Source organism: Paraburkholderia sp. EG304 (assembly GCF_046543485.1).
GTDB lineage: Bacteria > Pseudomonadota > Gammaproteobacteria > Burkholderiales > Burkholderiaceae > Paraburkholderia > Paraburkholderia youngii.
Genome location: NZ_JBKGUA010000031.1, coordinates 1 through 57,671 on the forward strand (window position 1 = coordinate 1; position 57,671 = coordinate 57,671).

A 57,671-nucleotide genomic window follows, 5' to 3' on the forward strand; every position below is an offset into this window, starting at 1 on the left:
ATGCGGTAACCAACCCGCGGATATCAGTGTGACCCACCGTCGAGACGTACTGCTACGTCGCCCTCAGGAAATTCAGATGTACCCAGACCGAGAACCGATCGCGATTGACACGGAAAGTCATATCAGTCCAAAAACACGTTAGTCAATCAAGGAACCCGCGATGAAAAAAACCCTGGTCGCCGCCGCGCTGTGCGGCGCCTTCACGATATCGGCGCACGCCCAAAGCAGCGTGACACTGTACGGCCTGATGGATGCCGGCATCGTCTATACGAACAATCAGCTCGGCCACAGCAACTGGCAGCTCGCGAGCGGCACCACGCAGAACACGGTATTCGGCCTGAAGGGTTCGGAAGACCTCGGCGCGGGTCTGCACGCGGTTTTCAAGCTCGAGCAGGGCTTCATGATGAACAACGGCGCGCAGGCGTTCGCCGGCAGAGCGTTCGGCTCGCAGGCATGGCTCGGCCTGCAAAGCGATTCGTACGGCACGCTGACGTTCGGCCGCCAGTTCGACGTAATGAACGACGCCGTCGGCCCGCTGACGGCTGGCTATAACACGTGGGGCGGCAGCCTCGCCGGGCATCCGTTCGAAAACGACAATCTCGCCGCGAACTCGGTCGTGATCAACAACTCGGTCAAGTACGCGAGCCCGCTGTACCACGGTCTCACGTTCGGGACGATGTACTCGTTCAGCAACAAGGCCGGCGGCTTCGCGAACAACCGCTCCTACGGCTTCGGCCTTGCGTACGCGCGGGGCCCGTTGAACCTGGCGGCCGGCTACCTGCAGTTCAACCACGCAGGCAACGGCGCCGGCGCCGTGACCACCGCCGACACCAGCGCGAACTTCATCGCCACGCGCCAGCGCGTGTGGTCGCTCGGCGGCAACTACACGTTCGGACCGGCGAGCGTCGGCCTCGTCTGGAGCCATACGCAGATCGACGACGTCGCGGGCGTGTTCTCGTTCGGCACCGGCAGCTATCTCGGCGCGACCGGCGACGCCACCGGCACGCTCGGCGGCTCGCTGCGCCTCGACAACTACGAGGTAAACGCGAAGTACGCGCTGAGCCCCGCCTGGAGCGTATCGGGCGCGTACACCTTCACGCATGGCGCGTATAACGGCTCGTCGCCGGCGTGGAGCACCGCGATGCTGCAGACCGATTACGCGCTCAGCAAGCGCACCGACTTCTACCTCGAAGGCGTGTACCAGAACGCCCACGGCGCACCGGCCGATTCGGTGTTGTCGCACGCGATGATCAACACGCTGTCGCCGTCGTCGACGAATTCGCAGGTCGCGGTCACGGTGGGCATGCGCCACGCGTTCTGATGCTTGCGCGGCGCGGGCGTGGCGCGTGGCGCGTGGCGCGTGGCGATAGTGCGACGCCCTCACGACTGCGCCGCCGCGACCACCTGCGACGCGATCGCATGATGCTGGCCGCGTCGCGAGCGGATCGCGTGAATCTCCTCGATCACGCCGTCCGCGGGGCCGAGCCAGCGCAAGCCCCGCAACAACGTGAGATCGTCGGCGCCGAGCTCCGCCAGCGGAAACACGCCGAGCCCGCGCGCCGCGAACACCGCCATCAATGCGCTGTCCTCGAATTCGCCGACGACGCGCGGCCTGATTCCCTGCGCCTCGAACCAGCGGTCGAGCCGCGCGCGCAGTGCGCCGTGGCGGGTAGGCAACAGCACGGGCAGGTCCGCGAGACAGTGCGGAAAGCCGGCGCGCGCCGACTTGCGCACGATCTGCGCGGGCCCGTACCAGTCGACCGGCGAGCCCGCGACGCGCTGGCTCAGCACGCGCAGGTCCGCGCCGGGCGGCGCCGGCTGACAGGCGAGCACCAGGTCGAGCCGATGCAGCGCGAGCTCCGACAACAGTTGCGCGGGCTCTCCCTCGTGACACAGCAGCCTTAGCGACGGCGTGGCCAGCACCGGCGCAAGCAACGCATGCGCGGCGAGCTTCGAAATCCCATCCGACAAACCGACCGCGAGCCGCACCGAGTCCGCGCCGCTCGTCTCGCGCATTTCGTCGAGCAACGCCTCGCCCAGTTGAAAGATCTGCTCCGCGCGATTGAACGCCTGCTCGCCTGCCTCGGTCATCGCGACGCCACGCCCCGCCGGCTTCAACAGCTGGCGTCCGAGCGCTTTCTCGAGCTCGCGAACCTGCGCGCTGATCGTCTGCACGGCCATGTCGAGTCTGGCGGCCGCGCGCGCGAAGCCGCCTTCCTTCACGACGATCCAGAAGTAGTACAGGTGACGATAGTTGAGCATGCGGATCCGATACTTCGAAAAAAACGAAATGTCGTTCAGGTTATCACTGGTTCATTCGAACCGAGAACAGGCCGATGATGGCGGTTCCGCCGCTCGCGGCGCACTCGCTTGCCCCACATCATGGACTCCCTGTTCGCACTCGTTGCCGATCCCGCCGCCTGGGCCGCGCTGGTCACGCTGATCGTGATGGAAATCGTACTCGGCATCGATAACCTGATCTTTATCTCGATCCTCAGCAACCGCTTGCCGGAAGCGCAACGCGCACGCGCGCAGCGCACCGGGCTGCTGCTCGCGCTGGTGCTGCGGCTGATTCTGCTCAGCACCGTCGCGTGGATCGCGAAGCTGACCGCGGTCGCGTTCACGCTGTTCGATCATGGCTTTTCGTGGCGCGATCTGATCCTCGTCGCTGGCGGCCTGTTCCTCGTGTGGAAAGCGACCACCGAAATCCGTCAGCACATGATTCCCGATGACGAGGTCACCGCGAAATCCAGCTCGACCGTGCAGCTGACGATGGCCGCCGCGATCGGTCAGATCATCCTGCTCGACATCGTGTTTTCGGTCGACAGCATCATCACCGCGGTCGGCATGACCGAGCACCTGCCGATCATGTTCGTCGCGGTGATCGTATCGATCATGGTGATGCTGTTCGCGGCGCAACCGCTCGCGCGTTTCATCAATCGCAATCCGACCATCGTGATGCTGGCGCTGAGCTTCCTGCTCGTGATCGGCATGACGCTGATCGCCGATGGTTTCGGCTCGCACGTGCCGAAGGCCTATATCTACGCGGCGATGGCGTTCTCCGCGTTCGTGGAGGGGATGAACATGCTCGCGCGGCGCGCGAAGACGAAACGGCTGGCAAGCAACGAGGAGTAATGCCGTGATGAAATGCCCGGCGGCTTGGCGCAAGCAGCTTCCAGCCGCCGTTGACGCGTCAGCGCGCCTTCCTGCGAGCGCCCTTGCCGGTCGTCGCGGCGCGCGGCGCTTCCTTCTCGACCGGCGCGGCGCCGCTCATCTGCTCGAGCAACGACAGCGTATCGACATACGACAGAAACTGCTTCAGATACCCCGGCGACAGCTCGCGCATCAACGACAGCGCGCGATGCACGAGGCTGCTCGAATTGAGCGGCCCCGCGTTGCCGGGCACCTGCGCGAGCGACTGACGCAGCTGCTTTTCGGTGCGGACTTTCGACCAGACTTCGCGGAAGTAGTCGAGCACGGGGAGTTCGGGATAGGCGGCGGCGTGCGGAGCGTCGGCCCGCGCGTGGTGGCGGGCGAGCTGTTCGATCAGCGCCGTGAGCGTGGCGTCGCTGGGCGTGTCGGCTTCAATGGGAGTGGCTTTCAACGCGCTCTCGGCCGCGGCTGCACGCTCGACCTCGGCCGTATATTCGGCCAGTAATGCCGCCAACCGTTGCTCGATCACCCGTCGCGTCTCGCCGCTGTGCCGCGCCGCGCGCCGCGCAAGCGCTTCGAGCAGATGAAAGCGCAGCGGATCGAGCCGATCCGCACCGCTCGCGCGCCATGCATCGAGCGTCGCGCGAGCCGCGTCGATTGCGTCCTCAAGCACCGGACTTCTCCGCCGTCGCCGCGCTCGACGGCCGCGGCACCGGCGCGATTTCGACGCGGCGGTTTTTCGCGCGGCCGGATTCGTCGGCATTCGAACTGACCGGCTGCTCGGAGCCGAACGCCGCCGCAAACACCGATGACGCCGGCAAGCCCTCGTCGATCAGCGCGCGCGTGACCGTCAACGCGCGCTGCGCCGACAGCTCCCAGTTATCGGCGAAGCGTCGATTGCCTTCGCGCAGGCGTTGATCGTCGGTGAAGCCGCTGACCATCAGGATCTGATCGCTCGCGCGCAGATACGCGGACAGCGGACCGGCGAGGCTCTTCAGCAGCGCGCGGCCCTCGGGCTGCAGCTGCGCGGAGTTCAGCGCGAACAGCACATTGCCGCTAATGCCGATGCGGCCATTGACGAGCGTCACGCGCCCCGCCGCGAGCGGTCCCGCGAGCGCCTGCTCGAGCGTCTTGCGGCGCTGGGTTTCGGCCTGGCGCTGCTTGACCTCCTGCTCGAGCTTGTTCGATAGCACGAGCTGCATGCCGATCACGCTCACCAGAATCAGCACGAACGCGCCGACCAGCACCGACATCAGATCGCCGAACGAGGCCCAGACCGGCGCGGCCGTTTCCACGCCGCCGTCGATGTCCTCGCTCATACCGCGTCGGCTCCGGCGGTCGCGCGCTGCGCGGCCAGCAACTGCAGGTCTTCGACGATCTGCTTCTGCGACATCACGCTGAGGTCGACCACGTCACGCGCCTGCGCGACGTAGTAGGCGAGCTGTTCGTCGCTACGGGCAAGCGATTTGTCGAGCGCCGCTTCGATGCGTTCGAGATGCGCGACCAGCTTGTCGTTCGCTTCGCCGAACATGCCGACGGCCGCGCCGAATGCTTCGCCGAGGCTCGCGACTTCCACTGCGCTGCCGGTGACCTGCGCGGCGACCGTGCCGAGCTTGCCGGTCTCGTGTTCGAGGTGCTCGGTGAAGCGATTGCCGACGCGTTCGAGCAGATCCGCCGACGTGGAGACCAAGGCATCGACGGCGGTGCGCTGCTCGGTCGACGCGTGATTGACCGCGTCGAGCAGCGTTTCCAGCGTGGCGAGCAGACGGCTGCGCTCTTCCAGCATCGCGGTGTCGCGGACCATGCTGTCGGAGAGCTTCTGGCGCAGTTCCGCGACGACTTCGGCGGCGGCCTTCGGCGCTTCCGATGCCGCCTGCACGAGGCGCTCGATCTCGGCGATCGTCGCGCTGGCATGCGATTGTGTCTGCGCGGAGATATCGCGTGCGGTTTGCGCGAGCGCGTCGCAGATCTGCTGCTGACGGGTCGCCGTTTGCGAACCCGTTTGCTGCCATTGTTCGCTGAGCTTTGCGGTCATCGCACCGAGCGCTTCGGTCCACGCGGCGAAGCGCTGTTCGTCGCGCGCGGCGAGTTCGGCTTGCAGGTTTGCTGCCGCCTTCGGTGCTTCGGCCGCTGCTTGCACCAGTCGATCGATTTCGGCGATCGTCGCGCTGGCATGCGATTGTGTCTGCGCAGAAATTTCGCGCGCCGTCTGTGCAAGCGCGTCGCAGATTTGCTGCTGATGGCTGGCGGCTTGCGCACCCGTCTGCTGCCATTGTTCGCTGAGCTTTGCGGTCATCGCACCGAGCGCTTCGGTCCACGCGGCGAAGCGCTGTTCGTCGCGCGCGGCGAGTTCGGCTTGCAGGTTTGCTGCCGCCTTCGGTGCTTCGGCCGCTGCCTGGACCAGTCGATCGATTTCGGCGATCGTCGCGCTGGCATGCGTTTGCGTTTGCGCAGAAATTTCCCGTGCCGTCTGTGCAAGCGCGTCGCAGATTTGCTGCTGATGGCTGGCGGCTTGCGCACCCGTCTGCCGCCATTGCTCGCCAAGCTTCGCGCCCATCGCGTCGAGCGCCTCCGCCCATGCGCCCAAACGCTGCTCGTCGCGCGCGGTCAGTTCCGTCTGCAAGTTCGCATGCGAGCTACCGACAGCACTCAGCAACGCCGCGGCATGCTGTTCGAACGTCGCGGCGGCGCGCGCCAACGCCTGTTCGTTGTTGGCGGCGAGCTTGTCGCCCGCGCTTTGTTGCTTTGCCAACGCGTCGCCCCACGCCTGCGACATGCCGCTGGCCGTCGCTTCGAGCCGCGCGGACACGCCGTCGAGCAACGCGGCCGAGCGCTGTTCGAACGCTTCGGCAACGCGTTCGACAGAAGCGCGCTGTTGCGCGGCCAACTCGTCGCTCGCCTGCCGATGTCCGGCGAGCGCGCTGCTGCAAATCTCGGCGACGTTCGCGCTGGTCGCCGCGAAGCCGCTCGACATGCCGTCGAGCTGACGCTGCACGGCCTGGGTCACCGCTTCGTGCAACGCGGCGGTCTCGCGCGACAGGCCGGCCATCGTCGCTTCGACGACCGGCTGCAGGGCTCTGCCCGCGGCCTGCGCGCTGCCGGCCACGCTATCCTTCAGCGACTGTTCGATCACACCGGCCAGACGCAGATAAGCGGCTTCGGTGCGGCCGTAAAACGCGTCGAGGCTCGCGATCTGCCGCTCGTTCGACGCGGCGCTCTGTTGTTCGAGCGCGCTCATCATCGTCTGCAGACGTTCGACCAGCAGCGGCGTCGCTTCGGCCTGGCGTTGCAGCAGCCGGAAGCTTTCGTCGCGCTGATGGCTCTGCGAGTACACGCGCAAAGTCGTCGCGATCTTCACGTCGAGCTGTTGCGCCGCTTCGAGCCGCTCGCGGCGACACAGCGCCGACAACAGCCCGAGCATCGCCGACGTCGCGACACCCGCGATCGACGTGCCGAACGCGAAGCTCAGCCCCTTGACCGGCGCGGCCAGCGATGCGCGGATCGCCTGCAGGTCGCTCGCGCTCTCCAGCGCGAGGCCGGTGCCGCGCAGCGTCATCACCATGCCGAGCAACGTGCCGAGCATGCCGAGCAACACCAGCAGGCCGACCAGATACGGCGTCAACGCGGGTCCCGGCAACGCGACGCGCTCGCCTTCGACGCGCAGCCGCACGCTATTGCGCAGACTCGGATGGATGGGTTCGAGAAACGCGCCAAGGCTCGGCGGTGGTCCGGACAGCGCGGAGAGCGCGCCCGTCAGCGTGGTAGTCGCCTGACTATAGCGGCGCAATTCGAGCGCGCCCAGCACATAGAACCCGCCGATCAGCAGCGTGACGGCGAACGCGAGCGGATTGGAGACGGCGTAACCAACGGCGATCCAGCACGCCGCGGCGAGCCCCGCGAGAAATACGACGAGATCGATACGATATCTGGACATGGGGTCCCAGTTAGCAGGCGCGAAGAGCCGCGAGCAGCCCTTCGACCGGTTGAAAACGAACATCCAGCTCGGCCAGCAAAACGCTTTGCATGTCCTTGCGGAAGGCGTCGAGCCATGCGTCGGACGCGAGCGGCGCGGCAGCGTTGCTGGCGTCGGTCGCTTCCGCCTCCGCGCCCCTCCGGGCCTCCCCCTCTTTCAAGCGCTCGAAGTGCCCGCCGAGCAGGCCGGGCACCGCGCCGAGCAAAGTCCGCTCGCGCTCGCCGAGCGCACGCTCCATCACCGCATCGACGACCGCGAGCCGCGCGAGCGCCGGCGCTTGCGTCGCCAGCAGCGCGCGCAGCCGGCCGCGTAACGTGCCGATCGCCGTTTCCATCGACTGCTGAAGTGCGAGGTAGCGCTGCCGGAACACCGCGTAATCGGCCTGCGTATCGACGGCCACGCGCGGCGCCGACATCCGGGCGGACAAAGGTGGCGAGCTACGCCGCCGGGAGCCCGCGAGCACGCTATCGCTGGCGATTGCGCTCACCAGCGAGCGGCGCACACGCGTGCACTCTTCCTCTTCCACGCGGCCGAACGCGCGCGCGCCGCCAGCGACGGCCGGCGGCTTGCCGTCGAGCGCCGATGACAACGCGATAGCGTCGGTCCAGCCGAGCCACTGGCTCAGCCGATCCGCCAGCGATTGGCGCGATTCGGCGACGTCGGCCTCGGCGAGACGGGCCAGTAAGCGAACGAGCGCGGGCCCGCTGAGGGCGCTGCGCTGAGGGGCTTGCAACATACCACCGGACGCAAAAAAGTCAGCAGTTTACACGCTGAGGCGAACGAATCCGAAGTCGCTCGCTCGATCGTGCGTCGAAAGACACGGTTTTGCCCGATCGAACCTGGCATTCGCGCGTTTTCACCGAGCGCGTTTTTTTGCCGATAGCGAAGCGAGCCTATCCCTGTATAAGATGAAAGCTGGCGCCTCGCCTCGCACTGAACACCGCGGAGCGTCGACAACACACGGAACACGCAAGGCGGACAGGGAGCATGAAATTCGATACCGTGGTGCTCGGCGCCGGCATTGTCGGGGTATGCGTCGCCGTGCATCTGCAGAAGCGCGGGCGCGCGGTTGCATTGATCGACCGTAAGCAGCCGGGCAACGAGACGTCGTTCGGCAACGCCGGCCTGATCCAGCGCGAAGGCGTCTATCCGTACGCGTTTCCGCGCGGGCTCGGCACGCTGCTGCGCTACGCGCGCAACCAGTCGCCCGACGTGCGCTATCACGCCGACGCGATGCTCCAGGTTGCACCGTTCCTATGGCGCTACTGGCGCAACTCACATCCGGCGACGCACGCGGAAATCGCGAAGTCGTACGCGACATTGATCGAACATTGCGTCAGCGAACATCGCGCGCTCGCCGCTGACGCCGGTGCGAGCGCGCTGCTGCGGCCCATCGGCTGGATCAAGGTGTTTCGCAACACCGCCGCGCGCGATGCCGAAATCACGCTTGCCGAACGGTGGCATCGCGAATACGGCGTCGAGTTCGAAACGCTCGACGCCCCGCGCCTGCAACAGCTCGAACCCGATCTCGACAAGCGCCTGCAAGGCGGGCTGCGCTATCCGCAATCCGATTCGGTCAGCGATCCGAATGCGCTCGTCACCGCGTACGCGCGGTACTTCGAAGCGCTCGGCGGACGGTTCTTCATCGGCGATGCGGATACGCTTCGCGAAGGCTGGCAGGTCGATACGCGGGACGGGCCGATCTCGGCCGCGTCGGCGGTGATCGCACTCGGGCCGTGGTCGGATCGCGCGAGCACGCGGCTCGGGTATCGGCTGCCGCTCGCGGTCAAGCGTGGCTATCACATGCACTATGCAGCGCGTCGGACCGCACACCTCAACCATCCTATTCTCGACGTCGACCACGGCTATGTGCTCGCACCGATGGCGCGCGGCATCCGATTGACCACGGGCGTCGAAATCGCGCGCCCCGAAGCGGCCAAGACGCCGGTGCAGCTCGATGCGGCCGAGCCCATCGCGCGCACGCTGTTTCCGCTCGGCGAACGTCTGGACCCGGAACCGTGGATGGGACGGCGCCCGTGCACGCCGGACATGATGCCGATCATCGGCCCCGCGACGAAACATCAGGGGCTGTGGTTCGCGTTCGGCCATGCGCATCATGGTCTGACGCTCGGGCCGGTGACGGGGCGGCTGATCGCCGAGATGATGACCGGCGAGCAGACGCTGGTCGATCCGCGGCCGTTTCGGGTCGAGCGGTTTTAGCCCGGATGGTCAGAGAGCGGCTCGAGCGAGCGCCTGATCTTGTTACTTCCATGAAGGAAACGACGGACAAGAGTGCCCGCAACGGGCCTCTTGAACGACCGGTTTTTGCCCTCTTCCGCAACTGGGCAAGGACAGCGGTTCTCAAAACCCGCTCCTCGCCATGCCCCGGGAGCCATCCTTTCACAGCCAGGCTTTGCGCGAGATAGCCGACAACTACCCGACTTCATCGCTCAATTTCCCTCGATTTCACTCTCAACCTCGCGTTCACCGCACTCTTCCCCAGCCAGCTCCCGCCAAAATATCTATTGAGAACGCTTCTCAATTACGCGGCAATTGAATAGAATTCGCTCGAAATCACTTTGTAATAAAAATGGAATGCCCGGGTAAGGAAACTGACCCCGCCCTGGCTTCCCGAACTCGACGGGGATAAACATGAAGTTGCGGTCCGACGATCCGAAGCTCGGCAAAATCAGCACGACACTATGCGGCGTACTGGCCGCCGGCCCCGCCCTTGCGCAGGGCACCACGGCCGGCGCGCCGCCCGAGCGCGAGGGCCAGCTCGCGCCGATTTCCGTGCAAGGCCAATCGGACGATGGCTTCAAGACCGATCACTCCGCATCGGTCAAATTCACTGCACCGCTCGTCGATACGCCGAAATCGGTCACGGTGATTCCCGAGGAGCTGATTCGCAGCACCGGCGCGTCGACGCTGACCGAAGCGCTGCGCACTGTGCCCGGCATCACGTTCGGCGCCGGCGAAGGCGGCAACCCGCTCGGCGACCGGCCGTTCATTCGCGGCTACGACGCGCAGGGCAGCACGTTCGTCGACGGCATGCGCGATATCGGCGCGACCACACGCGAAGTGTTCAACATCGAAAGCATCGAAGTGACGAAGGGTTCGGACGGCACGTTCGGCGGCCGCGGCGGCGCGGGCGGCAGCATCAACCTGATCACGAAGACGCCGCATCTGGGCACGACCGCCGACGGCAGCGTCGGCCTCGGCACCGACCGCTATCGCCGCTTCACCGCCGACGGCAACTGGCAGATGGCCGACCACGCGGCGTTCCGCCTGAACGTGATGAGCCACAACAACGACGTGGCCGGCCGCGACGCGGTCAACAACGAGCGCTGGGGCATCGCGCCGTCGTTCACGTACGGTCTGGGCACGCCGACCCGCGTGACGGCGAGCTACTACCATCTCACCACCGACGATCTGCCCGACAGCGGCATTCCGTACTTCTACACGACGACCAACAAGCCGGCGAACGTCAGCACGATCTTCCCGGCGCCGGTCGACCGCCACAACTTTTACGGCCTGATCGACCGCGACTTCCGCAAGACGAGTTCGGATATCGGCACCGTGCGCATCGAACACGACATCAACGGCGAGCTGACGATCCGCAATACGACGCGATACACGAAGTCGACCCAGGACTACATCTGGACCCAGCCCGACGACAGCCAGGGCAACGTGGTCAACGGCAAGGTGTGGCGCCGCGCGAACACGCGCGCGAGCAACGTGTACAGCCTCGCGAACCAGACCGAACTGTTCGGCGAGTTCAAGACGGGCTTCCTTAAGCACAGCTTCACGACCGGCATCGAGTTGTCGCGCGAAACCAGCGTTAACGATTCGTACACGGTGGCGGCCGCGACCGGCGCGATCTGCGCCACCAATGGCATTGGCGCGGCGTCGGGCTATAACTGCACGAGTCTCTGGACGCCGAATCCGAACGATCCGTGGGCCGGATCGATCAGGCAAACCAACGACCCGAGCGAGCAGCGCACGACCACCAAATCGATCTACGCGTTCGATACGATCGAATTGACGAAGCGCTGGCAGGCCAACGTCGGCCTGCGCGTCGACGATTACTCGACCGATCTGCGCACTACCGTCGCCAACGGCGCGGCGCGTGTGTCGCGCGACGACACGCTGTTCAACTACCAGTTCGGCCTCGTGTTCAAGCCGGCATCGAACGGCAGCATCTATGCGTCGATCTCCACGTCGTCGACGCCGGCTGGCGCACTGCTCGGCCAGGGCAGCGAAACGCAGTCGCTGATTCCATCCCGCGGCGTTGGTCCGAACGCGGCGCTGTTGTCGCCGGAAAAGAACCGCAGCGTCGAAGTAGGCAGCAAGTGGAACGTGCTCGACAACAAGCTGTCGCTGACCGGCGCGCTGTTCCAGATCGACACGACCAATGCGCGCGTCACGCTGCCGGACAACACCTACGCGATGGCCGGCAACAAGCGCGTGCAGGGGTTCGAGTTCGGCGTGGCGGGTCAGTTGACCAACAAGTGGCAGGTGTTCGGCGGCTACACGTATCTGAAGAGCGAGTTGCGCAACAACGGCAAGACCACGTCGGATAACGGCCATCAGTTCCCGAACACGCCGAAGAACAGCATCAGCCTGTGGACCAACTACGACGTGCTGCCGAAGTTCACGATCGGCGGCGGCGCGTTCTATATGTCGCAGGTGTATGGCGATACCGCGAATCTGCGGGCGGTGCCGTCGTACTGGCGCTTCGACGGCATGGCCACGTATCGCGTGAACAAGCACGTCGATCTGCAGCTGAACGTGCAGAACCTCTTCAACCGCACGTATTACGACCAGGCGTACGCGTCGCACTACGCGTCGATCGCGCCGGGACGCTCCGCGTTCCTGACGCTCAACGCGCACTACTGATGCCGCGCGCGACGAACGAGGTGTCGGTGCGGGCGCTCGCGAGCGTGTCGCGCGATGAACTCGCCGCGATCCTCGCGGGGCCACCCGAGCGTGCCGCCGCGTGGGTCGCGGCGGCCGCGCGCAACGGCATCGTCGAGGCGCAGGCGGTGTACGGGCAGTACCTGTTCGACGGTCACGGCGTCGAGCGCGACGTCGACGAAGCGTTCGTCTGGTTCCGGCACGCGGCGCGGCGCGATCATCCGATGGCGATGAACATGCTTGGCCGCTGCTACGAACATGGCTGGGGTACGGCCGCGTGCGCGCCGGTCGCCGTGTACTGGTATCGGCTCGCGGCGCAAGCCGGGCTCGATTGGGGCATGTACAACTACGCGTCGGCGTTGGCGCTCGGTCATGGCATCGAATGCGATCGCGCGCAGGCATTGCAGTGGTTCTTGCGTGCGGCTGAACTCGGGCACGCGAAGTCGCTGAACTTCGTCGGCAGCTTTTACGAGGATGGCTGGACCGTCGATGCCGATGCGGATATCGCGCTTGACTACTATCGACGCGCGGCAGACGGTGGCGATTTTCGCGGGCAGTTCAATTACGCGCGGCTGCTCGCCGAGCGTGGCGAAATCGCCGAAGCATTGCAATGGTTGCAACGTGTGCCGCACACCGCGACCGGCGCGTTCGTCGCGAAGATGCGCACATGGCTGGCCGCTTCTTCCGTAAGCGCGTTTCGCGCACTCGAACGCAGCCTTGGCGCAAACGCCAATACGAATGCGAATGCAAGCCCCAACATGAACACGCAAATCAGCGCCACGCCAAATCTGGCGCAGGAGCCGCGCACATGATGCTGCATTTACCCGCCGTACTCAGCAAACAGCAGATCGCGCAATGCCGCGAAATACTGGACGCGGCGCAATGGATCGACGGCAATGCAACCTCCGGCCAGCAATCGGCGCAAGCCAAGCGCAACCAGCAGCTGCCCGAAGGCTCGCCCGCCGCGCGCGCGATCGGCGATGCGATTCAGGACGCGCTCGGCCGCAACGCGCGCTTCTTTTCCGCCGCATTACCGCTGAAAGTCTTCCCGCCGCTTTTCAATCGCTATACCGGCGGCGACGGTTTCGGCACGCACGTCGACAATGCGATCCGCCAGCTGCGCGGCACGGACTTCCGCATCCGCAGCGACCTGTCGGCGACGCTGTTCCTCGCCGAGCCCGACACCTACGACGGCGGCGAGCTTTGCATCGAGGACACCTACGGCGTGCATCGCGCGAAACTGCCGGCCGGCGACATGGTGCTCTACCCCGCGTCGAGCCTGCATCACGTGAACCCGGTCACGCGCGGCGTACGCGTCGCGTCGTTCTTCTGGATCCAGAGCATGGTGCGCGACGACGGCCAGCGCGCGACGCTGTTCCAACTCGACAACGACGTGCAAACGCTCGCGGCCGAACGAGGCTCGAACGACGCGACCGTCGTGAGCCTCACCGGCATCTATCACAATCTGCTGCGTCGCTGGGCCGACGCCTGATCGGCGCCCGGCCACGAACCTTCGATGCAATAAAAAACGCCGCGGGCCAACAGCCCCGCGGCGTTTTTCATCGAGCCGGACAAACGTCGATCAGGCCGTCACGGCAGCCCGGCGCGGCGACAGTGCCGACACCAGGAAACTCACGACGATGTTCGCGACCAGCGCGATCAGGCCGATATACAGCGGGTAGTTCTCGTGGCCGAAATGCAGGCCATACACCGGCTTGAGCCCTTGCGAAATCGCGAGGCCCGTGCCGAGCACGATACCGACGAGCCAGCCGAGGAACAGACCCGGCGTGTTCAGACGGCGCGTGTACAGCGAGAACACGATGGCCGGGAAAATTTGCAGAATCCACACACCGCCGAGCAGCTGCAGATCGATCGCGTACTGCGTCGGCAGGAACACGATGAACAGCAGCGCGCCGAACTTGACGACCAGCGAGACGATCTTCGCATTGGCCGCTTCCGCTTGAGGCGACAGATTCGGCGACACCAGCGGACGCCACAGATTACGCGTGAACAGATTCGCTGCGCCGATCGACATGATCGCGGCCGGCACCAGCGCGCTGATCGCAATCGCGGCGGCCGCGAAACCGACGAACCACGACGGGAACAGCGTACCGAACAGCGTCGGCACCACATCGCTTGCCGACTTCACATTCACGCCCGCGGCGATCGCCATATAGCCGAGCAGCGCGATCAGGCCGAGCAGCACCGTGTAGGCCGGCAGGAAGATCGCGTTCTTGCGAACCGTCTTTGCCGACGACGACGACAGCACCGCCGTCATCGTATGCGGATACATGAACGCGGCGAGCGCCGAGCCGAGCGCGAGCGATGCGAATGCGGTGTACTGGTTCGGCTTCAGCAGGATGCCGGTCGCGCCGCCCTTCGCCTGGAAGTGCGCATCGGCCAGTTCGAACACGTGCCCATAGCCGCCGAGCTTCACTGGAATCAGCCATACCGCCGCGATCACGACGATATAAATCATGATGTCCTTGACGAACGCGATCATCGCCGGCGCGCGCAGGCCGCTCGCATACGTATAGAGCGCGAGGATCACGAACGCGACGATCAACGGCAATTCGCCGGTGACCCCGAGACCCTTGATCACGACCTGCATGCCGACCAGTTGCAGCGCGATATACGGCATCGTCGCGACGATGCCGGTCAGCGCGATGGCTGCCGGGAACCACTTGCCGCCGTATTCACCGTGCACGTAGTCGGCCGCGGTGATGTGGTTCTTCGCGTGCGCAACCCTCCACAGCTTCGGCATCACCGCGAACACGAACGGATAAACGATGATCGTGTACGGCAGCGCGAAGAAGCCATACGCGCCCACCGAATAGACGAGCGCGGGCACTGCGATCACCGTATAAGCGGTATAGAAATCGCCGCCGACGAGGAACCACGAAATGATCGTGCCGAACTGCCGGCCGCCGAGGCCCCACTCGTGCAACTGCGTCAGATCGCCACGCTTCCAGCGCGCCGCGAAAAAGCCGATCACCGTGACGAGCACGAAGAACGCGATGAAGACCGTCATCGCAACCGGGTTCACAGGATTCAGATCGCTCATTTGAGACCTCGATACACGATGTAAATCAGCAGCGAGGTCAACGGCACCCACAGAAACTGATACCAGTAGAAGAACGGAAAGCCCGCGAGCGACGGATGCGTGTCGTTATAGAACGGCAGCCACAGCAGCGCGATATAGGGGATCAGCAAAATGAGCCAGAGCCATGAACGGCCGGCCGGCGGGGAGGTCTCCACGAACGTCTCCTTGAGTATTATCGACAGCACGCGCGATGGCACGTGCGGGGAAATCGGGAACGCCGCACACTCGCCCGCCAGGCCTGGCGCAGCGCGGTACGCGACGGGCATGTAGTATTCGCCTTCGCGCGTTTCCTTACAAGCGCGCAACTACGTAAGCCGTCTACGTAATAATACGTAGCCCGTTGACTGGCTTTTTTCAACGATGAAACTCAAAGCAAAGATTGTGCTGCTGGCGATCGTGCCCTTTCTGGCGGCGATCGCCAGCATCGAGACCGGCGTGCGCCGCGAAGCGACGGCGCTCGCGGAGCGGCAGCACGCGACTACCCAGGCCGCCTACATGGCCAGCAAGGAGGTCGAGCTCAAGCACTACGTCGAGCTCGCGACCACCGCGATCGCGCCGCTCTACGAAGCCGGCGGCGAGAACGCGCGCGACGACGCGCTGCTGCGCACGCGCGCGCTCGCGGTGCTCGAGAAGATGAATTTCGGCGAGGACGGCTATTTCTTCGTGTACGACCTGCACGGCCGCACGCTGATGCATCCGCGCGAGCCGGATCTGGTGGGCCGGGATCTGTGGTCGTTGCGCGATAGCCACGGCGCGCCGACGATCCAGCAGCTACTCGCCGCGGCCGCGCGCGGCGGCGGCTACGTGCGCTATCTGTGGCATCGGCCGTCGACCGGCAAGGAGGAGTCGAAACTCGGCTACGTGGTGCCGCTCGAACGCTGGGGCTGGATGCTCGGCACCGGCATCTATCTCGACGACGTCGACACGGCGCTCGCGCATATCGACGCCGAGGCTGCGGCGAATATCGCTCGCACGATGAAGTGGATCGACGCGATCGCGGTGGCAGGCCTCGCGGTGATTGCGCTGTGCGCACTCGTGCTGAATGTGACCGAATATCGCAGCGCCGACGCGAAGCTGAAGCGGCTCGCGCAGCAGGTCGTCGAGTCGCAGGAAAACGAGCGTGCACGGCTGTCGCGCGAACTGCACGACGGCATCAGCCAGATGATGGTATCCGTGAAGCTGCTGCTCGAATCGGCGCTCGCACGGCTCGAACGCGGCGACGCGCGCGTGCCCGCCGCCGAGGCCGCATTGTCCACCGGACTCACGCGGCTCGGCGATACGCTGCGCGAAGTCCGGCGCATTTCTCATGCGCTGCGTCCGTCGATGCTCGACGATCTCGGCGTCGCCGCCGCGCTCGAACAATTGACGCGCGAACTCGGCGACGAGTCCGGCATCGCGATCGGCTTCACGCAGATCGCGCACACGCATGCGGCCACGCTGCCCGATACGGTCAACACCGTGCTGTTTCGTATCGCTCAGGAAGCGCTGACGAACATCGTGCGGCACGCGCAGGCGTCGAGCGCGGCGCTTGCGCTCGAAGTGTCGCGCGACGCGGTCACGCTGACGATCTCCGACAACGGCCGCGGCTTCGACGTGGCCGACGCATTCGTCGGCGGACTCGAGGGCATCGGTCTGCGCAACATGCGCGAACGGCTCGAAGCGCTCGGCGGCACGCTGTCGCTGAACTCGCAGCCGGGACACACCGTCGTTACCGCGCGCGTGCCGCTGCCAACGACGCACGCCACGGTGCCGCCCCTGCAGGAACTCTCATCATGAACGACACGACCTCTCCTTCCATCGCGCGTCTGCTGCTCGTCGACGATCATCCGCTCGTGCGCGACGGTCTGCGCGCACGTCTCGAAGCAGTGCGCCACTTCGAAGTGGTCGGAGAAGCGGGCGACGCGCAGGCAGCGCTCGCGCTGGCCGAACGCCAGGCGCCGCATCTGGCGCTGATGGATGTCGGCATGAAAAGCGGTATGAACGGCATTGCGCTGGCAGGCCTTTTTCACGAGCGCTTTCCGGCGATTCGCGTACTGATGCTGTCGATGCACGACAACCTCGAATACGTAACTCAGGCAGTGCGCGCGGGCGCGAGCGGCTACGTGCTGAAGGATTCGCCGGCGCTTGAGATCATTCAGGCAATTGGCGCGGTACTCGACGGCAAGACCTTCTTCAGCGCAGAGATCAGTGCCCGACTGATCCAGGCGTCGGCAAAGCAATCGCCGGTCGAACGTTTGACGCCGCGCGAGCGCGACATTCTCGATGCGCTTGCCGAGGGACTGTCGAGCAAGCAGATCGCGCAGCGCAACGATCTGTCGGTGCGAACCGTGGAGACGCATCGGCTGAATCTGAAGCGCAAGCTCGATATCGAAGGACAGGCCGAGTTGATCAAGTTCGCGGTCGAGAATCGGCGCAACAAGCGTTGAGGTTCGCGGGCGCGCGATAATGGGCGGTCCACACCCGGAGCGACCACAGCATGAAACGCGTGTTCGAACTGAGTCTCGCCAGCCTGATGCTATGCGTGGCCGCGGCTCGCGTTTATGGCGAACCGGCGCGGGTCAATCGCGGCCACGATCCATTTCTGCAGATCTCCAAAGCTGTCGCCGATTGCCCGACGCCGCTCGGCCCATTCGAAACCGAAAAGGAATGGCTCGACGATAGCCATTACAGAATCGAACGCGGCAATAGCTGCTGGATCGAAGGCCGTTGCCGTTTGCCGAACGCGTATCTGTACGATGCGGAAATCGCCGACAGCGTGCAACGGCGTCTAGCGAATCTGAACGTCGCGACGCACTGGCGCGAGCAATCGACGCTATGGCTCACGCTGCAACGCCGCTTCATCTACGTCGAAGGCTGCGTCGCGCCGGGTTTCGACAAGAAGGCCTTCCTGACCGAACTCGCCAAAACGGCGGATGTCGAGCGCGTGATCGACAACACGATCACCGATCCTCACGCCACGCGGTTGCCGTACCGCACGCAGGCGGACCCGGATAAGCCCGTGCTCAATCCTGGCGATTAGCGCGGCAACTGGCGATGTTTTCGCCCTTTGGCATCAACTGTCTGCTATATCGGCAGACGTCGATAGCAACGCAGAAATCGTTCGTTTGGCCTTTATAACGTCATTGCTAACATCAGCGGCCCTCCCCTACGGTCCGCAATAACAATGACAACACCTCGATTTCGCCGTACCCGCTATCGCCCTTCATTGCGTCTCGGCATGATCGGCGCCGCCGTCGCGAGCCTCGTCACGCTCGCCTCGTGCGGCGAAGACAACCTGCCGGCCGCGTCCGCCGCGTCGAATGCCACGCCGGTCGTCGCGCAGAAGCGGCCGAACATCCTGTACATCATGGCCGATGACCTCGGCTACTCCGACATTCACGCGTTCGGCGGCGAAATCAACACACCCAATCTCGATGCGCTGGTGCAAAGCGGCCGCATCCTGACGAATCACCACACGGGCACCGTCTGCGCGATCACGCGTTCGATGCTGATCTCGGGCACCGATCACCATCTGGTCGGCGAAGGCACGATGGGCGCGCCGACCGACGAGCGCAAAGGACTGCCGGGATACGAAGGCTATCTGAACGATCGCGCGCTATCGGTTGCGCAGTTGCTGAAGGACGGCGGCTATCACACGTACATGGCCGGCAAGTGGCACATCGGCTCGGGCATCGTCGGCAGCGCGACGGGCAGCGGGCAGACGCCGGACCAATGGGGCTTCGAGCACAGCTACGCGCTGCTCGGCGGCGCCGCGTCCAATCACTTCGCGCACGAACCGGCCGGCTCGAAGAACTACACCGAAGACGGCAAGTACGTGCAGCCCGGCCAGCCCGGACAACCGGGCGGCGCGGGCGGCACCCCAGCCGTGTTCTACTCGACCGACTTCTACACGCAGCGCCTGATCTCCTATATCGATTCGAACAAGGGCGACGGCAAGCCGTTCTTCGCGTACGCGGCCTATACGTCGCCGCACTGGCCGCTGCAGGTGCCCGATCCTTATCTGCACAACTACGTCGGCAAATACGATGCTGGCTATGACGCGATCCGCGATGCGCGTGTCGCCCGGCAGAAAGCGCTCGGCATCATTCCGCAGGACTTCGTGCCGTATGGCGGCGCCTCCGAGACGCTGGCCGCGAGCCCGGCCACCGCAAACAACGGCACCACGAACGCGAAATACGTGAGCGCCGTGAACAGCGCCGTGCAGGGCTACACCGATTACGGCCCCGGCTATGTGAACAAGAAGTGGGACAGCCTGTCGCCGGCCGAGAAGAAAGCGCAGGCACGCTATATGGAAATCTACGCTGGCATGGTCGAGAACCTCGATCACAACATCGGCGTCTTGATCCAGCATCTGAAGGACATCGGCGAATACGACAACACGTTCATCGTGTTCCAGTCGGATAACGGCGCGGAGGGCTGGCCGATCGATTCCGGCGCGGACCCGACCGCCACCGACACCGCGAACGGGGCCGATCCGACCTACTCGCAACTCGGCACCGACAACGGCAAGCAGAACGCGCAACGTCTGCAATACGGCTTGCGTTGGGCCGAAGTCAGCGCGACGCCGTTCCGCTTGACCAAGGGTTATTCGGGCGAAGGCGGCGTGTCGACACCGTTGATCGTGCATCTGCCGGGCCAGACTTCGCAAAAGCCGACGCTGCGGGATTTCACGCACGTGACGGACAACACCGCGACGTTCCTTGCAGTCGCGCAGATCGCGCCGCCGACCACGCCCGCTCCCGCGCTGATCAATACGCTGACTGGCGTCGATCAGAACAAGGGCAAGGTGGTCTACAACAACCGCTATGTGTATCCGATCACCGGAAAATCGCTGCTGCCGCAGCTCGAAGATCAGAGCGCCGCGCCCGTGCATAGCGCGTCGTTCGGCGACGAGGCCTACGGCCGCGGTTATCTGCGCAGCGCCGACGGCCGCTGGAAAGCCCTGTGGACCGAACCGCCGCTCGGCCCCGTCGACGGTCACTGGCAGCTGTACGACATGAGCGCCGATCGTGGCGAAACGCAGGACGTGTCGGCGCAGAATCCGTCGATCATCGATGGTCTCGTGCAGCAGTGGAACGACTACATGACGAGGGTCGGCGGCGTCGAGCCGTTGCGTCCGCGCGGCTACTACTGAGCAGACGATGGCGTTTTCATTCAAGCTCAAAGGCGGCGTGGCGCTGTATGGCGCATACGCCGCGATCGCGGCGGCCGCATTCGCCGCCGCGTTTGCCGCGCCTTCCATCGGTGCGGCGAGTGCGGCGGTATTCGGCGGCGGCTCGCCGAGCGCATTCGACAGCCTGAACCGCTCGCGTCCGCTCGCCGCGCTCGGCTCCGAGCAGCAATGCGAGCGTTACTCGGGCCTGCCTGCGCGCTGGCGCGACGACCCGCAAGCCGGCATGGTGCATCTGCATGGTGGCGAGTTCGTTCTCGGCAGCAAGCTCGGTTACGAAGACGAGCGCCCGGCCGGCGACGGCAAGACGCACGTGGCCGGTTTCTGGATCGACCAGACCGACGTCACGAATGCGCAGTACGACGCGTTCGTGCGCGCGACCGGGTATGTCAGCGAGGCGGAGCGCCAGGGCGGTGCGGTCGTTTTTCACACGCCGACGCGCGAGGAAATGAACGCGCGCGATCTCGCCTGGTGGAGTTGGGTCAAAGGGGCCGCGTGGAATCATCCGAGCGGCCCCGGCAGCAATCTCGACGGCCGCATGAATCAACCGGTGACGATGGTCACGCAGGCCGATGCGCTCGCGTACGCACACTGGCTCGGCCGCGATCTGCCGACCGAAGCCGAATGGGAATACGCGGGCAAAGCCGGCCACGAAGGCGCGGATCTCGACACGGCGCCGCGCGACGCGCACGGCAAGCCGAGCGCGAACTACTGGCAAGGCGTGTTTCCGGTGCTCAATACCAGCGAGGATGGTCATGCCGGCCTGTCACCGGTCGGCTGCTATGCGGCGAACGACTTCAGGCTTTACGACATGATCGGCAATGCGTGGGAATGGACCAAGGACGTGTACAGCGGTCCGCACCAGTCGCATACGAACGGCGATACCGCGGCCGTGGCGCCGCTCAGTCGGCGGCACGATACGCCGATGGTCATCAAGGGCGGCTCGTTCCTGTGCTCGCGCGACTATTGCGTCAGGTATCGCGCGGCGTCGCGCGAGCAGCAGGAAGCCGATTTGCCGGCTTCGCATATCGGCTTTCGCACGGTGTCGAGGGATCAGTCATGAAGCGATATGCGATTGCCGCGCTTGTGCTCGCGGTGTGGACTGCCTCGCTGCCCGAACCCGCGCACGCCGCCGCGCAGACCATCAAAGTCGGCGTAAGTTCGGGCGCACAAGCGGAGATCATGAACGAAGTGCGCCGCGTCGCCGCGACCAAGGGTCTGGCGCTCGACGTCGTGGTGTTCGATCAGCCGTCGCGGATCGACGCGGCGCTCGTCGCGAAACAGATCGACGTCGCGAGCTTCGAAGACGAACCCGCGCTCGACGCGCAGCGCAAACTGCATGGCTACGAGCTGACGAGCGTGGCCACGACCGTCACGTTTCCCGTCGCGCTCTACTCGCGCAAGCTGACGAACCTCGTGCAATTGCAGCGCGGCGCGACGATCGCGATTCCCGACGATCCCGCCGGCACCGCACGCGCGCTGATCCTTCTGCAAAACGAAACGCTGCTGACGTTCCGCGACAGCGCGGGCCTGCACGCGACGCTCGCCGACATCACGAGCAACCGCCTCCACCTGAAGATTCGCCAGGTGCCGCGCGCGCGCCTGTACGACTCGTTGAACAGCGTCGCGTTCGCCGTGATCGACAGCGACACAGCCGCGCGCTCCGGTCTTCTCCCCGCTCGCGACGGCCTCAGTCTCGAAGACGCGCGCTCGCCGTATGCAAACGTGCTGACCGTGCGCGACAGCGATCGCCAGAACCCATGGGTCGCGCAACTGGTCGCCGCCTATCATTCGAACGAGGTCGCGCATTTCATCCTCACGCGTTATCAGGACTCGGTGCGGCGGCCGTGGTGAACACGTTTTCGTTTTCCTGTTCCGCGTGCGGTCGATGCTGCAACAGCCCGCCATCGATGACGCTGGCCGAGTTGTTTCGCCATGCCGACCGGTTTATCGGCTGTATTGCGATTGGACGCGTGGCGCGCAGGCGGCCCGGCGAACGGCTGCGTGTCGGCCGGCATGAAGCCGTGCTCGACGAAGCCGACTGCGCGGCGTTCGAAGCGCTCGCCGATACGCTGCTGTATCGCGCGGGGGACACCTTCAGCATCGTCGCGCAGGGCTTCGACTATCCGTCGCTCGCGCGCTGCCCTGCTCTGGCGGACGACGGACGCTGCGCGATTCATCTGCAAGGCAAGCCGCTGACCTGCGAAGTGGTGCCGCTCGACCCGCTCGTGCCGGACAGCCTGCAACATCTGGTGCTGGCCGAACGCGGCGCCAGCGCGATCTATGTCGGCAGCGCATGCATCCAGGAAGGCAAACGCGACGATGCGGCGTTGCTGGTCGACGCGGGCCGCATTGCCGATCCGCAAGCTGAAGATGCGCTCGCGCGGCGGCGCCGCGCGCTCGCACAGGAGCGCGCAATCTGGACGCAAGCCGTATTCGACGCATTGCGGGCCGACCTGTTCGATTCACCCGCCGCGCTCGCACGCATCCCCGCGGGCGGCTTTCTAACGCTCTCGCTCGTGCCGGCACTGCTGAGCGTCGCGGCGGCATCGTCGCGCTGCCGCGAGTTGTGCATCGACTATATCGACAGCCAGTTGACGTTGATCGAAGGCAGCATCGCGCAAGCGCTCACACGACGCCGGCTCGACGATCGTCCGGTCACGCAGCAGTTGCGCGGCTTTGCCAACGCGTATCGACACGCGAAAGCGCGCCTCGTCGATGCGGCCGCCACGGAGCAATACAATGGCGCCCAGGCTTTGCGCCCCGACGTCGAAGCGTATCTGAGCGGCGCCGTTCGCTGATCCGTCGGCGCGTCGACACTTTCTATTCCGCTATTCAAAGCTGTGTGTCCAGCAGCCGTACGAACTTTTCGACGACCTTCTCGGTAAACGAACGCTGTGTCCAGGCTTCGAATGTGATGCGCTTCGACTTTGCGATGTCGTCGTTGAACGCGGCGGTCTGCTGTCTGGCGAAAGCGCGGTCGTAGATATTCAGGTTTGCTTCATCGTTCAGCTTGAACGAGCGGTTATCGAAGTTCGTCGAGCCGACCGACACCAGGTACTCGTCGACCACCAGCAACTTGCAATGGAACATGGTCGGCTGGTACTCGTAGATCTCGACGCCCGCTTTCAACAGATCGCCCCAGCACGCCCGCGACGCTTCGCGCACCGTGTGCGTATCGATGCGTTTGCCCGGCGTGACGATCTGTACTTTGACGCCGCGTTTCGCGGCTTCGACGATTGCGTTGATGGTCAGCTTGTCGGGCACGAAGTACGCGCTCGCAAGCTGCAAACTGCGCGTGGCGGCAGTGATGGCCATCAGATACATCAGCTGCATGTCGTCGCTGCCGCCCGACGGCGAACTGCTGAACATATGCGCAAAACCCTCGCCCGCTCCTTTCGGCTCGGCGTCGATGTGCGGGAAATACCTCGCACCGTGCAAGACGTTGCCGGTCGCCTTGATCCAGTTATCCATGAACACGGCCTGCATATGGGCGACCGCCGGACCGGTCAAGCGGAAATGCGTATCGCGCCAATGCTTTTCGTCCTGCGCATGGCCAGTCCACTCCGGTGCAATGCCGACCCCGCCCGTAAAACCGATCCGGCCGTCGATCACCAATAGTTTCCGGTGCGTACGATCGTTCATGCGACCGAGTCCGGTCCAATGCGGCTTGTGAAACTTGACCACTTCGGCGCCGGCCTCGCGCAGCAGTTGCAGATAGCGCCGATCCATCTTCGAAGAACCGACCCAGTCGAGCAGTACATGCACGGCGATGCCTGCACGCGCCTTATCGGCAAGCGCGCGCGCAATCTGCTCGCCGATCTCGCCGGACCAGTAAATGAACGTTTCAAATGTGATGGTTTCGCGCGCCGACCGAATGCCTTCGAGCATCGACGGAAAGATCTGGTCGCCATTGAGCAGCATCTCGAAGCGATTACCCGGCACCACAGGCGGACCGAGCAATAGGCCCATCGAGCGCAGGAATTGCGGATCGTCGCTCTTATAGAGCCGCTCGATCTTGTGTTCTATTTTCTTTTCGCCGCTCGACAGATTGGCGATCACGAGAACGATCACCAGCGTGACGAACGCGGTAATAGCAATGGTCAGCATGCGTGGCCTCGATGGCAGGCGGCGGGACACGGCATGCGCATCCCTCGTCCGACGGGAAAGTGCCGGACTCCTGCCCGGCTTTCACGATCCTCGCGTCATGCACGGCGCGTGCCCGCAGCGGGACCGCGCCTTGCTTTCCGCCTCCAACGCTTTATCTGACCAAAGCAAATGCCTCACGACTGGCTATTTCGCCCGCGCCGAATACGCCGATGACCGTATAGTCCGAAGCCACGCATTCGAACGTCGATGCCTGAAACGTAATGACGAAATGCCGCCGCGCCGGTGCCTCGGCAGCAATGGTAATTGGCTCCGTCGCCACGGCGGCAATTTCCGCGCACAACGACGAATTGACGATTTCATGCGCCGCGTAGCCAGCTAGACCTTGCGCCGCGAGCGGATGAATGGCTAGATCGTCATCGCCCGGCGGCCCGAGACGATGAAACACGGCATCGGCGAACAACACCGCGCAAAAAGGATCGTCGTCGGGATCGAATGGCCCGAACCGTTCAAAGTCCGACTCCGCGATCGGATAAGTGAGGATCACACGGCGATCGCTGGCGACGATGAATGGTTCGGCGGCATCGGCTGCCGGATGAGGAACGGAGTCCAGCAGGAAGACCTGATCTTCCTGCCGGGATGCATCGAACGTGCTAACCATCTACTTCACGGCTCCGCGGCTATTACGCGCCTGCTTGCGTCTCGGGCGTTTGCGGTGCCGCCGGCGCGACGGGCGCGGCGGCGCTCTTTGCGGCAGCCTTGCGGGCCGGTGCTTTTCTTGCCATCTTCACAGCGCTTTTACGGCCAGCGGTTTTCTTCACCGCGGCTTTCCGGCTTGCCGGCGTTGCCTTTTTGGCTGTGGTCTTTTTCACGGCCGTCTTGCGCGTTGCTTTTTTCGCCACTGCTTTTTTCGCCGTGGCCTTCTTGCCTACCGCGCTTGCGGTCGCTTTCGCCTGGCCGCTCTTTGCCGCCGTTTTCGCTGTTTTCGGAGCGGCAGCCGCGCTCGCCCCATCGATCAGGAATTTGCTGCGATCCTTAACTGAGGCAAGCCATGCCGGCGCCGGACCGCGTCCGCTCCAGGTCGCGCCGGTTTTCGGATCCAGGTACTTCGGCGGCTGGGCGCCTTTCGGCTGACCTTTGCCGCGCTTCGCGGCGGGAGTAGCCGCGGCTTTGCTTGCGCTCGCAGCATCGATCAGGAACACCGTGCGGTCCTTCGCGCCGGCGATCCAGCCAGGCGCGCGGCCGTGACCCGTCCAGGTCGCGCCGGTTTTATGGTCGCGGTACTTCGCCGGCGTGGCCGACTTGGCGGCTTTGCTCACGCCAGCAGGTCTTCCCCGGCCCGTACCCGTATTGCCATTCAGACCTCGCGCGGAGCGTCGTGCCTTTGCCTGTGCTTCGATATCGGCAGTCGTTAGACCGTGCTTGAGCATCAACTCGCGAATCTGATCGACCGCGGCCTGTGCTTTTCTGGCAATGAGAACGTCAGCTTGCGCCTGGAGCTTCTTAAGCTTTGCTTGGATTTGCTCTAACGAAGGCATTTGATTGCTCCTTATGTGGTAATCGTCGAACTATGCCATGAATGACCGAAGAAAGGCAGTCTATTGACCTATCCTGAGCTTCAATACATCGATACGAGCGCCGATGCAGCGTTCAAATAACAAAAGCTTTCAGTTTTTCTACCGGGTCATCGAAGCTTTCTTCCCTTTCCTTCCTTCTTGATTCCTCTCTTTTTCATTTCGGTTCCATCACTCAGATAGGTGTAAAAACGACGACCTGGCGATCGGCAATGTACCTCACGCTCCGTATAAAGCGGTAGTGTTGACCGTCCGCCGTTATCCGGTTCAGGCCCAGGCGGGTCAGTAGCAGCATTTCATCTGCCTGGAAAGCATCGACGACACCGGAATCCGTTAAATCCTCCAATGCACCCGATGGATTTCCGACATAAACGTTGCGCGCCTGCTTGCCGATCCGCATGACGACCACGCTTTTTCCCTCGTCGAGCGCCAATTCGAGAAAGCTCGCGAGCGTACGCAACGACTCCGGTGTGCAAGTCCTGGTCTGATAGATCGCTGCATTCGATGGCGTCATTTGTGTTCCCCGTCATCCGCATCGACGGCAAATAGCGCGCCGTCATGCTTTCTGGCTTTAGTCGCTTCTACTATAGCCCGGCATTTGGATATTCAAAGGAGAGTAGCCCACTTTTTATTTGAAAACGGTCTTTTTTTTGGTGAACTGCTATAGCGAACCGATTCAAGCGTGTGCGAAACGCCACTGACGATACGTGCAAAACCGCTGCTCCGGTAACTTACCGTTACCGATCTTGCAGCACCTGTTGCTCCTGCTCTGTCCAGGTCCATTTACACTTCATAACCGTGCCCAGCCTCGGATGCAGAGCCAATAGAGAGTCTTTTGTCAGCCGCCATGCTCGCGGCAGCTATTGAAAAAGACGTTGGGCCACCCTAACTTCGATCCACTCAAACACGATGGTACTTACAATGAAAGCTGACCTTATTCGGACCACCCTCGGGGCACTGGCAGTTTCGTTCGCAATGGCAGGCACCGCGAACGCGGCCGGTTGCCTGAAAGGAGCGGTAGTGGGCGGCGTCGCCGGGCACTATGCGGGACATCATGCGGTGGTTGGCGCGGTCGGCGGCTGTATCGTCGGACGGCATGTGGCCAAAAAACACGCCGAAGAACAGCAGGCGGCGGCTCAGGCCGCGCCACATCAGCCAGCCAGAATGCAGTAACTAACGCCCCTCTCCATTCACTCAGGCAATGCGCAATCCGCGCGCGGGCAAGATCTCCTGGGTGGTCACGAAACGATGCTGTTTGACCGCGTCGTGAAAGAGGCGGTAGTCGCTCTTTTCGAACGCGGTCGTCCACTCCGGTCTGTCCCCGGTGTCGTCATCACACAACAAACCGGTGGCCTGGTACTTCCACGAACCCTGTCCTTTGGCGATATAGCCGGGCACGGGTTCTTTCAAACCCGGAATACGGCCGGCACTCACCCATTCGCAAACGGTTCTCAAACGCAGGTTGTCGTCGGGTTCGCGGTTCGTATCGAGCAGTCGGGTAAGTGCGTCTTTGACGTCGTCCGGCATGCCGGGCTGGTTTTCGAAGTCTTCGCGTCCGGCCAGATAAGCTCGCACGACACGACAACTCATATCCGCCGCTTGCACGAAATCCGGCAAATTATGTCGTGAGATGAAGTGATTGCAGCCGTCGATGTAATGCCAGCGTGCCCACGGCTGGTCGGGATAATGCAACGCGGCGCCGTGGCCGACCGGCAACGCGATCGTCAGAACGTCCGTCTCGACGCGCTCGATCAGATGCGCGACCGCCAGTTCGAGGCTCGCGAGCCAACCTTTGCGCGTGCAATCCTGCGCTTCGAGAAGATGTACGCGATTCCACGGGCTTTCGATGCCCGCGAATCCCTGGTGCGCCCAGGTATCGACATACGTATGAAGCGTCACGCCGAGCCGGTGCAACGCGGTCTCCGATTCGCGCTGCCTGATAGCGCGCCGCACGACTTCGCGCGCGACTTCGCTGTCGGGCCGGCAAACCGCCTTTTCCTCGAGACTGTCACCCACCCCGGCCGGCAGAAAATGGAACGGCGCCCATACGAGCCGATTCTGGTCGTTCTCGGTATTGGCGTAATCGAATAACCTGTGCGCGGTCGCGAATCGCTCGAATGTCTCGCCGCCCCTGAACCGAAGTATTCCGCTCGTCGTTGCGTCGTCGACGTATTGGCAGGCATGAGCGACGGTTTGCGCATCGCCGGCCGTCATGCCGCCGACGCGCGCGGCGATGTAGACCACGCCGTAATGGAAGTCGATATTCATGGCAGGCGCTCCTGACGCGCATAATCACGGCCGGTCTGTGGCCGGCGATAGGGCGAGACGAATACAGGGAGCTGCGCGTGAGTAGATAGTAGACGAGCGAGCGGCACTCGCCTTGAAATAACATGCGTATTGGGCGTGTTTTTCCACGTTTCGCGCCAGGCTACTATTCGGGCTACTGAAGGAAAACGCCGGCGGCGCCAGCGAAATGCAACCTGCCGGCACAGCAAGCCGCCGGGCCACGAGGCGGAAAACGTAACCCGGCCCGACCGGCGCCGGTCAGGTCAAATGTGTAACGGAAAGACGATTGTTCCAGTGCTGGTTCAGATACTCGAGCGCGAACATCCGGTGACAATGATGTGGTAAATGTTCACTGCAAAGCAGGCAGCCCGATTCAAATAGCGCGATATCCAGATTGCTTTCCACACGGCGGCGCGCGATGAGGTCGAGATATTCCTCGCGAAAGTTCTCCCAGCTCAACTGCTTGCCCTGATAGCGTTTGAGCAGTTCCGGCTCGGGAGCCAACTCCGGAATTTCCACGTACGCCGCATTGCACAACTGCTCGAGAAAGAACGGCAGATCCTGCTTTTTCGCAAAACCCGCCAATTGCGACGTGTTGTTGAGGCGAACGTCGAGCACCGTGCGCACCTGGGCATCCTTCAATAACCCGAAGAACTTCCGGGCGCTCTTGCCGGTAAAACCAATACTGGCCACCTGTACGGTACCTTTGTCACGTTTCATCGTGAGTCCCCTTGGCGGGCCATTCGGCGCCCATAAAAAAGCCTCGCTGCGATTAGCGCAGCGAGGCTCGGTGGCAGTGCATGTTTAGCGCCGCCCGCGCGCTTTACTTGACGATGTCGACGAGTTCGACTTCGAAGGTCAGATCGGTATTCGGCGGAATCGGGCCGACGCCGCGATCGCCATATGCGGTCGCCGCCGGGCACGTGAGTCGCGCCTTGCCGCCGACTTTCATCTTCTGCACGCCTTGCGTCCAGCACGGAATCACGCGATTGAGCGGGAACGTGGCCGGGCCGCCATGCTTGGCCGAGCTATCGAATTCGGTGCCGTTGGGCAGCGTGCCGCGGTAGTTGACTTTTACCACGTCGGTCGCGGACGGTTGCGGGCCCGTGCCTTGCGTCAGATGTTCGACGATGACGCCGGACGGCAGCTTCTCCGTGGTCGGCGCGGCAGCCATCGCGGTCGAGGACAGAACGGCTGCGGCCAGCAAAGCAACGAGTGATTTCAAAGCAAATCTCCAGTGGGGTAGTCCGTTTGATTGTAACGGATCGGGTGTCGGCCGAGGCTCCCAGATACTGCCGGATGCCGTGGGTCGTTGCGCGCCTGTCACGAACCTCGCTGAACCGCCGCGCGAGCCCGCGGTCCACATGAACGTCCGGCGCGAATCGCCGGCACGCGAATCCGCCGCACCGTTGAGAGCGCTTCCGATGACCGAGCCGGCCCATTCCGACCACCCCGCTGACGACCCGACCGCCGCGCCACCGCCCGCCGACGAGCGCGTTCGCGCGCCAAGGCCGCGCCGGATTCCGCGCAGCCGCGCCCAACAGGCGCGGCTCGATGCGCGCGAACCCGCTTTCGAGCCGCTGCCGTTCCCCTCGTATTCACCCGAGGACGCGCGCCGCCCGTTCGCGGACAAACTCGACGCATGGTTCGCCGCGCGCCGTTGGCAGCCGTTCGAGTTTCAGCGCGAGGTATGGCGCAACATCGTCGCTGGCGCGAGCGGCGTGCTGCACGCAAGCACCGGGGCCGGCAAAACCTGGGCCGTGTGGTTCGGCGCGCTAGCCGCGTTCGCGAGTGCCGCGTCGACACAGCGCAAGCATCCCGAACCGCTGACGGTGCTCTGGATCACACCGATGCGCGCGCTCGCGGCCGACACCGCCCGCGCGTTGCAAGGCTCCGCGGCTGAACTCGCGGTACCCTGGAGCGTCGGTCTGCGCACCGGCGATACGTCGGCCGCCGAACGCGAGCGGCAGCACCGGCGCATGCCGTCCGCGCTCGTCACGACGCCCGAGAGTCTGACGCTGATCCTGACGCGGGCCGATGCGCGCGAAGTACTGTCTCGAGTGCGGCTCGTGATCGTCGATGAGTGGCACGAACTGCTCGGCAACAAACGCGGCACACAGACGCAACTCGCGCTCGCGCGTCTCACGCATTGGCGGCCCGGCTTGCAGGTGTGGGGGCTGTCGGCGACGCTCGGCAATCTGTCGTTCGCGACCGAGGTCCTGCTCGCGCCGGTCGCGACGCCGCGCGTCAGTGTGCACGGCGCGCTGTCGAAAGCACTGATCGTCGACACGATCATTCCCGACACGATCGAGCGCTTTCCGTGGGGCGGTCATATGGGCATGCGTCAGGTCGATGCGGTCGCGCGCGCGATCGACGAAGCACGCACGTCGCTCGTCTTCACGAACACGCGCTCGCAATGCGAGGTTTGGTATCAGGCGCTGCTCGATGCGCGCCCCGAATGGGCCGGCGCGATCGCGCTGCATCACGGCTCGCTCGATCAGCAGGTACGCGAGTGGATCGAACGCGGGTTGAAGAACGGCTTGCTAAAGGTCGTGGTGTGTACGTCGAGTCTCGATCTCGGCGTCGATTTTCTGCCGGTGGAGCGCGTGTTCCAGATCGGCTCGCCCAAAGGCGTCGCGCGTTTGATGCAGCGCGCGGGCCGCTCGGGACACGCACCCGGTTTGCCGTCCCGGGTGACGATCGTACCGACGCATGCGCTCGAATTGATCGAAGCGGCGGCCGCGCGTGAAGCCGTCGACAAACGGCAGATCGAAAGCCGCGATACGCCGCAAAAGCCGTTCGACGTGCTGGTGCAGCATCTCGTCACCGTCGCGATCGGCGGCGGCTTCGACGCGCGCGAGCTGTACGATGAACTTCTGCATACCTATGCATATCGCGATCTGACGCAGCAGGAGTTCGACTGGGCGCTGAGTTTCGTCGAAGGCGGCGGCGCGACGCTGCGCGCGTATCCCGACTACCATCGCGTCGCGCGCGATAGCGACGGTCTGTACCGCGTGCCGCGCGACGATCTCGCACGCCGGCATCGCAACAACATCGGCACCATCGTCGCGAATGGGACGTTGAACGTTGCTTATCTATCGGGCGGCCGCATTGGCGCGATCGAGGAATCGTTCATCTCGCGGCTCAGACCCGGCGATGTATTCACGTTCGGCGGCCGCGCGCTGGAACTGATCCGCGTGCAGGATATGACGGCGTGGGTGCGGCGTGCGAGTTCATCGCGCGGGGCAATGCCGCAATGGGCCGGCAGCCGCATGCCGCTATCGTCCGAGCTCGCCGATGCGACACTGACGATGCTCGCGCGCGCCGCCGACGGCATTTACGACGAGCCGGAAATGCGCGCGGTTCGGCCGCTGCTCGAATTGCAGCAGAAGTGGTCGGCGTTGCCCGAGCCGGGCGTGCTGGTCGTCGAGCTGCTGAAATCGCGCGAGGGTCATCACTTCTTCTGCTATCCGTTCGCCGGGCGCACAGCGCATATCGGGCTTGGCGCTCTGCTCGCGTGGCGGGTCGCGCGCGACGAGCCCGGCACGTTTTCGATTTCGATGAACGACTACGGTTTCGAATTGCTGTGCGCGCAGGCGTTCGATTGGGACGCGCACCTGCGCAATGGCCTGCTTTCACCCGACGAACTCGATCACGACATTCTTGCGAGCCTCAATTCGTCCGAACTCTCGTTGCGGCGCTTTCGCGAGATTGCGCGGGTGTCGGGCCTCGTGTTTCAGGCGCATCCCGGACAGCAGAAAAGCGCGCGGCAATTGCAGGCCTCGAGCGGGCTTTTCTACGAGATCTTTCGTCAGCACGATCGCGGCAATTTGCTACTGGGCCAGGCCGATACCGAAGTACTGCTACAGGAACTCGACGTGCGGCGCATTCGTATTGCGCTCGAACGAATGAACGCGAGCCGCGTCGTGCTCACGCGGCCCAGGAAGGCGACGCCGTTCGCGTTTCCGTTGATCGTCGGACGCCTGCGCGAAAAAGTCAGCACCGAGAAGCTCGCCGATCGCGTCGAGCGAATGCTGGCCGAACTCGAAAGGGCGGCGCAACGATGACTGTGAACTCACTGGCGATCGACGTCGGCGGACGGCCTCTCGTGCTATCGAGCTTGCGCGCGTGCTTCGATCCGGTGCTGCGCGCGCTTTTTATCGCCGATGCGCATTTCGGCAAGGATGCGGTGTTTCGCGCGCGTGGCATTCCGGTGCCGACTGGTTCGACTGCGGAGAATCTGCTGCGGATCGATCGTCTGATCGCCGAGTTCGAGCCGGCGACGCTGGTGTTTCTCGGCGATCTGCTGCATGCGCGCGAGTCGCTGTCGACACTCACGCTCGATGCTTTGCATGCGTGGCGCGCGCGGCACGCGTCGATGCGCGTGGTGCTGGTCGAAGGCAATCACGATCGGCATGCCGGTGCGTTGCCGCTTACGCTGGATGTCGAGTCTGTGCGCGAGCCGTGGCATTTCGGGGCGTGGGCGCTGTGTCATCACCCGCATGCGGTCAATCATGCGTATGTGCTCGCGGGCCATGTGCATCCGGTCTATCGGATCGCCACGCGGGCCGATTCAGTGCGCGTGCCGTGCTTTCGCTTCGGGATCGATCGGGGGGTGCTGCCGGCGTTCGGGAGCTTTACTGGAGGCGCGCGTGAGACGGGGCGCGTTTTGGGGGAGAGAGTTTTTCTGGTCGTGCAGGAGAGGGTGATCGAGTTGAGGGGTTGAGTGGACGGCTGGGGCCGTCCACTTCGTTGCCTGATTGCGTTTTTGTTTGCGGGTTGGTTTGCTGATTCGCTAGCGTGGTTTTTTGCTGGCTTTTTCGCTGCAAACTTCCCGCGGTGCTCGAGCGCGGTCGGTGTGGAGGCCGGGCGGCGCCGGCCTCCTCTCCTGGAGGGAGCCCCGCGAGGTTCGCGGGACCGTTGCCACCGCCTAGTGGTTGCCGCCGCCGTGGCCGCCGTTGCCGGAGCCACCGCCGCCGTAGCCGCCATTGCCTCCGCGGCCACCGTTGCCGAAGCCGCCGTTGCCGAAGCCGCCTCCGTTGCCTTGGCCGCCGCCATTGCCGCCATGGCCTCCGCGACCTCCGTTGCCGAAACCACCGCCGCCTTGGCCACCACCGGCGCCGCCGTTTCCGCCCCGGCCACCGCCGTTGCCTTCCCCTCCACCGTTGCCGCCATGGCCGCCGTTTCCGGAACCACCGTTGCCGTAGCCGCCGCCTTCGCCGCCATGGCCACCGTGTCCGAAGCCGCCGTTGCCCTGGCCGCCGCCTTCACCGCCATGGCCGCCGTTGCCCGAACCGCCGTTGCCGTGGCCGCCACCTTCGCCGCCATGACCGCCGTTGCCCGAGCCGCCGTTGCCTTGGCCGCCACCTTCACCACCATGGCCGCCGTGTCCGAAACCACCGTTGCCGTAGCCGCCGCCTTCGCCGCCATGGCCACCGTTGCCCGAGCCGCCGTTACCCTGGCCGCCGCCTTCACCACCATGGCCGCCGTGTCCCGAGCCGCCACCGCCCTGGCCGCCGCCTTCACCGCCATGGCCACCGTTGCCCGGGCCGCCGTTACCCTGGCCACCGCCTTCGCCACCATGGCCACCGTGTCCGGAGCCTCCGTTGCCCTGGCCGCCGCCTTCACCACCATGGCCGCCGTTGCCCGAGCCGCCACCGCCCTGGCCGCCGCCTTCACCGCCATGGCCACCGTGTCCGGAACCGCCGCTGCCCTGGCCGCCACCTTCACCGCCATGTCCACCGTTGCCCGAGCCGCCACCGCTATGGCCGCCGTTGGCGGAACCGCCTTTGCCTTCGCCACCGCTGCTACTGTGGCCGCCGTCGCCATGGCCGCTTTCGCCATGACCGCCATCGCCATGGCCGCCGTCGCCATGGCCGCCATCGCCGTGGCCGCCGTCACCGTGGCCGGCATGCCCATCTCCGCCGTGGGCATGACCGCCGTCGCCGTCACCATCGCCACCGTGGCCGTGGCCATGACCGCCATCGCCGTCACCGTCGCCACCGTGGCCGTGGCCATGACCGCCATCGCCGTCACCGTCGCCACTGTGGGCATGACCATGACCGCCATCGCCGTCACCATCGCCACCGTGGCCATGACCATGACCATGACCGCCATCACCGTCACTATCGCCACCATGGCTGTTGCCATGACCGCTTTCGCCGTCACCATCACCGCCATGGCCGTGGCCATGACCGCCATCGCCATCGCCGTCAGCACCGTGGCCATGTCCGTGACCGCCGTCGCCATCACCATCACCACCATGGCCATGTCCATGACCGCCATCGCCATCGCCGTCACCACCGTGGCCATGTCCATGACCGCCATCGCCATCGCCGTCACCACCGTGGCCATGTCCATGACCGCCGTCGCCGTCACCATCACCGCCATGGCCGTGGCCATGACCATGACCACCGTCGCCATCACCATCACCGCCATGGCCGTGGCCATGACCGCCATCGCCATCGCCGTCACCACCGTGGCCATGTCCATGACCACCGTCGCCATCACCATCGCCGCCATGGCCGTGGCCATGACCGCCATCGCCATCGCCGTCACCACCGTGGCCATGTCCATGACCGCCGTCGCCATCACCATCACCATCGCCGCCATGGCCGTGCCCATGACCACCATCGCCGTCACCATCGCCGCCATGGCCGTGCTCATGACCACCGTCGCCATCACCATCACCACCGTGGCCATGCCCATGCCCACCACCATCCCCACCGCTATCACCGCCACCGTTGTTGCCGCCATCGCCGCCCGTGCCGCCATTCCCCGAACCATCACCGCCGCTTCCAGCGCCTCCGTTACCGTTGTTGCCGGAACCGCCATTACCGTTGTTGCCGCCGGTATCTCCCGAGCCCACCCCGCCCGTGCCGGAATTAGCCGAACTATTTCCGCCACTGCTGCCCGCGCCCGTCGACGACGTCCCGTTGCCCGCCGAGGAGCCGGTGGACGACGTCGGGCCAAGCCCCGCCGCCGCGATGCCGAGGGCACCCGCCCCGAGCTGCCCGAATCCGTGCGAGGTGCAGCTCGGCCCGCCGCCCGACGGACATCCGCCTTGCACGCCCGCCTCGGCGAGCGCCATCACTCCTGGATTGGTTGCAGGCGCGGCGTTGCTCCCCGAATTCGTCTGCGCACCCGCCATCGCCGCATAAAGACTGACCGCGACCGCCAACGCCGCCCGCCGCGTGCCAAGTATCCACGCGTCCCCGTTTTGCTTTTTCATTTCACCCTCCTAATTATTTCCCCTGAGCGACCGGTCCAATTAACGAGTGAATCTCGGCTCGTCAAAAAAATGAAAGTCAAAGCCTTTGCGCAACTTCGCCTAATGCGAATTAAAATGCGCTCGCACTAAATACTTCTCTCACGGAAAATCCCCGGTCCGATTTGGCGTGCTTCGAGAGAATGGGCTGGCCGTGCGCGCACGTGATCGTGAGAGCCGCACAGCGAGGCTTGATGGACCTTGAAGTTATTCGCAGTGCAATCGCGCGACCGTGCGTTAGACCACGCAATGCGATATTGGCGAGACGGCTTGCCAGGCAGGGGGAAACGACGATGCGTCCATCAAATCCGCTAATCCAGATTCTTCAGACGGGAAGCTAAAACTATCACCCGCGATGCAATTTAACCGACAAAAAGAAAATTAACATTCGGTTTTATCGGATGAATTCCGACACCATTTACACGTCATCCGTTTTATTCATGTGGCCATTCGCACATAAGAATGAAAATTGGGAAAGCCGAATGAGAGAAATCCAATAGACAACACCATAAAAATCACGGAAATGCGCGCGCGAAACATTACGCGTAGTTGCATAACGCGTGCGCGTCGCAAAAAGCGATGTGGCGATGCGCGCTGCCTCGCAGAGTCGCCGAACGTGCGCCTCAGCCACACACCATCGCGACCCACGCGATATCCAAAGTGTCGTGGCACAACCACCAGCGCGTCAGATAACCAACACATTGGCGCGCACGCTTTTTCCGGAGCATTCCCACCATCTTCGGCGCCAGCGTCGCGTATCGTCGGGTTGCGCTGCCCGCAAACGCCCGTCCCCGCAAGCTACTGCGCGGGATCGCCCCCATACGCGGGTAAACCTTTGTTTGACTTCGTCGCGCCGCCCCGTTTACTGCACGCAGCCGAACCTCTCAATCCGCTTTCATTCTCCGCCCGCATTTTGTTTGGTCTGCTGAGCAGAGTTCTGCGAGCGCCCTCCCCTCTCCGACGAGGTACAACATGGTTACTATCTCCAGCAGCGCCGTCGACGAATTCAAATCCACACTGCGCGGCCAGCTTCTGCTGCCCGACACGCCGGGCTTCGACACGGCGCGCAGCATCTGGAACGCGATGATCGACCGTACGCCCGCGATGATCCTGCGCTGCGCGGGTGTTGCCGACGTGCGCAGCGGCGTCGCCTTCGCGCGCGACAACGGCCTGCCGCTCGCCATTCGCGGCGGCGGCCACAACATCGGCGGCAGCGCTGTGTGCGACGATGGCCTCATGCTCGATCTGTCCACGATGAAATCGGTGCGTATCGATCCGCAAGCGCGGCGCGCGTATGTCGAACCCGGCGCGACGCTGCATGATTTCGATCACGAAGCGCAGGCATTCGGACTCGCGACACCGCTCGGCATCAACTCGACGACCGGCGTCGCAGGTCTGACGCTCGGCGGCGGCTTCGGCTGGCTGAGCCGCCGCTACGGCATGACGATCGACAACCTCGTCGCGGCCGACATCGTCACCGCCGACGGTGAATTGCGCCACGTGAGCGCCACTTCGCACGACGATCTGTTCTGGGCGATTCGCGGCGGCGGCGGCAATTTCGGCGTCGTTACGCTATTCGAGTTCGCGTTGCATGAGGTCGGCCCGCTCGTGTATGGCGGCCTCGTCGTGTTGCCGCTCGCCGACGCGAAGGAAGCACTGATCAAATACCGCGATGCCGCGCCGGCAATGCCCGACGAGCTGGCCGTCTGGGCGGTCGCGCGGCTCGCGCCGCCGCTGCCGTTCCTGCCGCCCGACGTGCACGGCAAACCCGTGCTGGTGTTCGCGATGTGCTACAACGGCCCGGTCGACAAAGGCCCGGCCGCGGTGGAAGCCGTGCGCGGCTTCGGCAAGCCGCTCGGCGAACATCTTGGTCCGATGCCCTACGAAATCTGGCAACAGGCCTTCGATCCGCTGCTGACGCCAGGCGCGCGCAACTACTGGAAGTCGCACAACCTCGGCACCATCGACGATGGTCTGATCGACGCACTGCTTCGCGCGATCGACACGTTGCCGTCCACGCAATGCGAAATTTTCTTCGGGCTGATCGGTGCGCAAACGCAGCGCGTGGCGGTCGACGCAACCGCTTACCCGGCCCGCAACACGCTATACGGCATGAACGTGCACGGCCGCTGGGACGATGCGCGCGACGACGAGCGCTGCGTCGCATGGGCGCGCGCCTTTTTCGAAGCGGCGCGCCCGTTTGCGCTAGGCAGCGTGTACGTCAACTTCATGACGGAGGAAGAAGGCGGCCGTATCGCGGATGCCTATGGGCCGAACTATGAGCGGCTCGTCGCCGTGAAGAACCGCTACGATCCGCACAACCTGTTCCGCCACAACCAGAACATTCGCCCAACCGTGTAGCGACGACGCGCAACGGCGAGCAGCGCGAAACCGCGAACTGCAAGTAGCCGCGCCGCCCTGGCGCAAGGCGGCGCGGCGCTTGGGCACGCTCCCTGCTAATGCCAGCTGTGACTGCTCGCGATGCGTGCGTCGCGCGTCGCGGCACGCCCGCTCAACGACAATCACCGCGCGCACGGAACCTCTCGTGCGCAAATGAGAACAAAGCAAAGCAAGGCGGGCGATTCGCCGCACTCTTCCATAACGTACAACATGCGTGAGAAACGCAAAGGAAAACAGTCATGCGCAGACGACAATTCATCATGACCGGCAGCGCTGCATTGGCCGTCGCGGGCCTGAGCCTCACCGGTTGCACGACGACTTCGCCGTCCTCGAACGCATCCCCGTCGGCCAATGCCGGCAAGCGCGACACGATCAACGCGGGCGTCGACTCGACGCTTGCGCGTCTCTACGAAAACGTCGACGGTTCGCGCGAGCTCGTTGCGAAAGCGCGCGGCGTGCTGGTGTTTCCGTCGGTGATCTCGGCCGGCTTCTGGGTCGGCGCGCAGTATGGTGAAGGCGCGATGCGCATCGGCGGCCGCACGGTCGGCTACTTCAGCACGGTCGCGGGCTCGTTCGGCTTGCAGATCGGCGCGCAGTCGAAGGCGCTCGTGTTTCTGTTCATGACGCAGGAAGCGCTCGACGAATTCATGCACAGCCAGGGTTGGGCGGTCGGCGCGAATGCGACCGTCGCCGTGCTGAAGGTCGGCGCGAACGGCGCGGTGGATTCCTCGACCGCAACGAGCCCGGTGCAGGCTTTCGTGCTGACCAACGGCGGTTTGATGGCCGGCGTGTCGCTCGAAGGCACGAAGGTGTCCCGGCTGATTATCTGAGTATCTGAGCGGAGCCTCCGCTCTTGCGGATTTGTGGTGCGAGCGCGCCGCGCGACTGCACGACAGATCCGCGCCGCGCGTTCAAGCCATCGCGTTCCGCCCGCTTCGCCAGCGCCATTCATCGCGCTACGGAAAAATCCACGCCTTTCGCAAACCGTCCGTGTTCAGCGGACGTATCCTTCGCGCAGCCGCGCGCGTTGCCAAGCCCGTTCAGCGCAGCGCATGCAGGCCTCAGCATTGCGCTCGCGCGCCACCTCGTAAAACATGATCACCGCTAGTCCCGCTTCCGGTCGGCCCGCCTGGCTGTCCGGCATTCGCAGCAACGCCCGCTCGATCTCGAGACGCTGCGCATCATCCTGCCGTACGCGGTGCTGATTGCGATCGTCGGTCTGCTCGAAACGCTGCTGACCTTCAACCTGACCGACGAAATCACCGAAACGCGCGGTCAGCCGAATCGCGAATGCGTCGCCCTCGGCGCGGCGAATATCGCCTCGGGACTGTTCGGCGGCATGGGAGGTTGCGCGATGATCGGCCAGACCATGATCAACCTGAATTCGGGGGGACGTTCGCGGCTGTCGGGAATCGTCAGCGGCGTGATGATCCTGCTGTACATCCTGTTCCTGTCGCCGCTGATCGAGCGGATTCCGCTCGCGGCGCTGGTCGGCGTGATGTTTGTGGTCGCGCGGCAGACCTTCGCATGGGGCTCGCTGCGCGTGCTCGGCAAGGTGCCGCGCAACGACGCGCTCGTGATCGTCGCGGTCACGGTCATCACCGTATTTGCCGATCTCGCGATCGCGGTGATGTGCGGCATCGTGATCGCCGCGCTCAACTTCGCGTGGCAGCATGCGCGCGAACTTCACGCGCCCGGGGAGGATCGCGCGGGCCATAAGACCTACGTGCCGCGCGGCACACTGTTTTTTCGCGTCGACGACTCGCTTTCACGAGCTGTTCGATCCCGCGCGAGACCCGGCGAGCGTGACCGTCGATTGCAGTCACCTGCTGCTCGCCGATCATTCGGCGCTCGCCGCGTTGCAGGGGCTGGCCGAGCGCTATCGCAAGGCGGGCAAAGAGTTGCGGATGCAGAACCTGTCGGAGCGCAACCGCCAATTGTTGAGCCGCGCGGGAATCGGCTTCGCGTGACACACGCACCGCGTTGCGAGCGCGCGTGCGGTGAATGCTCGCGCGTGCGTCGGCAACGCGGCCTGGCGCTTTAGCGCTGCTCCGGCAACTTGAACACCGAGATCGCCGCCGACAATTGGCTGGTCTGCGTCTTCAGCACATCGGCGGACGCGCTCGCTTCCTCGACGAGCGCCGCATTCTGCTGCGTCGTCTGATCCATGCTCGCGACAGCGATGTTGACCTGCTCGATGCCCGAGGTCTGCTCGACCGACGCCGCGCTGATCTCGCCCATGATGTCGTTGACACGACGTACCGCCTGCACGACTTCCTGCATCGTGTCGCCCGCGCGCCCGACGTGTTCCGAGCCGCCCGCGATCTGCGCGGCCGATTCCTCGATCAGCGCCTTGATCTCTTTCGCGGCCGCCGCGCTGCGTTGCGCGAGCGTACGCACTTCGCCCGCGACCACCGCGAAACCGCGGCCCTCCTCGCCCGCGCGCGCCGCCTCGACGGCCGCGTTCAACGCGAGGATGTTGGTCTGAAACGCAATCCCTTCGATCACGCCGATGATGTCGCCGATCCGGTGCGACGACTGTGAAATCCCGCGCATCGTGTCGATCACCTGACCGACCACCGCGCCGCCGCGCGCCGCGGTCTCAGACGCGTTGTGCGCGAGCTGGCTCGCCTGCTTCGCGTTGTCGGCGTTCTGACGCACGGTCGCGGTGATCTGCTCCATGCTCGACGCGGTCTCGCCGAGCGCGGCCGCCTGCTGCTCGGTGCGACGCGACAGATCCGAATTGCCCGCGGCGATCTCGTTGGATACCGACGAAATCAGCGTCGCGCCGCCGCGAATCTGCTCGATCGCCTGCGCGAGACGCTGCTGCATCCGTTTCATCGCGGCGAGCAGGCTGGTACGGTCGCCGGTCTTCGTATCGACGATCACGTCGAGGTCGCCGTCCGCGATACGCGACGCGATCTGCACCGCGTACGCCGGTTCGCCGCCAAGCTGACGCAGAATACTGCGCACGATCACGCCGATCACCAGCGACACGAGCGCGCAAAGCACCAGCGCCGCGATCACGTATTGCGCGAGGGTGCGGTAGAACACCGCCTCGATGTCGTCCGTGTACACGCCGGTGACGATGGTCCAGTCCCACGGCTTGTAAAGCCGCATGTAGTTGCTCTTCGGCGCGAGCTGGTTGGTGCCGGGCTTCGGGAACATCAGATGGACGAATGCCTCGCCTTCGCGCTGCGTCTGCTCGGAACCCTCCTTGAACACATGGCGGCCGTCGGGATCGGTGACGGTGCTCATGTCCTTGCCGACGAGGTCGGCGCGCGTGGCATGCATCAGCACGTGCGCGCGGCTGTCTTCGAGCACGAGATAGCCGCCGGCACCGTCGTAGCGCATTGCGCGCAGGTCGTCCATCGCGGCGCGCTGCGCGTCGGCGAGCGGCATCGTGCCGGCCGCGGCGAGCGCGTTGTAGCGATCGAGCACGCTGTACGCGATGCTGACCACGTTTTTCAGCTCGTCCTCGCGATCGGCGATCATCGTGTCGCGCGTTTTGTATGCACCCCACAGGCCGATCGCCAGAATGCCCATGCACATCACCGCGAGCGCGAGCCACAGCCGCACCTTCAGGCGAAACCGTTCCATCTTCCGTATCCCTTGTCGTGGTTCGCGGTTGTCGGCGCGAGCGGACAGCCGCAAACGTTTCATGTCGTTGTCGGGATTAACGGCGCGACGGCGGAAAACTTCAGTGCTACTTCAAGGTTGCGGGCTTCAGTCCGCCGGCAGCGTCAGCGCCGCCACCTCGCAGCGCGGCCATTGCCGCAGCACGTCGGGCGACATCAGCAGCTTGGCCGCGCGCACGCCGGCGCCCATCACGATCTGCGCACGGTCCATCACCGCGGCGTCGACCAGCACGCGCCAGTCGGCCGGCAGACCAAAGGCGGTAATGCCGCCGAACTCCATCCGGCAATGCTCGACCGCGGCCTCGCGCTTCGCGAACGACAGCCGCTGTGCGCCGAGCGCGGCCTTCACCGCGCCGTTGATGTCGAGCCGCCGCGAGCCAAGCGACACCAGCGCCGCGTAGTGCTCGCCACCGTCTTTCTTGTAGCGGATCACGATCGTGTTCGCGCAGTCTTCGAGGCCGAAGCCATAGCGCGCGCTGAATGCTGCGGTGTCGGAGGCGTCGTCGGTAACGGCGAACACCGTGATGCCGTGCGCCGGCAATTGTTCGATGACATGCGCGGGCAGATGCGCGCTCCACTGGTCGCGCTCGATGACGTCCAGTTGCCGTACGAGTTCGTGCGAATGCATGATGAGCGGAAAGGTGACATTAACCCGCTGCATTCTAGCGGTACGGGCGGGCGGCCGCGGAGCGGGCCATCGAAGCAGGCCATGAAAACAGGCCGTGAAGCTCACCGCTTAACTTGTATAGTGACGGGCACGAGGTTTGCGCAAAGCGACAAGGCAAACACCGTGAAAGCGCCGTCACGATTCAGACACGATCATGGACATCGATACCCTTTCTCGCGAGAACCTCCAGCAGGCCGCGCGTCACCAGGCCAATTGGGCGATGGGCGCACTTCGGCAGTTCACGGAGAACCGCTGTCTGGAGATGGCGGCGAGCATCGCGTTCTATGCGGCGTTTTCGCTCGCGCCGACGCTCGTGATGGTGATCGCGGTGGCCGGCTGGTTCTTCGGCCCGGCGGCCGCGCGCGGCGAGCTGTTCGGCCACATCAACGGCCTGATCGGCGACCAGGCGGCGGCCGGCGTGCAGACGATCGTCGAGAACGCGCATCACGCGGGCGCCAAAGGGGGCATCGCGACGATCATTTCGTTCTCGCTGCTGGCGATCGGCGCGTCGGCGACGTTCTCGTCGCTGAACAGCGCGCTCAATATAGTATGGCCCTACACCGGGCCGCGCTCGGCCAGCTGGCTCGCGCTCGTGCGGGTACGGCTGATTTCGTTCGGACTCGTGCTCGGCGTCGCGTTCCTGCTGATCGTGTCGCTGGTGCTCGATACGGTCATCGCCTTTATCGGCGAGTGGCTGTGGGGCGACTCGCCCTATGTCGTGATCGGCAATCTGCTGCAGCTCGGCGTCGGGCTGCTCGTGCTGATGTTCGCATTCGCCGCACTGCTGAAGTTCCTGCCCGACGCTCGGGTGCTGTGGCGCGATGCGCTGGTGGGCGGCGTCGTCGCGGCCGTGCTGTTCACCGGCGGCAGAAAGCTGTTCGCGCTCTATCTCGCGCATGCGGGAATGGCCAGCGCGTTCGGCGCAGCCGGCTCGCTCGCGGTGCTGCTGATGTGGCTGTACTTCTCGGCGCTGGTGCTGCTGCTTGGCGCGGAGTTCTCGGCGGCGCGCGGCAGGCTGCACGATCCGCGCGGCGGCTGGGGCATGCAGGGGGAAGCGCCGCCAGGCAGCCGCGCGAAGCTTGCGTCGGTGTTGGCGGCATCGACCGTCGCGGGGAACGCCGTTTCGTCGGCTCGCACGGCTGTGCGTGTTGCAAGCCAAACGACCGCGCCGCTGCCGCCGTCAGGGATCGAGGCGGCAGCGCCTAAGCGCTCTGCGCATGAAACCGCGGTCGACGTCACGCGCAAGGTGCTCGACGTCGAAGCGCAAGCCACCCGTCTCGCGGCGTCAGCCATCGTCGAAGCGCGCCGCCAGGCGACGGCCGCCGACCGCTACGTGCGACGCAACCCGTGGACCTCGGTGCTGCTCGCGGCCGCCGCGGGACTCACGGCCGCGGCCATGGCGCGCCGTGGCGCCGATAGGCGCTGAAACGCGTTGCGCCGTCAAACCGCTCGACGACGCTTGGACACAACGCGGTTCTTCTGTCCAGCCTGTCTAGTCATTTCGCCGGCTGTTTCTTTTATGTTTTCACTACAAAGCCGAGCGGACGTGTAGACGACTAGATTACATTTAGCATGCAAATCGATGCCGAAAGTGCGTTAAGTCACCCCGTCACTATCAACAAATCAACAATAATGCGCATCAGACCAATAAATGTTGCGCAAATAGAAATAATCGTTGATGGGCTGTAAATACAAGGGTTTGCCTCGATTGTCAGTTTTTGGCGACACTCTTTTTTTTCCGTTTCTACCGGGCGGATGCGCTGAGCTATTCTGCTTTCCGCAACAACGAACAATCATCTGCGTGGAGAAATGGATGAAACGAATCGCACTGTCTACCCTCTCGCTGGCGCTCCTCGGCGTCGCCGGTGTCGCACACGCGCAAAGCAGCGTGACCCTGTATGGCGTGCTGGATGAGTCGATCCAGTACGTGAACAACGCTACGCCGAAGGGCGGCAGCCTCGTTCAACTGTTTGGCGGCAACATCCAAGGTAACCGTTTCGGCCTGAAGGGCACGGAAGACCTGGGCGGCGGCCTGAAGGCAATTTTCCAGTTGGAAAACGGCTTTGACATCAACACCGGCAAGCTGCAGCAAGGTGGCTCGATGTTCGGTCGTCAGGCTTACGTCGGTTTGACGGGCGACGTCTGGGGCACGTTCACGGCTGGTCGTCAGTACGACCCGCTGGTCGACATGGTCCAGCCGCTGACGGGCGACAACTACTTCGGTAGCACATTCGCTACGCCGGGCGACGTCGACAACAACGACAACAGCTTCCGCGTCATCAACTCGCTGAAGTACGTGTCGCCGGTCTGGTCGGGCTTCCAGATCGAAGGTCTGTATGCTCTGGGCGGCGTCGCAGGCGCGACGGGTTCGGGCCAGACGTGGTCGGGCGCAGCAACGTATGCAACGGGTCCGTTCAGCATCGCTGCTGGCTACCTGCATGCAAGCAATGCCAATTCGCCGGCTACGCGTGCGGCTAATAGCGGCTGGGCAGGTACGGCAGCGCCGGGCGCCACGTTTGACTCCAACTTCCCGGCCAACGCCGGCATCAACTCGGCTTACGCTGCATCGAAGTCGATCGGCATCGCGTCGGTCGCGGTTCAGTACGTGACGGGCCCGTGGACCGGCAACCTGTCGTACAGCAACGCACAATACCGTCCGGACGCAAGCTCGGGCTTCACGACGACCCAGAAGTACGAAGTGGGTCGTGCGTACCTGGGCTACCAGGTCACGCCGGCAGCACTGGTGGGTATTGGCTACGCCTACACGAAGGGTCACGGCGACGCATCCGCAACGTATAACCAAGTGTCGCTGGGCGGCGATTACAACCTCTCGAAGCGCACGGACTTCTACCTGGTCGGCGCATGGCAGCACGCAAGCGGCGAACAGCGTGTACCGGGCACCAGTACCCTTCAATCGGCTACGGCTTCGATCGGTTCGTATGGCAACCAGTCGAGCACCAACAACCAGGTCATGGTCAGCCTCGGTATCCGTCACAAGTTCTAATCGGACTTCGAATCGGACCGGCTACGCAGCTGACGAGCTGCGTAGCCAGAGACCAGAAACCAGCCAGAGGCGGTGCCGACGGCTGGTTTTTTTCGTCCTGAGATCTTGATGTGGGTCAGAGCGAGCCCGACGCGCGCCGAAACCAACGCAGCTAGCGCCGCTGCGCCTTCCCTTTGTCCGCCTGCGCGAGAATCTGCGCGGGCGGCACATCGTGCTCATGCTCGACACCATCCGCGCCGACCGGCGCGCGATATAGCACCAGCGCCCGCTCCGGATGCAGCGACGGCGCATCCAGCGACAGCTGCCAGTCCGGATCGGGAATCTCGGCGAAAACCTGGCGCAAACGCTCGCCCCACGTGCGATGAATCATGTCGAAGTACGCGTTGTCGCGATCGATCGACACGAACCGCGTGACGCGCAGCGCGTCCTTCTCGTACACCAGCAGATCGAGCGGCAAGCCCACCGACAGGTTCGAGCGCAGCGTCGAGTCCATCGAGATCAGCGCGGACTTCGCGGCCTCGTCGAGCGGTGTGGACGGCGTCAGCACGCGGTCGATGATCGGCTTGCCGTACTTCGATTCGCCGATCTGGAAGTACGGATTCACCGCCGACGCCTCGATGAAATTGCCCGCCGCGTAGATCATGAAAAGCCGCATGCGGTTGCCCGCGATCTGGCCGCCGAGAATGAAGCTGCAGTTGAAGTCGACGCCGAACTTCTGCAGCGCTGCCGCTTCGCGCTCGTGCACGCGCCGCACCGCGCTGCCGACCACGCGCGCGGCGTCGGCCATCGTCGGCACGCTCCACAGCGTCGGCTCGCCGGCATCGGCGGGCTCGGACAGCTCGTGCAGCACCGCCTGGGTGATCGACAGATTGCCGGCACCCAGCAGCACCAGCATGCGTTCGCCGGGTTGCTCGAACACCGACATCTTGCGCGCGGTACTGATGTGATCCACGCCCGCATTGGTACGCGTATCGGACAGGAATACGAGACCGTCGTTGACGGCCATCGCTACGCAGTAAGTCATAACGAATCCGCAGAACGCGAGGGAACGGACCTATTGTAATGCGGCGCACGGGCGCCTTTTATCCGTGTTTACGGCCTTTTCGCAGCCTTTAGCGTTGCAACGCGGCTACTGCGACATCTGCGTGCTGACCGCCACCGCCACGTGAAGCTCCTCTTCGAGCCCGCCGATGCGCCGGCCGCGCACCGGTGCGGCCGCCTCATAGTCGCGCGCCACAGCGAGGCGGCAATAGATCTCGCTGGCAAACCCGGCGTGCGTGACGTCGAGCGATATCCAGCCTTTGCCTTCGAGCCAGACGTCGACCCACGCATGGCTCGCGCCATGCGGCACGTCGCCGGGTTCGATATAACCGCTCACGTAGCGCGCCGGTACGCCGCGCGCGCGGCAGCACGCGAGCATCAGATGCGCATGGTCCTGGCACACGCCGTTGCCGAGCGCGAGCGCCTCGGCGGCCGTGCTCGTGACCTCGGTCACGCCGGGCCGGTATTGCACGCGCTGCACGATCTGCTCGGCAAGCGCAATCAGGCTTGCCGGACTCGCCAGATTCGCCACCGATTCCGCCAACTCGCGAATCGCGCCATCGGCTTCGGTCAGACGCGTCGCGCAGGTGAAATGCTCGAGCGGAATCGGGCCGGGCGGATCGTGCAGCACCCCGTCGACGAGCGGCATTGTGTCCACCTCGCCCGACACGCGCAGATGAATCTCGTCGTGCGGCTTGTTGATGACGAGCGTATGCAGCACGTTGCCGTAGGCGTCGAGTGTGGCGTCCAGCTTGCCCGGCGCGTCGATGCTCCAGCGCCGCACGGTCTGCCCGGCGCCGCTCGAGGGCGTCAGGCGCAACTGCTGGATCGAATAATGAACCGTCGCTTCGTAGCGGTAAGAGGTGTCGTGGCGGATCGTCAGGTACATGAGAAAACTCCGTCAGGCCACTGGCAGCATCAGATAAGTACGCGCCACCAGATTGCCCAGCTCGAACACGCGAGCGAGGAACTGCGTCAGATAGCCATGCAAACCGGTTTCGAAAATCTGCCGGATGTCGGCATAGAGCAGCTCGGCGCGCAGCTTGCCGGCGAAGCGCTCGCACTGGTTCGAGCCCGACGTGCGCAGCATCGCGAGATTGCTGCACACGCCGTCCAGCGAGGCGAGCAGCGAGCGCGGCATCTGCTGATTGAGGATCATCAGCTCGACGACGCGCGCGGGCGTCACGACGTCGCGATACACCTTGCGATAGATTTCGAGCGCCGACACCGAGCTCAGGATCGAGGTCCAGTAATAGAAGTCCTCCAGCTGGCGCGCGGCGTCGCGCGAGTTCGGCTCGACGTTCGCGAAACGCACATCGAGAATCCGCGCGGTATTGTCGGCGCGCTCGAGATAGGTGCCTAGCTGGGTGAAGAAGAACGCGTCGTCCTGCAGCGCGGTGCCGATCGTCACGCCACGCGACAGATGCGAGCGGAACTTGACCCATTCGAACAACGAGCCCGGATTGCTCGCGGCCTGCCCGCTCGCAAGCCGCTCGTTGAATTCGAGCCACGTGTCGTTGATGGTTTCCCACCACTCGGTCGTCAGCGTGCCGCGCACCGCGCGGGCGTTTTCGCGCGCGGCCTGCAGGCATGAATGAATGCTCGACGGATTGCTCGCGTCGGCGACCATGAAGTCGAGCACGTGCTCGAGCGTCGGTTCGTCGTAACGCTGCGCGAAGGCGCTTTCGAGCTCGGAGATGCGCAGCACCGAGCGCTGCGCGCGAGCCTCCTGTTCGGGCGTCTGCGGCAGCAGTTGCGCCTTCAGGTTGATGTCGAGCATGCGCGCGGTGTTCTCCGCGCGCTCCATATAGCGGGCCATCCAGAAGAGGTGATCGGCGGTTCGGCTAAGCATGACGGCGTTCCATGTCTGTGATCTGAACGCGCGAGGCCTTCGTCGGCGACGAAAGTCCGCGCTGGTTATCCGTTGAGCGACGGCGGCGCACGCGCATTGCGTGCCGCTTGCCGCGCATCAGTCGACCATCCAGGTATCCTTGGTCCCGCCTCCCTGCGATGAATTGACGACGAGCGAGCCCTGCTGCAGCGCGACGCGCGTGAGACCGCCCGCCACCATCGTGGTGCTCTTGCCCGACAGCACGAACGGCCGCAGGTCGATATGGCGCGGCGCGATGCCCGCTTCGACGAAGGTCGGACACGCGGACAGCGCCAGCGTCGGCTGCGCGATATAACCGGCCGGACGCGCGATCAGCCGCTCGCGGAAGGCCTCTACCTCGGCCTTCGTCGCGGCAGGGCCGACCAGCATCCCGTAGCCTCCCGCGCCGTGCACTTCCTTGACCACCAGCTCCGGCAGATGCGCGAGCGTATAGGCGAGGTCCTCGGGATTGCGGCACTGATAGGTCGGCACGTTGTTCAGAATCGGCTTTTCGCCGAGATAGAACTCGATCATGCCTGGCACGTACGGGTAGATCGATTTGTCGTCGGCGATGCCGGTGCCCATCGCATTGGCGAGCGCGACGCGGCCGGCGCGATAGGCGGTCAGCAAACCCGGCACGCCGAGCGCGGAGTCGGCGCGAAACGCGAGCGGATCGAGAAAGTCGTCGTCGACGCGCCGGTAGATCACGTCGACGCGCTTCGGTCCCTGGGTGGTGCGCATGAACACGTAGTTGTCGTCGACGAACAGATCCTTGCCTTCGACGAGCTCGACGCCCATCTGCTGCGCGAGGAACGTATGCTCGAAATACGCGGAGTTGTACATGCCCGGCGTCAGCACGACGACGACCGGATCGTCGACGCCTTCCGGCGCGACCGAGCGCAGCGTATCGAGCAGCAGATCGGGGTAATGCGCGACCGGCGCGATGCGGTTCTGCACGAACAGTTCGGGGAAGAGCCGCATCATCATCTTGCGGTTTTCGAGCATGTACGACACGCCCGACGGCACACGCAGATTGTCTTCGAGTACGTAGAACTCGCCTTCGTCGCCGGCGCGCACCACGTCGACGCCGGCGATATGCGCGTAAACACCGAGCGGCACGTCGACGCCCTGCATCTCCGGACGATACTGCGCGTTGGTATAGACCTGCTCGGCCGGCACGATGCCCGCGCGCACGATGTTGCGATCGTGATAGACGTCGTGGATGAACAGATTGAGAGCCTGCACGCGCTGTCGCAAACCCGCTTCGAGCGTCTGCCATTCGCCGCGCGGAATGATGCGCGGAATCAGATCGAAGGGGATCAGCCGCTCGGTGCCGGACAGGTCGCCGTTCACCGCGAACGTGATGCCGACGCGCCTGAACAGCAGGTCCGCTTCCGCGCGCTTGCGTGCGATCGCTTCGTTGCCCTGGCTATCCAACCATCGCTCGAAGCGCGCGTAATGCGGCCGTACGCCATCGTCGTGATAGCGCATCTCGTCATAGCATCGCATGTCAGCCCCAGTCTTGTTTGTCGAATAAAGGCGAATGCGCTGCGCATTCGGTATTCGACCTTGATCAAGCAAGCGTTATGCCATTGAATATGTCGTGATGATGCGCGTCGACGTGCACGCTAGCGGCGCATCCGCAGGGCGTCGAATTGCGTTGATCGTACTGTCGTGGATCATGATGCGCCAGTCAGGTGCGCGCGCGCCATCAGGGAGCACACTATGAGAGTCGCGCCCGCCGTTTCGCCAATAGGTGCGATGAGCGCTACGCAGCGAGCGCATAAAAAAAGTCCCCGCGGATTCTCACCCACGGGGACTTCGATCACCTGCATGCAGGCGCTTTTTCACGCACTCAAACGTCAGGCATGGTTAAGCACAACCGCGCCATGCCGACGCATGAGCGTGAGCGCAACGCGCTTAGGCAGCCGCTGCGTCCTTCAGCTTCTTCAGCGCGCGTGCCTTGATGCGCACGCTTGCCGGCTTGGCCGGGAACCAGCGCTCTTCACCCGTGAACGGATCTTTGCCGAAGCGCTTCTTCTTCGCCGGCACAGCCTGCACGACGATCTTCAGCAGACCCGACAGCGTGAATTCGCCAGCGCCTTTCTTATGCACCGTGCCGAGGATCGTGTCTTCGAGCGCGGCCAGCACAGCCTTGGCGGTCTTCGGTTCCACTGCAGCACGTTCAGCGATGTGAGCTGCCAACGAGGCCTTCGTGAAGGTGTCCTTGATCGGCGTCGGTGCGCCAGACGCCTTCACGGCGACCTTCTTGGCTGCGACGGCTTTCTTCGCAGGGACTTTCTTTGCAGCAACCTTCTTGGTCGGTACCGGGGCAGCAGCCTTCTTGGCCACCTTTTTTGCGGAAGTCGGCATGTTTCTCCTACCTGTTGTGGTCAGTGAATTGCTCGAAGCGCACACCGTATGCGCACGCTTCAACGCCGGATTCTACAAGCGCTAAAGCGATTTGCGCGACTCTTTTATGTATTGCGATGAAGTTTTTTGCGTGGCGCCAACGGTCCAACACGTTTTAGCACCTGTTTTAGCGGCTAAAACGTGTGCCGCGAGGTCTTCAACATGCAGGAGTAACGCTCGTTACAGTTCGTTTCGGCGGCGGTTTCGAGGCGGTCGTGGCGAGGCGGGCTGGTGTTTTCGTCCCTTGAATCAAGGCATTTTCTTCGTTTGACACGTCAAGCAACGCAACCCCGACGCTGCGACGATGCCTACGCCGTGCTTGCGCCGGGTTCCGTTTCAGCGTGCGATGCGCGGCAGGATGCCGGCGAGCTTCGTGAGCGCCGTGTCGATATGCTCGGCCGCGATGCTGCCATAGCCGAACATCAGCCCAGGCTGCGGTGTCACGCGATGGTGAAATGGCGCGAGTCCATAGAGGCCGATCGACGCTTCACGCGCGGCGGCGACGAGCGCCTCTTCGCCGAGCGACGCCAACGGCCCCTTGAGCCGCGCCGCCAGATGGATACCGGCAGTCGGCACGATCGGTTCGAACCAGCGCGCGAGGTCGCCTTGCAGATGCTCGAGCAGCATCGCGCGGCGCGCCGCATAAGCCTTGTGCATGCGCCGTAGATGACGCGCGAAGTCGCCATTGAGCATGAACGCCGCGAGCGCCGTCTGCGTCAGCGTGCAGCCGTGACAATCGGCGATCTGCCGCGCCTTCAGCAGCGGGCCGTGCAACGACGCCGGCGGCACCAGGTAGCCGATGCGCAGCTCGGGGAAGATCGTCTTCGAAAACGTGCCGACATAGGCGACGAGACCGGCGCGATCGAGGCTCTTCAGCGGCTCCATCGGCCGGCCCTCGAAACGGTACTCGCAGTCGTAGTCGTCCTCGATGATGACCGCGCCACGCTTTTGCGCCCATTCGAGCAGTTCGACGCGACGCTCGAGGCTCATCGGCATGCCGAGCGGAAACTGATGCGAAGGCGTCACGTAGACGAGCCGCGCCTTGTCCGGCAGCTTGCCGACGATCAGGCCTTCGTTATCGACCGGAACCGGCACCACGCGCGCGCCCGTCACCGTGAAGCAGGCATGCGCGGGTGGGTAGCCGGGGTCCTCGATGGCCGCGATGTCGCCGGGCCGCAACGTGATGCGCGCGATCAGATCGAGCGCGTGCTGCGCGCCCTGCGTGACGATCACGTCGTCCCAGTTGCTCGACACCGCGCGATTGAAGGCGAGGTAGCGCGAAATTGCGAGCCGCAGCTGCTGCTCACCGGCGGCCTCGCGATAGGTGCCGGGGCTGCGCGCCTGGCCGCGTAGCGCGTGATTCACGCAGCGGCGCCAGACGTCGAAGGGAAACAGCGTCTTGTCGGTCGCGCCGCCGATGAAGTCGAGCGGCGACGGCACCGACGGCCGCGGCAACGGCAGACTGTCGGGCATCTGTTCCCACAGCGGCTGCGCGCGTGCGGCGGCTTTCGCTTGCGCGGCGTCCCGCTCGCGCGACCGAGCCGCCGCGCGCGCCTGCGCGGAGCGCTGGGCGGGCAGCCGTTCGAGCCCGTCGGCGACGAAGGTGCCCGAACCGGCGCGCGCGCTCAGATAGCCTTCGGACAGCAGCCGCTCGAAAACATCGAGCGTGGTCTTGCGCGACACGCCGAGCTGGGTCGCGAGATCGCGTGTGGACGGCAGACGCGTGCCGCCGGCGAGCCGCCCTTCGAGAATGCCCGCGCGCAACTGCCGATAAATCTGTCCGGACAGATCGTGATGGCCTTCGACCGCGATGTGAATGTCCATTCGGATGGTTACCTCAAATAACGGCGAAATGGTTATTTCGAACGACCAGTGCCGAACGTAAGCTTACCTCCACGGACGCCCATCTGGACGCCCCTCGCACACTCACCAGGACTCTCTGATGCAAGCACGTCTCGACTTCTACAAGGCCAGCCCGAGCGGCACGCGCGCGATGCTCGCGCTCGAGGAAACGATCGGCAAGAGCACGATCGACAAGACGCTCGCCGAACTCGTGCGGATTCGCGCGTCACAGCTCAACGGCTGTGCGTTCTGCCTCGACATGCACGTGAGCGACGCGCGCAAGCACGGCGAAACCGAACGGCGTCTCGCGACGGTGGCCGCGTGGCGCGAAGCGCCGTTTTTCACCGCGCGCGAACGCGCGGCGCTCGAATGGACAGAGGCGGTGACGCTGATCGCGCAAACGCGCGTACCGGATACGGTATGGGAAGCAGTGAAGCCGCATTTCAGCGAGCAGGAAATCAGCGACCTGACGCTGCTGATCGTTGCGATCAACGGCTGGAACCGGATTGCGGTGTCGTTCAGGAAGATGCCGGAGTAAGCGCGCGCCCTGGCAGTCGCGAGGCTTCAGAAGATCACGGAAACCGCCACCGCGAGCCAGATCGAGGTCACGCCCGCGAGAAACAGATGCCGCGCGATCCGCACGCGCGAGTCGCTGTTCTCCGGCTCGACGGGACTCGTCGCCATCCACGGCACGAGGCCGAGGCACGCGAAGCCGGCCAGCGCGAGCACGAAGACTACGATGTCGGCCTTGTGCCAGGCGGTCGGCTCATACATGCCCCAGTAGCCGAGAAACACGATGCCGATCGAGAACACGGTCGCGGAAGCGGCGCTGAGCGCGGGCACCGATCCAGTGGGAGTCGGCATGCTTGACCTCCGATCGTCAGGTTGCGGCGGCGCTCATGCGCGGCGCGCCGTTCGCCCGGTCCGCGTTCGCGCCGACCGCGGCGAGCCGTCAGGAAGTGCGGGTCTGGCGCGCTTCGTACGTCTTCAGATGACTATAGGCGATGCGCAGCAGCGACAACGCGTGTTCGCCCTTTTGCGCGTCGCCGCCGCGCGTGATCAAGTCGCCGAGAATATGATCCGCCTCGGTGTGCGAGCGGTTTTCGACGTCGCGCAGCATCGACGCGGTGAGCGGCGACGGCGTCAGAAGCACCTGGATGGCGCGCGCGTCGAAGTCCGCGTCCATCGTGAAGCCATTGTGTTCGGCCACCGCGCGGCATTCGCCGAGCAGCTTCTCGATCACGCGCTTGCCGTCAGGCGCGGCCAGAATATCGCCGACCGAACCGCGCATCAAGCAGGTGGTGCCGGCCAGCGTGGCGAGGAATACCCATTTCTCCCACATGCGCAGCAGGATGTTGTCGCTGACCGCGACGTCGAACTTCGCGCCCGACATCGCATCGGCAATCGCCTGGGTGCGCTCCGAGGTGCCGCCCACGAGTTCGCCGAACGTAATCGCCTGCATGTCGTTCAGATGCATGATGTGCTGCTCCGCATTGAGCGTCGCGGCGATCACACACTGGCCGCCGAGCACGCGCTCCTTGCCGAAGCGCGCGCTCAGCACCTCGATATGGCGCATGCCGTTAAGCATCGGCAGGATCAGCGTTTCTTCGCCGACGAATGGCGTGAACGAATCGATCGCGTCGTCGAGACTGTAGGCTTTGCAGCTCAGCAGCACGAGGTCGAACGGCTCGCTGGCGACACCTGCCAGGATCGTCTTCACGTCGCGCAACTGGAGATTGCCCCGTGGGCTGTTGATGACGAGGCCGTCGCGCCGCAGCTTTTCGGCGCGACCGGCGCGTACGAGGAAGGTCACGTCCTGCCCCGCCGCCGCCAGACGTCCGCCGAAATAACCGCCAACCGCGCCTGCCCCTACTACCAGAATTCGCATCTTGAGCCTCTTGAAAGATTTCGGTTTGCCGATCATGCGCGTCGCTGGTGGACGCATCCCGATGTTGCCGTGTGCTTCTTGTGCAGAATGTAGCAAAGATTGGGAATCGGTTCCGGGGAGGCTCAACTGTGGCGCGGACGCTTTCGAAGTCCCGCGCCTTCTGGCCGCAATCGCGCTATCGCGTGCCTTACTGTCCGGACGCGACCGTTTCTCCCTGCTCCCACCCGCCCCCCAGCGACCGGTACAGCGCGATCGCCGAAAGCGCGTGCTCGCGCCGGGCCTGATTCAGCGATTCCGAATCGCGCAGATACGCTTGCTGCGCGTCGAGCACGTCGAGGAAGCTCGACGCGCCGCCCTTATACAACTCGGTCGACAGACGCAGCGCATGATTCGACGCATCGAGCGCACCGGCCAGGCGCTGCACCTGCGCCGCGCCGCTGACGAGATCGCTGCGATTGTCCTCGACCTCCTTGAGCGCCTGCAGCATCGTCTGCTGCAGGCCGAGCTGCGATTCGCGCATGCGGCTCTCGTTCGCGTCGATGTTCGCGGTGATGCGCCCGGCGTTGAAGATCGGGCTCGTTGCATTCAACGCGGCGCTAAACAGATTGTCGGTCAGCGTCGGCAAGCCAAGGTACGACGATGCGAGCAGCCCATTCGTCAGGTTGATCTTGAACTGCGGATAGCGCTGGGCCTTCGATACTCCCACTTCCGCCGCACGCTGTTCGACGAGCGCATAAGCGGTGCGCACGTCGGGCCGATGCAGCAACGCGTCGGACGGCAATACCTGCGGCGCGCTTTCCGCAGGCACCGGAATCTCGCGCGCGCTGGAAAGCAGCAGCGTATCGAGACTTTCCGGCGTACGCCCCGAATACACGGCGATCAGGCTCAGCTGATGCTGGACCGTCGATTGCATGCGCGGAATCTGTGCCTGCAAATCCTGCAACTGATTCTGCGCGCGGGCGACGTCGAGCTGGGTCGACAGTCCGTAATGCAGACGCGCCTGCGTGAGCTTCAGCGCGCGGCTGCGGATCTGCTCGTTGTCGTCGAGGATCTGCAATTGCGCCTGCGCCCAGCGCAGATCGATATATGCTGCCGCCGTGTTCGCCGCGAGCGCGAGCCGCAACTGGTTCAGCGCCCCAACGCTACCCGACACCTGCGCCTGCGACGCGAGCACCGCGAGTCGTTCGCCGCCGAACACGTCCGGGGTCCAGCTCGCGGCGAGGCCGAAGCCGGCCTGGCGCACATAGCCGAGCGGCGGCGGCGTGTTCTGCCGCTCGATCGAAGCGCCTGCGTTCGCATTCAGCTCCGGCAGCAGCGCGGCGCGATTCTGCGTCACCAGATCCTGCGACTGTTTCACGCGCTCGGCCGCGGCTTGCACGTCGAGGTTGCCGGTCAACACCGATTCGATCAGCTGATGCATGACCGGGTCGCCGAATTGCGCCCACCAGGCATCGGTGTTCACGCTATCCTGCGGTGCGTCGACGCTCCAGGCGGCCGGCGCCAGCGTCTGCACCGCATGCGGCAAATCCGCGTGCGTGGCCGGTTGCACCGCGCAGGCCGCGAGCGTCAAAAATGCCGCGCTCGCCACTAATTTCATCGCCATCCGTTTCATGTTGGACTCCTAGTGGGCATCGGGCGGGGGCGCGGTGTTGCCGAACGGCCGCGAAAACAGCACGCTCAGCAAAGCGACCACGAAGCACAGCGCAACCGCCAGAAAGGCGTCGGAAAACGCGAGCACCAGCGCTTCGCGCATCAATGCCTCGTGCAATTCGGCCAGCCCCGCATTCGCAGCATTCAATACGTTGCCGCCGACTGCCGACAAATACTCGGCCTGCTTCTGCAAGATCGATTCGACGACCGGACGGCCCGCGTTCAGATGTTCGTCGAGCCGTTCGTAGTGAAGATTCAGACGGTCGTTCAACATCGTGCTGCTGACCGCGATGCCGATCGCGCCGCCGAGATTACGCATCAGATTGAACAGTCCGCTCGCGGAGCGCAGCCGCGACGGCGGCAACGCGCCGAGCGCCATCGTCACGATCGGCGGAATACAGAACTGCTGGCCGATTCCGCGCAAGGCTTGCGGAATCAGCAGTTGCTGCCAGCCCCATTGGTTCGTCAACGGCACGTACAGGTAGCAGCCGATGCCAAACAGCGCGAGGCCGAACACCATCAGCAAGCGCATATCGACGAAGCGCGCGAGCGTCGAGTACGCGCCGAGCGCGAGCAACTGAAAACAGCCGACCGATAGCAACGCGAGGCCGATCTGCAACGAATCGAAGCCGCGCACGCGGGCAAGAAACACCGGCGTCAGAAACACGGTGCAGAAGATCCCGATCCCGGTGATGAACGACAGCAGACTGCCGATACCGAAGTTGCGCAGCGCCAGCGCGCGCAGGTCGACGATCGGTTCCTTCGCGGTGAACGCATGCACGAGGAACAGAAACCCGCAGATCGCCGCGACCCACGCGCACAGCACGATCACGTCGTCGCCGAACCAGTTCTTGCGCGGCCCTTCTTCGAGCACGTATTCGAGGCAGCCGAGAAAACCCGACATCAGCAGGATGCCGACGTAGTCGCCCTTCTTCAGCAGCGACAGATCGACCCTGTCGATATGCACGTACTTCGGCACCAGCAGCGTAACGGCGACGCCCGGTACCAGGTTCAGATAGAACAGCCAGTGCCACGACCATTGCGACGTGATCCAGCCGCCGATCACCGGGCCGATCGTCGGTGCCAGCGACGCGAGCGCGCCGATCGTCGTCGATGCGATCAAACGCTGCTTGCCGGGAAACAGCACGAACGCGGTCGTAAACACGGTCGGGATCATGGCGGCGCCGAGCGCGCCTTGCAGACCGCGAAACAGGATCATCGAGTTGATGTCCCATGCGAGCCCGCACAGCATGCTGGTCACCGTGAAGCCGAACGCGGAAAACGTGAACAGCCACCGTGTCGAGAACACGCGCGTGAGCCACCCCGACATCGGAATCACGATGATCTCCGCGATCAGATACGAGGTCTGCACCCACGACAGTTCGTCCTGACTCGCGGACAGCCCGCCACCGATATCGCGCAGCGACGACGCGACGATCTGGATATCGAGCGTCGCCATGAAAAAGCCCACGCACATCAGCGCGAATGCGAAGACCTTGGTGCGGGTCGGCTGGTCGGCGGGGTTGTCGAGAACGTCGGTCATGATCGGTTCATCCCTGCGCGGCCGGATGGCCCGCATCGACGTGCACTTTCACCGTCGCGGAGAGGCCGGGACGCAACACGCCTTGCATGTCCTTCGGCACGTCGAGGCGCACGCGCACCGGCACGCGCTGCACGATCTTCGTGAAGTTGCCGGTCGCGTTTTCCGC

Annotated in this window: 49 protein-coding genes and 1 pseudogene (1 of these 50 running past the window's edge); 23 read left to right on the top strand and 27 right to left on the bottom strand. The window is 64.3% G+C overall.

Annotated elements, in window-relative coordinates; genetic code table 11:
- Window positions 1-160: 160 nt before the first annotated feature.
- Window positions 161-1,321 carry a porin gene (locus ACLFKU_RS28880; RefSeq protein WP_410851345.1) on the top strand — a complete coding sequence of 387 codons (1,161 nt, stop codon included), beginning with the start codon at window positions 161-163 and terminating at the stop codon, window positions 1,319-1,321.
- Between the two features lie 59 nt (window positions 1,322-1,380).
- Here the strand turns inward: ACLFKU_RS28880 and ACLFKU_RS28885 are convergent, their stop codons facing one another.
- Window positions 1,381-2,262 (bottom strand): LysR family transcriptional regulator, encoded by an 882-nt coding sequence (locus ACLFKU_RS28885; RefSeq protein ID WP_410851346.1) that lies wholly within the window; start codon window positions 2,260-2,262, stop codon window positions 1,381-1,383.
- A 120-nt stretch (window positions 2,263-2,382) separates the two neighbouring features.
- On the opposite strand from ACLFKU_RS28885, the gene ACLFKU_RS28890 reads away from it, so the two are divergent.
- Window positions 2,383-3,135, top strand: a complete 753-nt coding sequence (locus ACLFKU_RS28890; protein WP_410851347.1) for a TerC family protein — start codon at window positions 2,383-2,385, stop codon at window positions 3,133-3,135.
- A 58-nt stretch (window positions 3,136-3,193) separates the two neighbouring features.
- Here the strand turns inward: ACLFKU_RS28890 and ACLFKU_RS28895 are convergent, their stop codons facing one another.
- The 4 genes from ACLFKU_RS28895 to ACLFKU_RS28910 are packed head-to-tail and all read right to left on the bottom strand — an operon-like array spanning window position 3,194 to window position 7,862.
- Entirely contained in the window at window positions 3,194-3,826 is a 633-nt protein-coding gene (locus tag ACLFKU_RS28895; RefSeq protein ID WP_410851348.1) for a DUF2894 domain-containing protein, read from the bottom strand.
- Window positions 3,819-4,472, bottom strand: a complete 654-nt coding sequence (locus ACLFKU_RS28900) for an OmpA family protein (protein WP_410851349.1) — start codon at window positions 4,470-4,472, stop codon at window positions 3,819-3,821. The genes ACLFKU_RS28895 and ACLFKU_RS28900 overlap by 8 nt, the downstream gene beginning before the upstream one ends.
- Window positions 4,469-7,087, bottom strand: coding sequence for a DUF802 domain-containing protein (locus tag ACLFKU_RS28905; RefSeq protein WP_410851350.1), 2,619 nt, complete (start codon window positions 7,085-7,087; stop codon window positions 4,469-4,471). The genes ACLFKU_RS28900 and ACLFKU_RS28905 overlap by 4 nt, the downstream gene beginning before the upstream one ends.
- Before the next feature lie 10 nt (window positions 7,088-7,097).
- Window positions 7,098-7,862, bottom strand: a complete 765-nt coding sequence (locus ACLFKU_RS28910; RefSeq protein ID WP_410851351.1) for a DUF3348 domain-containing protein — start codon at window positions 7,860-7,862, stop codon at window positions 7,098-7,100.
- 251 nt (window positions 7,863-8,113) lie between these two features.
- Between ACLFKU_RS28910 and ACLFKU_RS28915 the strand changes: the two genes are divergently transcribed.
- From ACLFKU_RS28915 to ACLFKU_RS28930, 4 genes are all read left to right on the top strand, one after another.
- A complete protein-coding gene (locus ACLFKU_RS28915) occupies window positions 8,114-9,346 on the top strand; it encodes an NAD(P)/FAD-dependent oxidoreductase (protein ID WP_410851352.1) in 1,233 nt (410 codons plus the stop codon).
- Between the two features lie 432 nt (window positions 9,347-9,778).
- Window positions 9,779-12,025, top strand: a complete 2,247-nt coding sequence (locus tag ACLFKU_RS28920) for a TonB-dependent receptor (protein ID WP_410851353.1) — start codon at window positions 9,779-9,781, stop codon at window positions 12,023-12,025.
- Window positions 12,025-12,855, top strand: a complete 831-nt coding sequence (locus ACLFKU_RS28925; protein ID WP_410851354.1) for a tetratricopeptide repeat protein — start codon at window positions 12,025-12,027, stop codon at window positions 12,853-12,855. The genes ACLFKU_RS28920 and ACLFKU_RS28925 overlap by 1 nt, the downstream gene beginning before the upstream one ends.
- The gene (locus tag ACLFKU_RS28930) at window positions 12,852-13,535 is read left to right on the top strand and encodes a Fe2+-dependent dioxygenase (protein ID WP_410851355.1); all 684 of its coding nucleotides are present in this window, start codon (window positions 12,852-12,854) and stop codon (window positions 13,533-13,535) included. Before ACLFKU_RS28925 ends, ACLFKU_RS28930 begins: the two co-directional genes overlap by 4 nt.
- A 90-nt stretch (window positions 13,536-13,625) precedes the next feature.
- Here the strand turns inward: ACLFKU_RS28930 and mctP are convergent, their stop codons facing one another.
- Window positions 13,626-15,107, bottom strand: a complete 1,482-nt coding sequence (gene mctP, locus ACLFKU_RS28935; RefSeq protein ID WP_368582294.1) for a monocarboxylate uptake permease MctP — start codon at window positions 15,105-15,107, stop codon at window positions 13,626-13,628.
- A complete protein-coding gene (locus tag ACLFKU_RS28940) occupies window positions 15,104-15,301 on the bottom strand; it encodes a DUF3311 domain-containing protein (RefSeq protein WP_018434172.1) in 198 nt (65 codons plus the stop codon). Before ACLFKU_RS28940 ends, mctP begins: the two co-directional genes overlap by 4 nt.
- A gap of 205 nt (window positions 15,302-15,506) precedes the next feature.
- On the opposite strand from ACLFKU_RS28940, the gene ACLFKU_RS28945 reads away from it, so the two are divergent.
- The 7 genes from ACLFKU_RS28945 to ACLFKU_RS28975 all read left to right on the top strand — a co-directional run bounded on the left by ACLFKU_RS28945 (window position 15,507) and on the right by ACLFKU_RS28975 (window position 23,117).
- Window positions 15,507-16,922: a cache domain-containing protein gene (locus tag ACLFKU_RS28945; protein WP_368582293.1), complete on the top strand. Its 1,416-nt coding sequence runs from the start codon at window positions 15,507-15,509 to the stop codon at window positions 16,920-16,922.
- Window positions 16,919-17,572: a response regulator gene (locus ACLFKU_RS28950; RefSeq protein WP_368582292.1), complete on the top strand. Its 654-nt coding sequence runs from the start codon at window positions 16,919-16,921 to the stop codon at window positions 17,570-17,572. Before ACLFKU_RS28945 ends, ACLFKU_RS28950 begins: the two co-directional genes overlap by 4 nt.
- Window positions 17,573-17,622: 50 nt before the next feature.
- Entirely contained in the window at window positions 17,623-18,165 is a 543-nt protein-coding gene (locus ACLFKU_RS28955) for a hypothetical protein (protein ID WP_410851356.1), read from the top strand.
- A 198-nt stretch (window positions 18,166-18,363) separates the two neighbouring features.
- Window positions 18,364-20,280, top strand: coding sequence for an arylsulfatase (locus ACLFKU_RS28960; protein ID WP_410851394.1), 1,917 nt, complete (start codon window positions 18,364-18,366; stop codon window positions 20,278-20,280).
- Between the two features lie 7 nt (window positions 20,281-20,287).
- On the top strand, window positions 20,288-21,379 hold the full coding sequence (locus ACLFKU_RS28965; RefSeq protein WP_410851357.1) for a formylglycine-generating enzyme family protein: 1,092 nt from the start codon (window positions 20,288-20,290) through the stop codon (window positions 21,377-21,379).
- The gene (locus ACLFKU_RS28970; RefSeq protein WP_410851358.1) at window positions 21,376-22,170 is read left to right on the top strand and encodes a MetQ/NlpA family lipoprotein; all 795 of its coding nucleotides are present in this window, start codon (window positions 21,376-21,378) and stop codon (window positions 22,168-22,170) included. The genes ACLFKU_RS28965 and ACLFKU_RS28970 overlap by 4 nt, the downstream gene beginning before the upstream one ends.
- Window positions 22,164-23,117, top strand: a complete 954-nt coding sequence (locus ACLFKU_RS28975; RefSeq protein WP_410851359.1) for a hypothetical protein — start codon at window positions 22,164-22,166, stop codon at window positions 23,115-23,117. The genes ACLFKU_RS28970 and ACLFKU_RS28975 overlap by 7 nt, the downstream gene beginning before the upstream one ends.
- Window positions 23,118-23,151: 34 nt before the next feature.
- Here the strand turns inward: ACLFKU_RS28975 and cls are convergent, their stop codons facing one another.
- From cls to ACLFKU_RS28995, 4 genes are all read right to left on the bottom strand, one after another.
- Window positions 23,152-24,426, bottom strand: coding sequence for a cardiolipin synthase (cls, locus tag ACLFKU_RS28980; protein ID WP_368582286.1), 1,275 nt, complete (start codon window positions 24,424-24,426; stop codon window positions 23,152-23,154).
- Window positions 24,427-24,577: 151 nt separating this feature from the next.
- Window positions 24,578-25,084, bottom strand: a complete 507-nt coding sequence (locus ACLFKU_RS28985) for a hypothetical protein (protein ID WP_410851360.1) — start codon at window positions 25,082-25,084, stop codon at window positions 24,578-24,580.
- 22 nt (window positions 25,085-25,106) lie between these two features.
- Entirely contained in the window at window positions 25,107-25,961 is an 855-nt protein-coding gene (locus tag ACLFKU_RS28990; RefSeq protein WP_410851361.1) for an H-NS family nucleoid-associated regulatory protein, read from the bottom strand.
- Between the two features lie 211 nt (window positions 25,962-26,172).
- A complete protein-coding gene (locus tag ACLFKU_RS28995; protein ID WP_368582283.1) occupies window positions 26,173-26,511 on the bottom strand; it encodes a hypothetical protein in 339 nt (112 codons plus the stop codon).
- A gap of 407 nt (window positions 26,512-26,918) precedes the next feature.
- Between ACLFKU_RS28995 and ACLFKU_RS29000 the strand changes: the two genes are divergently transcribed.
- Window positions 26,919-27,170, top strand: coding sequence for a hypothetical protein (locus ACLFKU_RS29000; protein WP_368582282.1), 252 nt, complete (start codon window positions 26,919-26,921; stop codon window positions 27,168-27,170).
- Between the two features lie 21 nt (window positions 27,171-27,191).
- Here the strand turns inward: ACLFKU_RS29000 and ACLFKU_RS29005 are convergent, their stop codons facing one another.
- The 3 genes from ACLFKU_RS29005 to ACLFKU_RS29015 form a co-directional block, all read right to left on the bottom strand.
- Window positions 27,192-28,265 carry a DUF6765 family protein gene (locus ACLFKU_RS29005; RefSeq protein WP_410851362.1) on the bottom strand — a complete coding sequence of 358 codons (1,074 nt, stop codon included), beginning with the start codon at window positions 28,263-28,265 and terminating at the stop codon, window positions 27,192-27,194.
- A 276-nt stretch (window positions 28,266-28,541) separates the two neighbouring features.
- Window positions 28,542-29,003 carry a DUF488 family protein gene (locus ACLFKU_RS29010; protein ID WP_410851363.1) on the bottom strand — a complete coding sequence of 154 codons (462 nt, stop codon included), beginning with the start codon at window positions 29,001-29,003 and terminating at the stop codon, window positions 28,542-28,544.
- A 103-nt stretch (window positions 29,004-29,106) separates the two neighbouring features.
- Window positions 29,107-29,457 carry an FKBP-type peptidyl-prolyl cis-trans isomerase gene (locus ACLFKU_RS29015; protein ID WP_373685682.1) on the bottom strand — a complete coding sequence of 117 codons (351 nt, stop codon included), beginning with the start codon at window positions 29,455-29,457 and terminating at the stop codon, window positions 29,107-29,109.
- A gap of 250 nt (window positions 29,458-29,707) precedes the next feature.
- Between ACLFKU_RS29015 and ACLFKU_RS29020 the strand changes: the two genes are divergently transcribed.
- From ACLFKU_RS29020 to ACLFKU_RS29045, 6 genes and pseudogenes are all read left to right on the top strand, one after another.
- Complete coding sequence (locus ACLFKU_RS29020; protein ID WP_410851364.1) at window positions 29,708-32,350, top strand: ligase-associated DNA damage response DEXH box helicase; 2,643 nt, start codon at window positions 29,708-29,710, stop codon at window positions 32,348-32,350.
- On the top strand, window positions 32,347-33,009 hold the full coding sequence (gene pdeM, locus ACLFKU_RS29025) for a ligase-associated DNA damage response endonuclease PdeM (protein ID WP_410851365.1): 663 nt from the start codon (window positions 32,347-32,349) through the stop codon (window positions 33,007-33,009). Before ACLFKU_RS29020 ends, pdeM begins: the two co-directional genes overlap by 4 nt.
- 222 nt (window positions 33,010-33,231) lie before the next feature.
- Window positions 33,232-35,643, top strand: coding sequence for a hypothetical protein (locus tag ACLFKU_RS29030; RefSeq protein ID WP_410851366.1), 2,412 nt, complete (start codon window positions 33,232-33,234; stop codon window positions 35,641-35,643).
- Window positions 35,644-36,522: 879 nt separating this feature from the next.
- Window positions 36,523-37,911: an FAD-binding oxidoreductase gene (locus ACLFKU_RS29035; protein WP_410851367.1), complete on the top strand. Its 1,389-nt coding sequence runs from the start codon at window positions 36,523-36,525 to the stop codon at window positions 37,909-37,911.
- Window positions 37,912-38,189: 278 nt separating this feature from the next.
- Complete coding sequence (locus ACLFKU_RS29040; RefSeq protein ID WP_176106616.1) at window positions 38,190-38,780, top strand: YSC84-related protein; 591 nt, start codon at window positions 38,190-38,192, stop codon at window positions 38,778-38,780.
- 326 nt (window positions 38,781-39,106) lie between these two features.
- A pseudogene (locus ACLFKU_RS29045) lies at window positions 39,107-39,920 on the top strand (SulP family inorganic anion transporter); the annotation flags it as partial.
- A gap of 70 nt (window positions 39,921-39,990) precedes the next feature.
- Here ACLFKU_RS29045 and ACLFKU_RS29050 read toward each other — a convergent pair.
- Together ACLFKU_RS29050 and ACLFKU_RS29055 are read right to left on the bottom strand one after the other, a co-directional pair.
- Window positions 39,991-41,550 (bottom strand): methyl-accepting chemotaxis protein, encoded by a 1,560-nt coding sequence (locus ACLFKU_RS29050; RefSeq protein ID WP_410851368.1) that lies wholly within the window; start codon window positions 41,548-41,550, stop codon window positions 39,991-39,993.
- Window positions 41,551-41,676: 126 nt separating this feature from the next.
- On the bottom strand, window positions 41,677-42,216 hold the full coding sequence (locus tag ACLFKU_RS29055) for a YbaK/EbsC family protein (protein ID WP_410851395.1): 540 nt from the start codon (window positions 42,214-42,216) through the stop codon (window positions 41,677-41,679).
- Between the two features lie 193 nt (window positions 42,217-42,409).
- Between ACLFKU_RS29055 and ACLFKU_RS29060 the strand changes: the two genes are divergently transcribed.
- Both ACLFKU_RS29060 and ACLFKU_RS29065 read left to right on the top strand, forming a co-directional pair.
- Complete coding sequence (locus ACLFKU_RS29060) at window positions 42,410-43,681, top strand: YhjD/YihY/BrkB family envelope integrity protein (protein WP_410851369.1); 1,272 nt, start codon at window positions 42,410-42,412, stop codon at window positions 43,679-43,681.
- A 387-nt stretch (window positions 43,682-44,068) separates the two neighbouring features.
- Window positions 44,069-45,259, top strand: coding sequence for a porin (locus ACLFKU_RS29065; protein ID WP_368582272.1), 1,191 nt, complete (start codon window positions 44,069-44,071; stop codon window positions 45,257-45,259).
- Between the two features lie 151 nt (window positions 45,260-45,410).
- Here ACLFKU_RS29065 and ACLFKU_RS29070 read toward each other — a convergent pair whose 3' ends face one another.
- The 6 genes from ACLFKU_RS29070 to ACLFKU_RS29095 all read right to left on the bottom strand — a co-directional run bounded on the left by ACLFKU_RS29070 (window position 45,411) and on the right by ACLFKU_RS29095 (window position 52,406).
- Window positions 45,411-46,283, bottom strand: coding sequence for a peptidase (locus tag ACLFKU_RS29070; protein ID WP_368582271.1), 873 nt, complete (start codon window positions 46,281-46,283; stop codon window positions 45,411-45,413).
- Window positions 46,284-46,388: 105 nt separating this feature from the next.
- Window positions 46,389-47,189, bottom strand: a complete 801-nt coding sequence (locus ACLFKU_RS29075; protein WP_368582270.1) for a transglutaminase domain-containing protein — start codon at window positions 47,187-47,189, stop codon at window positions 46,389-46,391.
- 12 nt (window positions 47,190-47,201) lie between these two features.
- On the bottom strand, window positions 47,202-48,152 hold the full coding sequence (locus ACLFKU_RS29080) for an alpha-E domain-containing protein (RefSeq protein WP_368582269.1): 951 nt from the start codon (window positions 48,150-48,152) through the stop codon (window positions 47,202-47,204).
- A 117-nt stretch (window positions 48,153-48,269) separates the two neighbouring features.
- The gene (locus ACLFKU_RS29085) at window positions 48,270-49,679 is read right to left on the bottom strand and encodes a circularly permuted type 2 ATP-grasp protein (protein WP_368582268.1); all 1,410 of its coding nucleotides are present in this window, start codon (window positions 49,677-49,679) and stop codon (window positions 48,270-48,272) included.
- A 411-nt stretch (window positions 49,680-50,090) separates the two neighbouring features.
- Window positions 50,091-50,543: an HU family DNA-binding protein gene (locus ACLFKU_RS29090; protein ID WP_013092256.1), complete on the bottom strand. Its 453-nt coding sequence runs from the start codon at window positions 50,541-50,543 to the stop codon at window positions 50,091-50,093.
- A 375-nt stretch (window positions 50,544-50,918) separates the two neighbouring features.
- Window positions 50,919-52,406 carry a PLP-dependent aminotransferase family protein gene (locus tag ACLFKU_RS29095; RefSeq protein WP_410851370.1) on the bottom strand — a complete coding sequence of 496 codons (1,488 nt, stop codon included), beginning with the start codon at window positions 52,404-52,406 and terminating at the stop codon, window positions 50,919-50,921.
- A 118-nt stretch (window positions 52,407-52,524) separates the two neighbouring features.
- On the opposite strand from ACLFKU_RS29095, the gene ACLFKU_RS29100 reads away from it, so the two are divergent.
- Window positions 52,525-52,962 (top strand): carboxymuconolactone decarboxylase family protein, encoded by a 438-nt coding sequence (locus ACLFKU_RS29100; RefSeq protein WP_410851371.1) that lies wholly within the window; start codon window positions 52,525-52,527, stop codon window positions 52,960-52,962.
- A gap of 26 nt (window positions 52,963-52,988) precedes the next feature.
- On the opposite strand, the gene ACLFKU_RS29105 is transcribed toward ACLFKU_RS29100, so the two are convergent.
- From ACLFKU_RS29105 to ACLFKU_RS29125, 5 genes are all read right to left on the bottom strand, one after another.
- Window positions 52,989-53,288, bottom strand: a complete 300-nt coding sequence (locus ACLFKU_RS29105; RefSeq protein WP_026228439.1) for a hypothetical protein — start codon at window positions 53,286-53,288, stop codon at window positions 52,989-52,991.
- Between the two features lie 88 nt (window positions 53,289-53,376).
- Window positions 53,377-54,312 (bottom strand): 2-dehydropantoate 2-reductase, encoded by a 936-nt coding sequence (panE, locus tag ACLFKU_RS29110; protein WP_368582265.1) that lies wholly within the window; start codon window positions 54,310-54,312, stop codon window positions 53,377-53,379.
- Between the two features lie 187 nt (window positions 54,313-54,499).
- Window positions 54,500-55,924, bottom strand: coding sequence for an efflux transporter outer membrane subunit (locus ACLFKU_RS29115; protein WP_410851372.1), 1,425 nt, complete (start codon window positions 55,922-55,924; stop codon window positions 54,500-54,502).
- A 9-nt stretch (window positions 55,925-55,933) separates the two neighbouring features.
- Complete coding sequence (locus ACLFKU_RS29120; protein ID WP_410851373.1) at window positions 55,934-57,505, bottom strand: DHA2 family efflux MFS transporter permease subunit; 1,572 nt, start codon at window positions 57,503-57,505, stop codon at window positions 55,934-55,936.
- A 7-nt stretch (window positions 57,506-57,512) separates the two neighbouring features.
- On the bottom strand, window positions 57,513-57,671 hold the 3' end of the coding sequence (locus ACLFKU_RS29125) for an HlyD family secretion protein (protein ID WP_410851374.1). Its footprint extends 942 nt past the window's final position; only the last 159 of its 1,101 coding nucleotides appear in the window; its start codon lies beyond the right edge, outside the window; the stop codon is at window positions 57,513-57,515.

Coding starts and splice junctions, on each gene's coding strand:
- ACLFKU_RS29120 (WP_410851373.1), bottom strand. CDS start 57,505: ATGACCGACGTTCTCGACAACCCCGCCGACCAGCCGACCCGCACCAAG.
- ACLFKU_RS28945 (WP_368582293.1), top strand. CDS start 15,507: ATGAAACTCAAAGCAAAGATTGTGCTGCTGGCGATCGTGCCCTTTCTG.
- ACLFKU_RS28970 (WP_410851358.1), top strand. CDS start 21,376: ATGAAGCGATATGCGATTGCCGCGCTTGTGCTCGCGGTGTGGACTGCC.
- ACLFKU_RS29040 (WP_176106616.1), top strand. CDS start 38,190: ATGCGCAGACGACAATTCATCATGACCGGCAGCGCTGCATTGGCCGTC.
- ACLFKU_RS28995 (WP_368582283.1), bottom strand. CDS start 26,511: ATGACGCCATCGAATGCAGCGATCTATCAGACCAGGACTTGCACACCG.
- ACLFKU_RS29005 (WP_410851362.1), bottom strand. CDS start 28,265: ATGAATATCGACTTCCATTACGGCGTGGTCTACATCGCCGCGCGCGTC.
- ACLFKU_RS29070 (WP_368582271.1), bottom strand. CDS start 46,283: ATGACTTACTGCGTAGCGATGGCCGTCAACGACGGTCTCGTATTCCTG.
- cls (WP_368582286.1), bottom strand. CDS start 24,426: ATGCTGACCATTGCTATTACCGCGTTCGTCACGCTGGTGATCGTTCTC.
- ACLFKU_RS29055 (WP_410851395.1), bottom strand. CDS start 42,216: ATGCATTCGCACGAACTCGTACGGCAACTGGACGTCATCGAGCGCGAC.
- ACLFKU_RS28920 (WP_410851353.1), top strand. CDS start 9,779: ATGAAGTTGCGGTCCGACGATCCGAAGCTCGGCAAAATCAGCACGACA.
- ACLFKU_RS28960 (WP_410851394.1), top strand. CDS start 18,364: ATGATCGGCGCCGCCGTCGCGAGCCTCGTCACGCTCGCCTCGTGCGGC.
- ACLFKU_RS28930 (WP_410851355.1), top strand. CDS start 12,852: ATGATGCTGCATTTACCCGCCGTACTCAGCAAACAGCAGATCGCGCAA.
- ACLFKU_RS28900 (WP_410851349.1), bottom strand. CDS start 4,472: ATGAGCGAGGACATCGACGGCGGCGTGGAAACGGCCGCGCCGGTCTGG.
- ACLFKU_RS29090 (WP_013092256.1), bottom strand. CDS start 50,543: ATGCCGACTTCCGCAAAAAAGGTGGCCAAGAAGGCTGCTGCCCCGGTA.
- ACLFKU_RS28990 (WP_410851361.1), bottom strand. CDS start 25,961: ATGCCTTCGTTAGAGCAAATCCAAGCAAAGCTTAAGAAGCTCCAGGCG.
- ACLFKU_RS28890 (WP_410851347.1), top strand. CDS start 2,383: ATGGACTCCCTGTTCGCACTCGTTGCCGATCCCGCCGCCTGGGCCGCG.
- mctP (WP_368582294.1), bottom strand. CDS start 15,107: ATGAGCGATCTGAATCCTGTGAACCCGGTTGCGATGACGGTCTTCATC.
- pdeM (WP_410851365.1), top strand. CDS start 32,347: ATGACTGTGAACTCACTGGCGATCGACGTCGGCGGACGGCCTCTCGTG.
- ACLFKU_RS29100 (WP_410851371.1), top strand. CDS start 52,525: ATGCAAGCACGTCTCGACTTCTACAAGGCCAGCCCGAGCGGCACGCGC.
- ACLFKU_RS29115 (WP_410851372.1), bottom strand. CDS start 55,924: ATGAAACGGATGGCGATGAAATTAGTGGCGAGCGCGGCATTTTTGACG.
- ACLFKU_RS29015 (WP_373685682.1), bottom strand. CDS start 29,457: ATGGCTGCCGCGCCGACCACGGAGAAGCTGCCGTCCGGCGTCATCGTC.
- ACLFKU_RS28910 (WP_410851351.1), bottom strand. CDS start 7,862: ATGTTGCAAGCCCCTCAGCGCAGCGCCCTCAGCGGGCCCGCGCTCGTT.
- ACLFKU_RS29065 (WP_368582272.1), top strand. CDS start 44,069: ATGAAACGAATCGCACTGTCTACCCTCTCGCTGGCGCTCCTCGGCGTC.
- ACLFKU_RS29095 (WP_410851370.1), bottom strand. CDS start 52,406: ATGGACATTCACATCGCGGTCGAAGGCCATCACGATCTGTCCGGACAG.
- ACLFKU_RS28950 (WP_368582292.1), top strand. CDS start 16,919: ATGAACGACACGACCTCTCCTTCCATCGCGCGTCTGCTGCTCGTCGAC.
- ACLFKU_RS29085 (WP_368582268.1), bottom strand. CDS start 49,679: ATGCGATGCTATGACGAGATGCGCTATCACGACGATGGCGTACGGCCG.
- ACLFKU_RS29105 (WP_026228439.1), bottom strand. CDS start 53,288: ATGCCGACTCCCACTGGATCGGTGCCCGCGCTCAGCGCCGCTTCCGCG.
- ACLFKU_RS29060 (WP_410851369.1), top strand. CDS start 42,410: ATGGACATCGATACCCTTTCTCGCGAGAACCTCCAGCAGGCCGCGCGT.
- ACLFKU_RS29050 (WP_410851368.1), bottom strand. CDS start 41,550: ATGGAACGGTTTCGCCTGAAGGTGCGGCTGTGGCTCGCGCTCGCGGTG.
- ACLFKU_RS28915 (WP_410851352.1), top strand. CDS start 8,114: ATGAAATTCGATACCGTGGTGCTCGGCGCCGGCATTGTCGGGGTATGC.
- ACLFKU_RS28880 (WP_410851345.1), top strand. CDS start 161: ATGAAAAAAACCCTGGTCGCCGCCGCGCTGTGCGGCGCCTTCACGATA.
- ACLFKU_RS29075 (WP_368582270.1), bottom strand. CDS start 47,189: ATGTACCTGACGATCCGCCACGACACCTCTTACCGCTACGAAGCGACG.
- ACLFKU_RS28905 (WP_410851350.1), bottom strand. CDS start 7,087: ATGTCCAGATATCGTATCGATCTCGTCGTATTTCTCGCGGGGCTCGCC.
- ACLFKU_RS29000 (WP_368582282.1), top strand. CDS start 26,919: ATGAAAGCTGACCTTATTCGGACCACCCTCGGGGCACTGGCAGTTTCG.
- ACLFKU_RS28885 (WP_410851346.1), bottom strand. CDS start 2,262: ATGCTCAACTATCGTCACCTGTACTACTTCTGGATCGTCGTGAAGGAA.
- ACLFKU_RS29035 (WP_410851367.1), top strand. CDS start 36,523: ATGGTTACTATCTCCAGCAGCGCCGTCGACGAATTCAAATCCACACTG.
- ACLFKU_RS28965 (WP_410851357.1), top strand. CDS start 20,288: ATGGCGTTTTCATTCAAGCTCAAAGGCGGCGTGGCGCTGTATGGCGCA.
- ACLFKU_RS29080 (WP_368582269.1), bottom strand. CDS start 48,152: ATGCTTAGCCGAACCGCCGATCACCTCTTCTGGATGGCCCGCTATATG.
- ACLFKU_RS28925 (WP_410851354.1), top strand. CDS start 12,025: ATGCCGCGCGCGACGAACGAGGTGTCGGTGCGGGCGCTCGCGAGCGTG.
- ACLFKU_RS28955 (WP_410851356.1), top strand. CDS start 17,623: ATGAAACGCGTGTTCGAACTGAGTCTCGCCAGCCTGATGCTATGCGTG.
- ACLFKU_RS29010 (WP_410851363.1), bottom strand. CDS start 29,003: ATGAAACGTGACAAAGGTACCGTACAGGTGGCCAGTATTGGTTTTACC.
- ACLFKU_RS29020 (WP_410851364.1), top strand. CDS start 29,708: ATGACCGAGCCGGCCCATTCCGACCACCCCGCTGACGACCCGACCGCC.
- panE (WP_368582265.1), bottom strand. CDS start 54,312: ATGCGAATTCTGGTAGTAGGGGCAGGCGCGGTTGGCGGTTATTTCGGC.
- ACLFKU_RS28985 (WP_410851360.1), bottom strand. CDS start 25,084: ATGGTTAGCACGTTCGATGCATCCCGGCAGGAAGATCAGGTCTTCCTG.